Origin of the sequence: Terasakiella brassicae (genome assembly GCF_014641495.1) — a bacterium.
Taxonomy (GTDB): domain Bacteria; phylum Pseudomonadota; class Alphaproteobacteria; order Rhodospirillales; family Terasakiellaceae; genus Terasakiella; species Terasakiella brassicae.
In genome coordinates this window covers 1-51,418 of sequence record NZ_BMHV01000023.1, presented here as the reverse complement: position 1 = coordinate 51,418, position 51,418 = coordinate 1, and the positions used below count along the sequence as shown (strand labels likewise).

Below are 51,418 nucleotides of genomic sequence, written 5' to 3'. Positions count from 1 at the left end.
TCGTTTGATAGAGTTTTTGCCATAAGGGCTGGCCTCCTTATCCAGCCCTTGAATTGAATCACAAATCATCCAGAAAGGGAATCCCTTACGATTCAAAAGCTATGGGAGCTGCTCTAGATTAAATCCCTATTTTTCCAAATCGACGATCGTAAACTCCACCTCCGATGGCTTGCCGCCGCAAAACTTCCAAATGGGTTTACGATCTTTTTGCCACGGTTTTGGCAAGGCCAGCAAGGAAGACGAAACGGTTTGAAAACCGAAATCCGTTTCAATTTGCATGGCGCTGCGCGGATTTTCCAAACTTTTACGGCTGCCTAACAGCGCTTGCCATGCCATCCAGTCATCGTTTTCCGGTTCTGGGGCCGGGGCGCTTCGAAAACGCGGCAGATGCAGTTTCAAACGGTCTGAATGTTTGGTATCGTTTAAATCATGTGCCGACAACATCGACAGACCATCCGGGATTTCATCCGTCTGGATTTGCAAACCATCACTTTTAATCCACCACGCGCTTTCATGGTCGGCAATAATCATATTGAACGGACGGTAGGCTTCAGGGTTTAAATCTTCCAATGATTCTGCCGCTAAATCGGCTTCGGCATGATCCAGAGCTTCTAACGGCAATTCCCCCCGGGATCGAAAATCAGGGTGTGCGCCCAGCGTCCCCACCCGGTTCAAGACACAGGCCACAACACCATCGTCATTGATGCCCATCCAGGTGCCGCCCGCCAGTTCATCACACCCCGCAATGACGTGGGGATATTCCGGCCAATGACGATCCGGTGGCGACCACGGGCGATCTTTCATTTCATCCCGGTTTGCCCCTAATAAAAGGGGCCAGTCATGGTCGGGGCGGCGTAACAGGACAACTGTACACATGTCATTCAATCTTTTCGTTAAATTTGTCTTTCATTATCGCATAGTCCCTTGTGTTGACCAGCAAAATGCATATATTTTTTATAAGACTATAATCACAATATGAAATGGGGACCATCAATGAGTGACATTGCACGCACAATCCGGGAACGCGAACAGGCGTTTGAAGCCCAGTATAAACTGGATGAAGAACAAAATTTTAAAATCCGCGCACGACGCGACCATCTTTTCGGAACATGGGTTGCAGAAAAACTTGGCCTGCAAGGGGAAGAAGCTCAAAACTATGCCATTGAAGCCGCACAACTTGATTTGGAAGAAGCCGGTGATGGTAACTTAATCGAAAAAGTCATCTCTGATCTATCCCTTGCCGGACGGAATGTTTCCAGTGACGAAATTCTGACGGCCCTGACCTCCGCCTTAAGCGATGCACAAAAATCCTTTGCCAGCGAATATCCCAACGCACTGGATCAGGATCACCATCTATAACAAATGGATCGTAAATATCTTTTGCAAATCAAAACCCCGCCTGTCTGCGCGGGGTTTATTCTATCAAAGACAGACCTTGCATCGCACCGCTTTTTTACGTTACCAACACCATAGGCTTTTTCACATTCCTTCGAAAACAGGACGCGCATTAATATGACACAGCCCAAATGGTTCACAGACGGCTTTCCCCACATTTGGCTTCCATACAGTCAAATGAAAACGGCCTTGCCCCCCTTGGCGGCAAAATCCACACAAGGCTGCACCATTACCCTTGCAGACGGGCGTGAACTGGTGGACGGTATCGCCTCGTGGTGGACGGCTTGTCATGGGTATAACCATCCCCATGTATCACAAGCGATCAAGGATCAGGTTGATGTCATGCCCCATGTGATGTTTGGCGGCCTCAACCACGAACCGGCCTTGAAACTGGCAAAACGTCTGTCCGATATGCTACCCGGTGATTTAAACCGTGTCTTTTATGTCGACTCCGGTTCTGTTTCGGTTGAAGTCGCCATGAAAATGTCCATTCAATACTGGATTAATAAAGGGCAAAAGGGACGTTCCAAGTTCGTCTCTTTCAAAGACGGCTATCACGGGGACACATTGGGTTGCATGTCCATTGCCGACCCGGAAGAAGGCATGCATCACGTCTTTAATGATGTTCTGTTTGACCAATTTGTCGTCGATGTACCGCGCAGCCAAAATCAGCTTAAAGAATTTGATACCTTTCTTGCCAAGCACAAAGGCGAGATTGCCGCTGTCATTACCGAACCATTGGTTCAGGGCGCAGGCGGCATGAAAATGTTCAGCCCGGATGTCTTAAAAAGCATGTGCGATACGGCACGAAAACACGATATCCTGTTTATTGTTGATGAAATTTTCACCGGGTTCGGACGCACCGGCACCATGTTTGCCATTGATCAGGCCGATATTGTGCCCGATATCATTTGCCTGTCCAAAGCCTTAAGCGCCGGTATGTTGCCACTGGCCTGTGCCGTTGCCCGCGATCATATTTTCGAGGCTTTCCTCAGTGACAGTTTTGATGATGCCTTGCAACATGGTCCAACTTATATGGCCAACCCGCTGGCCTGTGCCGCCGCCAACGCAAGTCTCGACCTGTTCGACAAGGAACCCCGTCTGGAACAGGTTCAACAGATCAATCGCAAACTACGCAATGCCCTTACCCCCATGCAATCCATCAAAGGGGTGCGCGACATTCGCATTCTCGGCGCAATCGGAGTTGTTCAAGTCTGGGATATCAAGGATAGCAATTGGTTGAAAGAACGCTTCATCGAAGAAGGCGTCTGGTTACGCCCGTTTCGTGACATCATCTATATGACACCCGCCTTTACCATCAGTGATGATGAACTGGATAAACTGACCGGGGCAATGGCACGCGTCCTGACCCAATGGTCCAAACTTTAAACTAATTTGCCTCGTCAATATCGCTGGCGTTGATGGCTGTCCCGGCACCGATATTGGCAACAACAGAATAGCCGCCACTGGCGGTGCCATTGGTGTCAACATACAGATTACCTGTGTCATCAACCACCACATTGGCACCGCTGGCCGCATTTGTCCCGTCATAGGTGCCCGTGATTTGTTCAAACGTCATGGTCCCCGGTGCAATCTGAAATGTTGCGGTGTCCAAGGCGATTTTATCCTCTCCGCTGGTGAAATCAGTAATGACATCATTCCCGTCCCCAAAACGGAAATAGAAAATATCGTTGCCAGCCCCGCCTGTCAGGGTGTCGGCCCCCGCGCCGCCCCAAATGGTATCGTTCCCGGCTCCGCCGTCAATCAAATCCGCCCCGCCGTTGCTATCTGTTAAAAAAGGATTGGAGGCAATAAAGACATCATGTACTGAAGTCGTCTTGGTGTTCAGCAATCCACTGTCACCAGAGATAAACATAATCATTTTTCCATCCCCGGAAATATGCGCATTATGGGTATCAAACCCCGTTGGATCACTCCCCAATGCTTTACTAACTGAACGAACATCCCCTGTCAGCATGTCCTTAATAAAGATATCACCATTTATCCCGTCCGGGTCACTAAAGCCTAGCAGGTCCGTTGCATTGGAATGAAAGACAACATAGCGCCCGTCATCGGATACCGATGGGGAATAACTGCCATTATCGGATTCACCCCCGCCGGCTTTTTCGGTCACTTTCACCGTTGTGTCGCTCAATGTGTCGCGTAAAAATACATCGCTGAACGCGCCGCTATCCGCGCCCCCGTCCAGATTTGTCGCATCGCTTTGAAAAACAATAAAACGCCCGTCAGAAGACACTCCCGGTTCATAGGAATTCCCGCCTGTGGCCTCGCCGCCGCCTGTGTTGAGAGAGGCCCGCGTTGTGGTGCCATCTGAAATTTTATAAATAAAGATATCCTGATTGCCATTCCCGTCACTGGCGACCAGTTCATCCGCCCAGCTGGAATAAATCACATATTGCCCATCCCCGGTAATCGCCGGCTGAAAAGAATCAAGGGTGCCATCTGCACTGTTGCTTGTTTCTTTACTGACAAGGGTCAAGGCTCCTGTTGTCAAATTCTTTAAATAAACATCAATACCGCCTGTTGCATCATTGGGGTCAAGGTTTGTCGCCGCCGTTGAAAAGGCAACCAGATTGCCGTCATCGGACACAGAATATTGATCCACCCAACTGCTTGCTTCCGTTACACCATCCTCATCAACCGACACTTTCACCAATGTTTCGGTCGCGATCTCGTAACGATAAATCTGTGCGTTGGTATCACTGGAGGAAACCGCCAAATCAGTTGCGTTGCTGGTAAAAAACACATAGCGCCCGTCCCCGGACATTTGTGCATTATATGACCCGCCTGTGGTTGAGGTCGTCCCGTCTACTTTTTTGGACACCAATGTGTACGAACCACCGGCATCACCCACTTTATTCAAATCACGTAGATAGACATCGCCATATCCATTGGTGTCGTTTGCATCCAGTGCTTCAATCGTCGTATAGGCAATCTGGTCTTCATTCTGGCTGGTAATCCGGTAATTGCCGATATCCATATCACCACCGCTGGCTGTTTCCTGACCTTGATCATTTGTGGAAACCCGCCCGATGATCGGCCCATCGCCATAAATGATATCGTCGCCGCCTTCCCCCAAAATGGTATCGTTCCCTTGTTCCCCAATGATCCAGTCGTTACCATCCCCGGCCAAGATTGAATCCGCACTATCCGTGCCGACAACCTGTTCTGGCGCACTGGTGCCGGAAACCTCATTCGGGGGCGATGTATTTGTGGGTGTGGTCGTTGTTTTAGGATTGGTTGTGTCTGTCGTTGTTTGCGGCACAACCGGATCAAGGGTCTGCTTCAGTAAATTGAAAGGATCTGTCGGTTCAACACCAATATCACCGGTATGATCCGCAGGTCTAAATATATCCCCCTCTTCACCACCGATCAGGTCAAAGTCACCTTCTTCACCAACAATCGGTTCATCCATATTGGAAAAAATATCGACCTTGTCGTCCTGTGGGGCAAGGTCTTCGCCATTTCTGTCCTCTTGCTCACCGGGGTCTTCGCCGCCATCTTGTGAGGCGTCTCCATCTGCTTTGATCTCTTCGCCATCGACATCCTCGCCAGCGTCTTTGTCGCCTTTTTCTTCACGCCCTCTATGCGGCGGGGGCGGCATAACGGACAAGGCCGTACCGTACATTCGTTCAATCTGTGCCATATTCAACACAATCGGTGGCGGTGGCGGGGCAAACCCACTGGTCATCGCAATGGACTGACCGGGTTGGTTCAAAACCTGAACACCCGCTTCATTGCGCACCACGATTTCGCCGATTTGACCATCGGCCTCGGGCATCAGAGTGATTTGGTTTTCCTGCCCTTCCGGTGCTGCCACACCGGCCCCCTTGGTCCCGCGAATACCAATGGTCGCCACCGGTGTGTTTAAAACCATCGCCTCATCTTGTGTTTTGGCGATTTGACCACTGACAAACGAGAAAACCCCATCGGCAATACTCAGGGCCATTGAACCGCTTTCCCCGGCCGGATCATAGACCATTTCGTCAACAACCAGTTGCGCACCGCCCCCCAACGCGATGGTTGTATCATCGACAAAAATAAGACCAACACTGCCTTCATCGGAAACTTCCAGTGTGTCCCCCATAAAAACATGATCGCCTTCCGACAAGGTCACAGTTTCCCCGTCCATGCGACGCACACTCAGGCTGCCGTTCAGGGTTTCGACTTGCCCGGCGGGCTCACTGGCCCCGGCGAGCTGTGCCAACTGTACGCCTTTTTCCCCAAATGCATTCAGGTCAAATAATATCTCTTCAGGCATGGCCTATCCCATCTCGGTAGCGCAATCGGATTTTTTACAAACAATAGACTGCAAGTATATCCTGTTCTCCTCCGCCCATCAATTATCGGTTACGTGAAGGTTTCCAAACATCACCTTATTGGCATGCCGCCGATCTTGATTAACCGATTTTAAATTCTTTTCTGTCAGTTATTGCAGGTTGCAACAGGTGAACATCAAGGATAAAAGCACATGGAACAAGATGGTGAAAAAGGGCTGTTTCGCAGTATCTTCGCCCCCCTTTTCCCCTTGTTAGGCGAGATTTTCGCCGCAACCCTCGTCATCAATATATTGGCCTTTGCCATTCCCGTTTTTGTCTTACAGGTCTATGACCGTGTGATTGCCCAAGCGGGCCTTTCCACCCTGCAAGGCCTCGTCATCGGGATGGCCGGGGTCATCATTTTTGATTTTGTCTTACGCCAAGCCCGTTCCGGCCTGCTGCAACATGCGGCCATGCGTATTGATGCCACCCTTGCCAAACGCCTGTTTGAAAAATTCACCCGTATTCCTTTGCGTATTCTGGAACATCGCCCCAGTGCCTTCTGGCAATCGCTTTTTCACGATGTCGATAATATACGAACGGCCCTGTCCGGTATTGCCGCCATTTTGCTGGCTGATTTACCTTTCAGCGTGATCGGGATTGTCTTAATTGTTGCCTTGGCAAAACCATTGGCATGGGCGTTGTTAATCATCGTGCCTCTGTTCATTTTGCTGGCGTTTGTTTCCAGCCTATCTGCACGCAGTTCCACGACTGAAGAACGCAGCGCAACCATGCGCCGGGATGCCCTCGTCTCGGAAATGATTGCCAATCGCACCACGGTCAAGGCTCTCGGGCTTGGGTCTTACCTGGGGACCATCTGGGAAGAGCGGCAGGCCCGTACCATTGACAGCTCCATCCAAAAGGCCGCACGGGCTGATCGTTATCATAATCTGGCCAAAACATTACTGCTGTCTTCTACCGTGACCTTAACCGGGTTTGGGGCCATTGCCATTATCAATCAAGAACTGACTGTCGGGGCCTTGATTGCCGCCAATATGCTGGTTTCACGCATCTTGCAACCGCTTAACCAGCTTGTCTTGCAATGGAAAGCCCTAAGCGCGGCGCGGCAATCTTTTCACCGTGTTAAAAAAGTACTGGATTACCCTGAAGATAGTCAAAACGCCACATTAGACCTGCCCCGTCCGCAAGGAAAAATCATACTGGAAGGCGTTTCCTACAGTTTTGGCGATCAGGAAAATGCCCCGGTTCTGAAAGGGGTCACGGCCAGCCTTGGTGCCAGTGGATTACACGCAATTGTCGGCCCGAACGGCAGCGGGAAAAGCACGTTATTAAAACTGATGCGCGGCTTATACACTCCACAGGCCGGGCGCATTTTGCTGGATGAGGGCGATATGATCCAGTTCAGCGAAGCCGAAAAGCTCAACTGGTTTGGCTATCTGCCACAAGATACCCGCCTGCTCAGCGGTACGATCAAAGACAACCTATCAATGGGAATAACCGTCCCCAGTGACGAAACCATCGCGAAAGCCACAAAAACCATCGGCCTGCACGATGAAATCATGGCTATGAAAAACGGTTATTCCACACAGGTTGGCGAACATGGGGAAAACCTGTCCGGCGGTTTGCGTCAACGCCTTGCACTGGCACGGACATTGGTCAATGATCCGGTTGTTCTGTTGCTGGATGAACCGTCAAATAATCTGGATAGCCATGCGGAAATGGCACTCGCACGCCTTTTGAAAAAACTGTCTAAATCACGCACCGTTATTATGGTAACCCATAGCATGACATTGCTGGAAGCCGCCGACAGCATCATGGTTCTGGAACGTGGGCAAATTCGCGCCGGCGGCAAGGCGCGCGATGTTCTCTCCCGCCTGAGAGGAGCACGACCATGAGCCGCCTCAACGATATCGTCACCAAACGTAAAAAATCACCTTGGTTGTATCCGTCCCGCTTCATCCTGATCTTGCTGGTTGGCCTTGGATACTGGATGAACACCACCATGATCGACGAAGTTGCCATTGCACCGGGCAAGGTTGTCCCGCAAAGCAAGGTCAAGACCGTACAACATCTGGAAGGCGGTATTATCAAGGAATTGAACATTCGTGAAGGCAGTGCCGTTAAAAAAGACGACCCCCTCATGGTGCTTACTCTTGGAGTGGGTAAACTGAACCGGCAGGAACTGCTGACAGAACTGGAAGGTTTACGCCTGCTGGAAGCCCGCCTCATGGCGGAAAGTGCGGATAAAAACACCATATCCTTTCCGGCCGAAATCGCGGAGCAACGCCCGCAAATCGTGCGGCGTGAACAAACTACTTTTGAGGCCAAGCGATCTGAACTTTCCGGTCAGATCAGCGTTATTCGCAAACAAATCAAACAAAAAGAACTGGCGATTGAATCCTTTCGCACCAAACGGGCCGCCGCCACCAATAAGCTGGCGATCACACGGGAAAGTCAAAGTCTGACCGAAGATGCCATGAACAAAGGCATGGGCATGCGCGCGGAATATCTGAGCCTGAGTTCCCAAGTTGAAAGCCTGCTGGGCGAGATCCGCACCATTGATGCTGAAATCCCCGCCGCCCGTGCCGACATCGAAGAAGCGCGCGCCCGCCTAAGCGAAACCCGTCTGAAATATAGACGCAAAGCCTCCGAAGAACTCGGCAAAGTTTCGCGCGAAATTTCCCTGATTGAAAAAGTCCTTGGCGAAGCGACAGAACAGGAAAAACGCACCGTCATTCGCGCCCCTATCGATGGGACCGTCAAGAACCTGAAATACACCAACACAGGTGCGGTTGTGCGCCCCGGTGAACCCATCATGGAACTGGTTCCCTTGCGCGACAGCCTTGTGATCGAAGCCCGCCTCAGCCCGACAGACCGGGGATATGTCCAGGTCGGCCTGCCTGCAAATATAAAAGTATCCGCCTATGATTTTGTGCGCTATGGGGCTTTGCCCGGCCAAGTCATCCAGATTGCCCCGGATACGGATAAAACCGAAAACGGCCTTCCTTTTTATCGTGTGATTATTGCAACCGAACGCACGCACTTGGGCGATGGTCAAAAATTATACCTGCCCATTACAACCGGGATGGAAACACAGGTTGATATTGTAACCGGTAAACGCAGTGTGCTGGATTTCTTTTTGCGTCCTTTGTTACGGTTGAAAGATGAGGCATTTCGCGAGCGTTGATGTTAAGGGTATTTTAAACCTTGTCGTTTAATTTGGGTTCAAGTGGGAATCTGAATCATCCATAAGGGCAAAATATGGGACCGGGTCTTAAAAAGTTTTGGCGCAATACCACCAGTGCACTGGTTATGTTAAGCGCAATCGGGTTCAGTACCGAACTACAGGCAAACCCGTTGGCGAGTGAGCTGCAATATCTACTGGAAAACTACCCTGCCATTCAGTCCAAAGCCTCGCTCACCGATGCAGCACGTGAAGATATCAAAGCGGCCTATGCCCTGTCCGCCCCTGTCCTGGCTGTCAGTGGCGATGCCGGATATCAACATACCGACCAGCCGGGCAATAACGATTTACGCACCCGTGCCAATGTCACAGCAACCTATAATTTATTTGACGGGCAATATAGTGCCTTTGAACAGCAATCCGCCGAAATCACCCATAAAAGCAGCGCAGCCGATTTGGACAATACCCGCCAGCGCATCTTATTTCAGGGGATACAGGCGTACCTGAATTTGGTCCTGCAAAACAAACTGGTTGAAATTTCACAAACCAACGTCAAGCTGGTTGAACAGATCAAAACGTTCATTGAGTCTGAGTCCAATGTCGGGCGTATGTCACAAGCCGATTTGTTACAGGCGCGCGCCCGTCTTGCACAGGCACATGAAGCCCTCGCTGCCTATCAGGGTGCGCAACGCCAAGGCCAAAACCGATATTACCATCTGTTTCAACGTGTCCCACCCGCAGAAAAAATGATGGATCCTTTGACCCCATCCGAAGTGGTACCGGAAAACCTTGAAGAAGCCATTCGCCTTGCCCGCAAACACAATCCGGTTCTGCAAAGTGCCGCTTTGTTGGCCGAAGCCTCTTCTGCGCGGGTGGGGTCGGTTGAATCTGCGCTTTATCCCCGCGTAGACCTTGAGGCCGCAGGCGATGCAAAATATAACGTCGACGGCGTGGATGGTTCTGAAAACGAGGCAACCTTGCTTCTGAAACTGAACTGGAACCTCTTTGATGGCGGTCGGGTGAAATCCCAAACTCAAGCGGCCGCCCTGCGCCATAATGCCGCGATGATGGATTTGCGCAGCAAACATATGGAAATTGAGGAACAGGTCCGCAATGCCTTTTCCACCATTGAAACCCAGCGCCAACGCTTTCGCACCCTTCAGGATGCAGAGGCTATCGCACATGAAGCCTTTCAGGCGCGTTATGACATGATGGCAAGCGGTAAAGAAACCATTATTACAGTCTTGGATACAGCACTGGAATTACTGAATGTCCGCATTGCCGTTACCTCGTCAGACTACACATACCGTTTGGCAAATTATCAGTTATTATTGGCGACCGGACAGTTAAACCAAACCTCCATTGCGCAACTGGTTGTGGAAGGTAAATTGCAGCCTGCTGTCGCCGATGACACACACCTCTTGCAAAAATTGCTGGATGGGGAAGCCATTCCCGCCCCACAGGATACCCTGAGCCCCCCATCTACACCGGACCTATTGCAAGCCTCATACGACGATATGGCCCCCATGCAATTGGCAAACGACACCTCAGGCTATAATGATATGGCTGCCTTTGAAGCCGCACACGGTGCCCCTTACAGCCCGGAACTGGCCCCGGAAACGGGGCCGACAGGACCGATTGAACTGGGACCGGCTGCCAATGATGCGATGGGATATTATGTGGTTTTAGGCAGTTTTTCCGAGCCCGCTTATGCACAGGACCGAATTGCACTGGCGGGAATGGATAGCGCCTTTATGAAAGCCATTAACGTCAACGGATCAACATACCAGCGCGTGCTGGCAGGTCCCATGAGTCAACTCGAAGCCGAAGCCGCGCGCGATCAAGCCAAATCACGCGGTATCCCGGATAGCTGGATTTTACGCCAATAAACCAACCGCGTTTATTGGCTATTCAAACCTATCCTAAAAATTCAATTAATTATGCTTTTTATTATTTTTACTTGTTTTCCGCAATTGAAAAATTAACCTTTGCCGCCTACAATCTCAGACTGAAAAAAGAAAAAATAATATACCCCCTAAATTCAATCAGTTGCAGAGGTGCCAAGCTATGAAACTTGGAAATATTCGCTTAGGCCGCAAGCTGGGTGTGATAATGGCAATTTCATTATCCGGCTTGATCTTAATCACAGTCTTTGGCCTTAAGGCCCTCGACGATAATCTACTTGCAGAACGTGAACGACAAGCCAAAAATATGGTCGAAGCAACCTACACCTTGCTTGATGGATTACAAAAACGCGTTGTCACCAACGAAATCTCGCTTGAAACAGCAAAAAATGAAGCAACCCATGCCATCAACGCCATTCGTTATGGGGAAGAAGACTATATCTGGGTCAACGATTTACAGCATATCATGGTCGTGCATCCAACCAATCCCAAATTAAACGGACAGGATGTAAGTGGCTTTAAAGACCCTGATGGAAAAATGCTGTTTCAGGATATTGTGAAGCTTGCGAAATCCTCAAAGGAAGGCAGCGTCGAATATCGTTGGCCCAAACCCGGCTTTAATGACCCTGTGGATAAAATCTCCTATATCAAACTGTTTGAACCTTGGGGGTGGGTAATTGGAACAGGTGTTTATCTAGATGAGGTTCAGGCAACTTTCTGGGCAGAAGCCACCAAAGAGGCCCTTATCTTTCTGGCTGCAACCCTTGTGATTGCATTGGGGGCTTTTGTCGTTGCAAAAGATATCAGCACCAGCGTGGATCAACTGTCCATCGCCATGAAACGTCTGGCAGAAGGCCATACAGAAGAGGTAACGCCACTGCAGGGACGGCGTGATGAAGTCGGGGAAATGGCCCATAGCGTCGAATATTTCCGCGCACAAATGATTGAAAACGCACAACTGGCCACCCGCCAACGTGAGGAAGAAGAAGCCCAACGTCAACGTGCGCGCACCATTCAAAAACTCGCCAGCGAATTTGACATGGGTGTCAATATCGCCCTTCAACAAGTGGCCTCTGCCGCACAGCAACTGGATATGACCGCCAACGGCATGAGCGCAACTGCCACGCAAACCAGTACACAAGCCTCCGCTGTTGCCAGTGCCTCTCAACAAACGGCAACCAATGTGGAAACCGTTGCAGCGGCTTCTGAAGAACTTACTGCCTCCATTCACGAAGTCGGTCAACAGGTCGCGCAATCGTCGCAAATCGCACAACAGGCGGCCCGTAAGGTGACGGAAAGTCAGGGTACCGTTCGCACCTTGTCAGAAACGGCAAGCCGGATTTCAGAAGCCTCCCAATTGATTGGTGATATTGCCGATCAAACCAATATGCTGGCCCTGAACGCAACCATTGAAGCCGCCCGCGCAGGCGAAGCAGGCAAAGGGTTTGCGGTTGTGGCTTCCGAAGTCAAAACTCTTGCAACCCAGACCGGGCGGGCAACCGAAGAAATCGCCGCCCATGTCAGCGCCATCCAGAAGGTCAGCCGCGATACGGTGGAAGCGATTTCAGAAATCAACCATATCATCACCGAAATGAATGAAATTGCCGCCGCTGTTGCCGCCGCCGTCGAAGAACAGGATGCCGCAACATCCGAGATTGCCCGCAATATCGAACAAGCTTCCCTCGGTACGCAGGAGGTCAATCAAAACATTTTACATGTCAATGATGCCGCCAACGATACGGGCGCAGCCTCCAAAGAAGTCCTGCATGCGTCATCACAATTAAACGACCAATCCACATCCCTGCGTTCAATCGTTGAAGATTTCCTGAAAGGGGTGAAATCTGCTTAAGAACGATACAGTCCCCTGCTAAACGGTGGGGGACTATAACCGTCCAATTTCAAATTCTTCGATAGAAACACCCATTTCGGACAGACCTTCTTCCAAATAGTCCGATAGCAAAGGCGTTCCCATTAAATATTCCGGCGTGCTTTTGCCACTCGGGTCGGCTTCAACAGCTTGCGCATAAGCCTCCCCAAATTCGTCCTTGGAATAACTGCCCCGCCCCAGCCACACAAGCGCAACCAGTTCATGTAACTGATCCACATTCAAGTTTGCCAGAGCTTCATGCAATTCAGCTTCGGTGGCATCATCTGCATAATCTTGCAAGATTTCCACACAACCATCGTCAATTGCATCGGATTCCCGATCACGGCCTTCCGGGTCCACCTTCACGTCGAATTCGCGTGCTTTCATAATGATATAAAAGACGCTGTCTGCACTGAGATACCTCATCACGTCCTCCCCGTTTGAAGAGACACATAGACATTTTCTCTATGTCTGAAGTAAGATACCACGTCTATCGGGTAACAAAGTTGATTTAGGTCACCATGTCACACACAAATGCGCTCTGGCTTCAATGCGGTGCTTGCGGGGGGTGTTCCATGTCCTTACTGGGCTATGAAGGAACCAATCTGCTAGATGCATTCGACAGTGCAGGCATTCATTTTTTATGGCATCCGGCCCTGAGCGAAACCTCCGGACGGCCCGTCATTGACCTGATGATTGATATTGTCTCCGGCAAAACCAAACTGGATTTGTTGATTGTCGAAGGCACGCCCTTGCTTGGCCCCAATGGCACCGGGCGCTATCAAATGATGGGCGGGTCGGAAAAACCCATGATCACATGGTTGATCGAATTGGCCCACAAGGCAAAATACTGTGTGGCGGTGGGCAGTTGCGCGGCATACGGCGGCATCCCGATGGCCGGGGACGAACGGCTGGAAGCCACCGGCCTGCAATATCAGTCCCGTCAGATCGGCGGGCTTTTAGGGGAAGATTATCGATCCGGTTCCGGTCTGGCGGTGATTAACATTCCCGGTTGCGCCCCTCACCCCGACTGGATTGTCGAAACCTTATCCTGCCTTGCCGATGAAAGCTTATCCGCACAAGATTTTGACCCGGAAGGACGGCCACTGGCCTATTTTGGTCACCTTGCCCACCACGGCTGTCCGCGCAACGAATATTATGAATTCAAAGCCAGCGCCGCAGAAGATTCCGATCAGGGATGCCTGATGGAAAATTTAGGCTGCAAAGGCACCCAAGCCCTTGGCGATTGTAATATCCGCCCGTGGAACGGGTCCGGGTCCTGTCTGCAAGGGGGATATTCCTGTATCGCCTGCACCATGCCGGGATTTGAAGATCCGGGTTCCCCCTTTTTGGAAACCGCCAAAATTGCCGGTATTCCGGTTGGCTTGCCCAGTGATATGCCAAAGGCATGGTTTGTCGCACTGGCGGCCCTTTCAAAATCCGCAACACCGCAACGGGTACGTGAAAACGCCCATTCCGATAAAATCGTCCATCAACCGACCCGAAAAAAAGCCACGAATTAAAACCAAAGAGCATACTTATGTCACGCAAGATCATCGGCCCTTTTTCCCGCGTCGAAGGCCATTTGGAAATCGACCTGAACCGCAACGGACCCAGCGTTGTGGACGCACAGGTCAATTCACCGATGTATCGTGGCATGGAAACCATCCTGCTGGATCGTGCCCCGATGGATGCCCTGACGATTGTGCCACGTATTTGCGGTATTTGTTCGGTTTCTCAGTCCGTTGCTGCTGCGCAAGCACTGGCGAAATTATCAGACGTTAGCCCCCCTAAAAACGGGCAACTGGTCACCAATCTGGTCTTGGCCTGTGAAATGCTATCCAATCATCTGACGCACTTTTATTTGTTTTTTATGCCCGATTTTGCCCGCGATATTTATGCAAACCGCCGCTGGTATAACAATGCCCTGCGGTTTCAGGCGCAACGCGGAAACGCACAAGCAGAAGTCTTGGACGCACGCAACCGTTTTTTGCACATGATGGGGGAACTGGCCGGCAAATGGCCCCATACCCTTGCCTTGCGCCCCAGTGGCACCACATCGACTGTTCATGCCGCACAAAAACGAAAACTCAAAACCATCCTGACAGGGATGCGCCGTTTTCTGGAAACCACCTTGTTTGGTTGCCCCCTCAACGACATGCTTGCCCTGAAATCCAGATCCGACCTTCACACTTGGGCCAAAGAAGGACGGGGCGACCTCAGCTTTTTCATACATTTATCTGAAGCCTTGTCCTTGGATAAAATGGGCAAAAGCCAATCGGTTTTGCTGGCAGGTGGTGGGTTGCCTCTTGAAAACAAAAAATTGTTCAAACAAGGGATCTTTAAGGAGCAACATTTCGCCCCCTTGCCCGTCGATAAAATCAATGAAGATATTTCCCACAGTTTTATGGCAGGCGCGACCATGCAATTCCCGCAAAATGCCAAAAATGACCCGGACCTTGATCAAAACAACGCCTATAGCTGGTGCAAAGCCCCGCGTTTAGGGTCAGACCGCTGCGAGGTCGGTGCCTTGGCCCGTCACGTCATCAATGGCCATCCTCTGTTTTGTGATCTTTATGCGCAGGAAGGCAGTACGGTAAAAAGCCGCATTTTTGCCCGCGCATGGGAAATGGCCTTTCTGGTTGATGCGATGGAAAACTGGATTGATCAAATCGACCCCAATGCGCCCTTTTATACACCCTTTACCCCGGCACAGAACGGACAGGCCTTCGCCTTTATCGAAGCGGCACGCGGGACTTTGGGCCATTGGATCGGCGTAGAGGACAACAAGATTACCAACTATCAAATCATTGCCCCGACCACGTGGAACTTCTCCCCCCGTGATCAAGCCGGGCAACCCGGTCCACTGGAAAGCGCCTTGGAAGGTGCCCCCATCCTATCCGGGGAAGACGATCCGGTTTCCGTGCAACATATTGTGCGTTCGTTCGACCCTTGCATGGCCTGTACCGTCCATTAAAGTGGAAGAATGGTTTCCATATACCGGACTCCTTCCTTCCACATACATCTTCAACACCCCGATCAAAACCTTGCAAAGCCTAGACTTAAGTATGAAATAAAGATGGCACGCCTTTTGCTGTCTATGACTGAAGGCATGACAAGGGGTAAAGAAGCAAATGAATGTGGGCGCAGACCATATTGTTCTGAAACTGGTCACACAGCAAAACCGGGTTGAGGATGTTCACATTGCCTCCAATCGGACCACAATGGCGGCCCGGATACTGGAAGGGAAATCTCCGCATGAAGCTTGCGCTTTCGTTCCCTTGCTGTTCAGCCTATGTGGCACCGCACAGCATCAAGCTGCCCTCAGCGCGATGGAACAGGCCTTGGGTTATATCCCCAGTCCCGCACATAAAACGGCACGCCACCTCCTGCTATTGGCGGAAGGGATCGCGGAACATACCACCCGCCTGTTAATTGATTGGGCCGAATTGGCCGGACAGGATAAAAATATCGAACAAATCCGCGATATCCGCCAAACCCTCTCCTCTTTCAAAAAACTGATTTTTACAGAAAGTGGGCATGACAAAATCGGCGGCGGTACACTGGCCCCTGACATGACAAAGCTCAGCAGTGAATTTTCTCGACTGCGCACGGTTATTCAATCCGAAATCTTCCAAATCACGCCACGTGAATTTGCAGACCTGCCAAACAAGGAAGCTTTGGAAAACTGGATTACCACAACCGACAGCCTTCCGGCGCGCTGTTTAAAACACTGGCAACAAGAAGGCTTATCCGACATCATCTGGCCCATCACCCAAGGATTAATGGATTTCGCCCCCGAAGAAATCGCCCGGCATATGGACGCAGAAAATGCCGCCCCATTCATCACCTACCCCACTTGGGATGGGCAGCCCTGTCAGACCGGGGCCTTGATGCGCCACCTCAGTCACCCGTTTTTGCGTCAGTTTGACCATAGTGCGCTTTCCTATTTTTGTGCGAAATTAATCGACCTTGCCGTTATGATCGAAGACTTTGAAAAAAATATCAGCGGGTTGAAACAGGGCAATGAGCTTTATCACACCAAGGCCACCTATAAAGGATACGCACAAATCGAAGCCGTACGCGGACAACTTAGCCACCGGGTCTGGATTAATCCGCAAAATGACACAATTGCGCGTTACCGTATCCTTGCCCCGACCGAATGGAATTTCCACCCCAATGGAATTTTGAAACAAGCCCTGATCGGGGTGAAGGCCGCAAATGAAAATAAACTCAAACAAATCGCACAAACCAGTGTCCTTGCATTGGACCCCTGTGTCGCCTGCCGGGTAGAGATTGAGGAACAAAATTAAAATGCATGAAATGTCATTGACACAGGGTGTGCTGAATATTCTGGAAGATTATGCAAAGACAAACGGGTTTGCCAAAGTCAAAACAGTCTGGTTGGAAATCGGACAGCTTTCCCATGTGGAGCCCGAAGCTATGGCCTTTTGCTTTGATGCCGTTATGAAAGGCACAATCGCCGATGGGGCCAAACTTGAAATCGTTGAAACACCGGGCAAAGCCATTTGTGTGGACTGCGCCGAAGAATTGGAAATTGCCTCGCGCATTGCCCAATGTCCCAAATGTGGCAGCTACAAGCTCCATATATCAGGTGGCGATGAAATGCGGGTCAAAGAACTGGAGGTCGAATAAATGTGTACAGTTTGCGGATGCGGCACCGCCAAAATCGAAGGTAGCCATAAACACGATCACAGCCACAGCCATGATGAGGGATGCGGGTGCAGCCATCACCATCACGATCATTCACATGACCATGACCACCACCATCATAACCATGATATGCATTTCGGTGAAAACGAGGCAGGCGTATCTGTCCCCGGTATGGAAACCAAACGCCTGATTTCTATTGAGCAGGATATCCTGAGTAAAAACGACCATATCGCTGCCCACAACCGCGTCCATTTCAAGGAAGATGGTATTTTCGTGCTTAATCTCGTTTCCTCACCGGGATCGGGTAAAACCACCCTGTTGACCCGCACCTTGACGGATTTAAAAGATCAATTGCCCATTGCCGTCATCGAAGGGGACCAGCAAACCGCAAATGATGCAGATCGTATCCGTGAAACCGGCGTACCTGCCTTGCAGGTCAATACCGGCAAAGGTTGCCATCTGGATGCCGACATGGTTGCCCAAGCCAGATCCCGTCTGGATATGCCCAAACAAGGTGTCCTGTTTATTGAAAATGTCGGCAATCTTGTTTGCCCTGCCGGTTTTGATTTGGGGGAAGCCCATAAAATCGCTATCCTGTCAGTGACAGAAGGCGAAGATAAACCGATCAAATATCCCGATATGTTTGCCGCCGCCGATATTATGATCCTGACCAAAACCGACCTGCTGCCTTATCTGGATTTTGATGTAGCGGCCTGCCTTGAGTACGCGCGATGCGTCAACCCCGACCTGAAAATCTTCCAATTGTCCTCCAAAAACGGGGATGGGCTGGATCAATGGTATGACTGGATCAAAGCCGGTGTTGATGCAGCCCAATCTTAAACGAATTCAATATCGCGTGCGCGGTCAGGTACAAGGGGTCGGCTTTCGCCCCTTTGTCTATCAACTCGCCTGGGATTTGGGGCTGACCGGTTGGGTCTTAAATGACCAAGAAGGTGTGTTGATCGAGGTTCAAGGCAGCACCACAAACGCTTTCCTCGATGCGTTACATAAACAGGCGCCTGCCCTGTCACGCATTCAAAGCATCGAAGAAAAAGAAATTGAGAAAAAGGAAAATGAAGCTGTTTTTCTGATCCGCGAAAGTGAATGTGGGGACGTTCAAACAGATATCATTCCTGATGCCGCCATTTGCCCGGATTGTCTGTCGGAAATGCGCGACCCAAACGATCGACGTTATGGCTATCCTTTTTTAAACTGCACCCATTGCGGACCACGCTATACCATCACCCACAGCCTGCCTTATGATCGGGCGCAAACGTCTATGGCTGCATTTGAAATGTGCCCGGCCTGCGAAGCTGAATACCGTGATCCAACCAATCGGCGTTTTCATGCCCAGCCAACCTGCTGTCCCAACTGCGGTCCTCGTCTTTCTATGGATATCAGTGAAATTGCCAACCGTATCCGCCAAGGTCAAATCCTCGCCATTAAGGGATTAGGTGGGTTCCATCTGGTTTGTGATGCCCATAACGAAACAGCCATTGAAAAGTTGCGCAAACGCAAAAACCGCGCCGCCAAACCCTTTGCTGTCATGGTTGCCGATTGCAAGGGAATAAATAGTTTTGCCAAGCTGGATAAAGATGAACAAGCCCTGCTGGAAAGCCCTGAACGCCCCATCGTTTTACTGCGCAAAAAAAAGAGTAATCTACCAGACACGATTGCCCCAAACTTAAACCGCATCGGGGTTATGCTGCCTTACACCCCCTTGCATTACCTGATTATGGATGCCTTGCGGGGACGGCCCCTTGTTATGACCAGCGCAAACCCCGGTGGGGAACCTTTGGTCATTGCAAATGACGAGGCCGAACACCGTTTATCAAACATCGCAGATGCTATTGTCACCCATAACCGGGATATCCTCATCCGTGTGGATGACAGCGTGGTGCGCCATGACCTCAGCGGTCCGACCGTCCTGCGTTCGGCCCGTGGATTTACACCGCGCCCCATCGCCTTAACACAGGATACCTCCAGCATATTGGGATTGGGGGCTTTTCTGAAAAACACAATCTGTCTGACACGGGCAAACCATGCTTATCTGTCCCAACATATCGGGGACTTGGACAACGTGGCAACCTTGTGCTTTCAGGAAGAAACGTTTGATCATTTGCGCAAAATTCTGCACGTCGATCCCGTCCTCGCCGTACATGATCTGCATCCCGATTTTGCCAGCACACGCTTTGCTCATAGTCTGGGAATTGAGACCTTTGCCGTCCAACATCATCATGCCCATATTGCCTCGGTTCTGGCAGAACATCAAATTGACGGGCCAGTGATCGGTCTTGCGCTTGACGGATTCGGCCTTGGAGACAATGGCAAAAGCTGGGGTGGTGAATTATTCAAAGTGGATGGATTAAACTGTACCCGTATCGGGCATCTACGCCCCTTGGCTCAACCGGGTGGCGACAAAGCGGCTGTTGAACCGTGGCGTATGGGGGCCAGCGCCCTGCATGCCTTGGGTCGCCGTGATGAAATCGACAGCCGTTTTGCAGGCCACGACACACAAACCTTAAAATTAATGCTGGATAAAGGCCTAAATTCCCCACAAACATCTTCAATGGGCCGATTGTTTGATGCGGCTTGCGGCCTATTAGGTGTTTGTGAAATCGCACAATATGAAGGTCATGCGCCGATGATGCTGGAAAGCCTTGTCAGCCGGATCGAGGTTGACCCACAAGGCTGGCATCTGGAAGAAAACGGGGTGTTAAACCTGCTTTCCCTGCTGAATACATTGTGTGAGCGCACCGCACAAAGCGGGGCCAACCTGTTTCATGGCACCTTGGTTTTCGCCCTTGCCGACTGGGTGGAACAGGCCTGCACAAAACATAATATTTCCCGTGTTGCCTTATCGGGGGGATGTTTCCTGAATGAAATTCTCAGTCAAGGCTTAAAGCGTAAATTGCAACAAGCCGGTCTTGAGGTTTATCTTAATCAACATGTCCCCTTAAGCGATGCGGGCCTATCACTGGGCCAAGTCTGGCTGGGACAACAAAAACTACTACGGGACGGGAGCTAATCTAATGTGTCTTGCCATGCCATCCAAAGTCGTTGACGTCTTGAACGACGATATGGCCATCATTGAACTGGGTGGGGTAAAGAAAACCATCTCGCTTGGTTTAGTGGAAGATGTCACCCCCGGGGATTACGTCATCGTTCATGTCGGTTATGCCCTGTCCAAAATTGACGAGGACGAAGCCCTGAAGACCATCGCCTTGTTTGAAGAAATGACCAAAAACGAAAGTGTCGCCCCATGAAACATGTGGATGAATATCGCAACGGGGACACCGCGCAAAAACTGGCCGCGACCCTTGCGCGCGAAGTAGATCCGGCACGTGATTACCGCCTGATGGAATTTTGTGGCGGGCATACCCACGCCATTTTTCGTTACGGTGTACAGGACCTTTTGCCCGGTAACGTCAAAATGATCCACGGGCCGGGTTGTCCGGTCTGCGTTTTGCCCATATCACGCATTGATCAGGCGATTGCTTATGCGCGCCGTTCGGATGTTATTTTATGTTCCTATGGTGATATGTTGCGTGTCCCGGGGTCCAAATTCACCAGTCTAATGAAAGCCAAGGCCGAAGGTTGCGATGTGCGTATGGTCTATTCCACATTGGATGCCTTGGAACTGGCGCAGAACAACCCCGATAAAAAGATCGTTTTCTTTGCCATCGGGTTTGAAACCACCACACCACCAACCGCAATGGCGATTAAACAGGCCGAGACGATGGGGCTTAAAAATTTCTTTATTCTGTCCAACCACGTTCTGACCCCATCGGCCATTCAAAACATTCTGGAAAGCCCGGATGTGCGTGCCTTGGGCAGTGTGCCGCTGGATGGGTTTCTTGGTCCGGCCCATGTCAGTGTGGTTATCGGCTCGCAACCTTATGAATATTTTGTAGAAGAATTCCAGCGCCCCGTCGTTATTTCCGGGTTTGAACCACTGGACGTGATGCAGTCCATCCTGATGCTGGTGCGCCAATTAAACGAAGGCCGCGCCGAAGTCGAAAACCAATATCTGCGCGCCGTCACCCACATGGGCAATACCAAAGCCAAGAAACTGGTTGCGGAAATTTTCGAACTGCGCCGTGTCTTTGAATGGCGTGGATTAGGCGAGGTCCCCTATTCCGGCCTGCGCATTAAAGAAGAATATGCCGCCTTTGACGCTGAAGTTCAAATCCCGGTGGAAACGCCGCCTGCGCGCGAAAACAAAGCCTGTGAATGCCCTGCTATCCTGCGCGGTATGAAAAAACCGACCGATTGCAAACTGTTTGGTACCCATTGCACACCGGAAAACCCGATGGGGTCTTGCATGGTTTCCGCCGAAGGGGCGTGCGCGGCTTATTATTCCTACGGTCGTTTCCGCGAAGCCGTTTAACGTCTTACATAAAAAGAGAACAAATCAATGTCCACACGTACAGCCTATACCCGTAGTCTTGATTTAAAAAACGGTGTCGTTGAAATGAGCCACGGCGGCGGCGGTCGGGCCATGTCACAACTGATCGAACAATTGTTCGGGGACGCATTTGCCAATGATATCCTTGCCCAAGGCAATGATCAGGCTGCCTTTGAACTGCCGCGTGGCAAGGTGGTTATGAGCACAGACAGTTTCGTTATTTCCCCGCTGTTTTTCCCCGGTGGCAATATCGGTAATCTGGCGGTCCACGGCACCGTCAACGATGTGGCTTTGTCCGGTGGTCAACCGCTTTACCTCACTGCCGGATTTATTCTGGAAGAAGGCTTTCCCTTAAAAGATTTAAAAACCATTGTCGATAGCATGGCCCACGCCGCCCACGAGGCCGGGGTCTATATCGTCACCGGCGATACCAAGGTTGTGGAACGCGGTCACGGCGACGGGGTCTATATCAACACAACAGGCATTGGCGTTATCACAGATGACATCCATATTTCTGGTGAACGCGCCAGACCGGGCGATAAAATCCTGATAAACGGATATGTCGGTGATCATGGCGTTGCCATCATGTCCTTGCGCGAAGGATTGGGGTTTGAAGCATCCGTGCAATCTGATTGTGCCAGCCTGAACGGTCTGATTGGCGATATGGTCAAGGCGGTTCCCGACATCCATGTCATGCGCGACCCGACACGGGGCGGACTGGCCGCAACTTTAAACGAAATTGCCCGTCAAAGCGGGGTCGGCATGATGTTAAACGAACCCGATATCCCCATTCGTGATCAAGTGCGCGGGGCTTGCGAAATCCTCGGCCTTGATCCCCTGTATGTCGCCAATGAAGGCAAGCTTCTTGCCATCTGCCCTGAAGATCAGGCTGAAACCTTATTGCACGCCATGCAGGCTCATCCACTGGGAAAACAGGCCGCCATCATCGGAAGCGTCATTGAAGATGCCAACAGTTTTGTCCAGCTTAAAACCGGATTTGGTGGCACCCGCGTTGTCGATTGGATTGCCGGTGAACAATTACCGAGGATTTGTTAAATGAAAATCCTGCTGCTTACCCACAGCTTCAACAGCTTGACCCAGCGTTTATATGTGGAAATTGAACGCCTCGGCCATGAGGTCAGCGTTGAATTTGACATCAACGATCATGTTACCGAAGAAGCCGTTGATCTTTTTCAACCCGATATCCTGATCGCGCCTTTTTTAAAACGCGCTATTCCTGAATCGGTTTGGTCCAAGTTAACCTGTTTAATCGTGCATCCCGGCCCGAAAGGGGACCGGGGGCCATCCTCGTTGGACTGGGCCATTTTACGGGGGGAAAAACAATGGGGTGTTACTTTGTTGCAAGCCGTTGCCGACATGGATGCCGGCCCCATTTGGGCAAGCCGCCGTTTTGCCATGCGCACCGCCCCGAAAAGCAGTATTTATCGCAACGAAGTTTCAGACGGGGCGGTGGAATGTGTACTGGAAGCCTTGGCCAAATTTCAAGATCGGAATTTCATCCCCGAACCGTTACAAGGCGATGGAAACTGGAACGGTCTGATGAAACAAACCGATCGACACATTGATTGGGGCACTGATGACAGCGCAACCGTCTTGCGTAAAATTCAATGCGGAGATGGTAATCCCGGCGTTTTAGATATCATTAATGATAGCGAAGTTTATCTGCATAACGCGTGTCTTGAACCAAGCCTAAAGGGAACGCCCGGTGACATTCTGGCAACCCGAAACGGGGCCATTTGCCGGGCCACAACCGATGGGGCTATCTGGATCGGACATTTACGCAAAAAAGGCAAAGACACCTTCAAACTGCCTGCGACCGAAATTCTGGGCCTGCCTTATGGGGAGGGCGAACGCGATATCACCTTCGAAAAAGAAGGCGAAATCGGTTACCTGCATTTTCCTTTTCATAACGGGGCCATGAACACAGACCAGTGCCAACGCCTGTTGCACGCGTATGAAAACGCACGTACGGACAAAGACATTCACACCATCGTCTTGATGGGCGGGGAAGATTTCTTTTCCAACGGGATTCACCTGAATGCGATTGAAGCCGCACCGCGTCCTGCCGAAGAAAGCTGGCATAATATCAACGCGATGGATGATTTATGCGAAGCCATCATCCGCACCACGGATAAAGTCACCGTTGCTGCCCTCAGTGGCAATGCAGGTGCCGGCGGTGTGTTCTTTGCGCTGACTTGCGATAAAATTTATGCCCGCAACGGTGTTGTCTTAAACCCGCATTATAAAAATATGGGCAATCTGTTCGGATCTGAATATTGGACCTATCTGTTACCCAAACGGGTCGGTACTGGCAATGAGTCCCTTGTTATGGAGCACCGTCTTCCAATCTCTGCTATTAACGGCGTGGAGATGGGGCTTCTCACCAGTTGTTTTGGCGAAACGGTTGCCCAGTTCAGAGAGATTTTGCGCAAAAAAGTACACGAACTGGACCATCACGCCATTCTTGCCGACAAGCCTGTTGTGCGGGAAAAAGACGAAGCGAAAAAGCCCCTGAATGAGTATCGCCGCGAAGAACTGGAACATATGAAGCTGAATTTTTTCGGCTTTGATCCCAGTTATCATGTGGCGCGATATAAATTTGTTTTGCGCGAACCCAAATCCCACACCCCACTTTATCTTGCCAAACACCGCCAACGGGTCAAGAATAGGATGTAGCGCAGTGTCATAAACGGAAAAATCATGGGACAAAACCAGCCGCCGCATAATCCACTGGAACTGAACGATGGGCAGGAACATGCCTGGGTCGAAGTCATTCAGAAAATGGACGAAGTCTATTCTGACCTGCTGGAACGCGAAGTCGATTTGGAAAACAAAAATGCAGAACTCGAAGAAGCCCATGACTTCATCGACAGTATTTTGGAGGCCATGTCCGATGTCGTCATTGTCTGTGACCGGGTCGGGCGGATCGTCAAAGTCAATGGCCCCTTGCTGGAACGCACAGGCTTTGAAGAAGCCGAATTGTTCGGACGACCGATTTCCGTTCTTCTGGGCCAACAGTTTGAAGAACGTTTTCGCAAACTGATCCCGCCAACCAAAACTAAAAACCTGCAGGATTATGAAACCAAACTTCAACATAAAACCCCGGATATTTCCGAATATGTATCGGTGAATTGCAGTTTGCATAAAACCGCCAGAGGGCAAGTTGACGGGCTGGTCATTGTCGGGCGCCCCATCGGGGAATTGCGCCAAGCCTATGACGATTTAAATAAAGCCCATGTTGAACTGAAAACCGCACAACATCATCTTTTGCAATCTGAAAAAATGGCCTCTATTGGTCGTCTGGTTGCCGGTGTCGCCCATGAATTGAACAATCCGATCAGTTTTCTGTACGGCAATGTACACAGCATGGAACGTTACAGCCAGAAAATGCGGACCTATATTGAAACATTACGCGAAGAACTACCCGTTCCTGTGCGTCAAAAACTGGATGAAGACTTAAAAATCAAACGCCTTCTGGATGATCTTCCCAATTTGTTGGCGGGGACACGCGAAGGGGCCGAACGGGTCAGTGAAATTGTCAATAATCTGCGCCGCCTGTCGTTTCGCGAGGGCAAAACGAAGGACTGCGTCGATATCTGTGATGTCATTAAAACGGCTGTTCTTTTTGCCAGCAAGGGGCGTGCAAGCAACCATCCGATCGAGCTTGACCTCAGTAATGATTTATATGTCGAAGGATCAGCAAACAGACTGCATCAGGTCATTCTGAACTTAGTTGAAAATGCCCTTGATGCCTCCAGCGCACAACCAGACACCCCGATTATTGTCCGTGCTGAAAAACATAACACAAACGTAAATATTTACGTACGTGATTGCGGCAACGGTGTTTCAGATGACGATCTTCACCGCATCTTTGACCCGTTTTTCACCACCAAACCCGTTGGTCAGGGGACGGGATTGGGTCTCTGGATTTCATATGAAATTGTGCAGGACCATAAGGGGCATATTTCTGTCCACAACCACGCAACCGGCGGGGCGGAATTTAAAGTCAGTTTACCTGTGTATGCTTGCGAATAAGACCGAAGACATCCTTCAAATTAATCGGCTTGGATAGATAATCCGTAAACCCAACGGTCTGCGCACGGGCAATATCGGCGCGCATCGCCTGCGCCGTCACCGCAATAATCGGGAAATCACCAATTTGTTGTTTCTGGCGTAAGATTTCCATCATATCCCAGCCGCTCATCCTCGGCAGGTTCATATCTAAAAACAACAAATCCACATCATGTGTTTCAATATAAGCCAAGCCCTCTTCTGCCGTGCGTTTGATAATCAATTCAATATTCGGGGATTGCGCCAATGCATCCTGCATGAGGGTGCTGTTGCTGGGATTGTCTTCGACATATAAAATACTCAACGTACGTTTTAAAACGGGATTGATGGTTTCAATCCCGTGAAAAGCCGTCAACCCCTTGCGCCCGTCAATTAATTTCTGCTTATAAACAGGCAGACGAAACCAAAAACAGCTGCCTTCACCCGGGGTACTGTCCACGCCCAGCTCGCCCCCCATCAGACCGACAAGTTTATCCGTAATCGCCAAACCGATCCCGGTTCCCTCAATCTCGCTAAATTCTGCATTTAAGCGATTGAAAGGAACAAACAGTTCTTCCTTTTTCTTCAGGTCAATCCCCGGCCCGGTGTCGATAACATTAAATTGCACCATATCCAGACCAGCATCATATGCGCATGTAAAACGAACAATGCCCTGATCTTTATTATACTTGATCGCATTTCCACCCAAATTGACCAACACCTGTTTTAAACGGGTGAAATCCGCATAAATCAACGTGGTATTGTCTTCGGTAATCTCATTTATCAATTGAATACCACGATCATGTGCCAGACCCTCCAACAGGTCGATGACATCTTCCATCACATTATATGGATGAACCGGCTCAAGTGAAATTTCGACTTTGCGGGCTTCGATCTTTGCTAAATCCAGAATTTCATTAATCAGATTAAGCAAGTGATTGCCTGCTTTCAAAATCTGATTGATAAACTCTTTCTGACTGTCCTGTAGCTGGCTGCCTTTGGGCATCAAAAGAAGCTGCGCAAACCCCAGAATACCATTCAACGGTGTTCTGAGTTCATGGCTCATGGAAGAGAGAAATTCCGTTTTTGCCTGACTTGCATTTTCCGCTTCTTCCTTGGCGGTTTGCAATTCCTGTGCACGCAAATATTCTTCCGTCACATCACGCCCGGACCCGCGATACCCCAGAAAATCACCCGTCAACGAATTGAAAACCGGTTTGCCGCTGATCCGGAAAACGCGTTTCTCCCCGTGACGGTTCTTTAACGTATATTCAAATGCCCGGAAGGGTTCACGCCGCGCCAAGGTGCCCAGATGCGCGCGCCATTTTGGTTGCTCGCAGTCTTGCGGCGTCAAACCGATCAATTCTTCACGCGTCTTGCCCATGATTTCGTCTTCCAGAAAGCCCGAAACCATCATCGCTTTATCCGACATATAGCTGAACCGTAAATCCGGACCCATTTCCCAGAACCAATCGGACGAAGCTTCGGCAATATCGCGGAAACGTTCTTCGCTGTTGCGTAACTCTGCTTCGATCTGACGACGTTCGACAATTTCATCTTCCAAGGCCCGTGTGCGATTGGCAACGCGGCGTTCCAGCTCCTCATTTATGCGGTGCAATTCTTTTTCCGCATGTTTGCGTTGGGTAATATCCAGACCTTGCGCCAATACGGTCGCAACAGATCCATCCCGATGAAAGGCAACCGGTGAAATGCTCCAGGTGATATAATTAATTTGGGCAGTTTTGAAATTGCGATGCGCCATTTCCCAACCGTCGATCACTTCGCCATTCAAAGAACGTTCAAGAACGCTTATCTTGCGTTCAGACTCATCAGGTTGCACAATCGCCCCCATAATATCCTGAATATGCGGCGTTTGGCCCGCATCTATGACAAATCCCATCATCCGTTCGGCGGCCCGATTGAATTTGGTCATTCTTCCCTGCTCATCCCACACGATAATCGGAGAGGGGGCTAAATCGATTAAATTGGTCAAATAACGTTCATTTTCATGGATGGTCGCAACCATGTTGCCAACCACATCGCCCAAACGGTTAAATTCCCGTACGGGTCCCGCCTGAAAGCGCACGGTCCGATCCCCTTTGTTGACCTGATCAACATAGGCCGTTAATCGCAAAGTGCTATTGCGCATCAAGCGCCGGATCATATAAGCAATGCATAACGCCGTAATCAACGCCCCGACGACCAGCAAAATACCGCTCATGCGATATTCCTGCATCAGGTCAATTGCCGTATCACGTCGCATGAACGTAATAACGTTCAACTTCACACCGCCATTTACACCGATCTGAATATCCTGAGATGCCCCGACATAATCGCCAACTTTCATAATATCTTTATTGGCTTCCTGCGCGAGGGCCAGAACTTGCGCGTCATCCAGATGTTGACCTAAGGAATCGCTGCCGGCCTTTGTCAGAATGCGTTTCCCAGTTGTCAGATACAGTCGGGCAACATCCGCAGCCGCCATCAAACGTTTTGAGAACTGGATATTCTCCGTCAGGGCCAAGGCCACAAACGCGGACCCGATCACCTGCCCATATTGCCCCTCAATCAAGGGAACACTGTAAACCAGTGCCATTGTCTGTGACGCCGCATCCAATTCCACCAAGGACCATTTTTGAAAAACACGCGGTGTACTTTGATAGATTTTATCTGTGAATTTACTGAGAGGGCTGAGAAAGGAACTGGCATCCCCGACGATCTCGCCTTGTTGATTGGTAACAATCAGAACATCCAGATCGCGCATTTCATCCGATTGCATCACATCAAACAGAAAATTTTCGACATCCGGTTTTCCACCATTGCCAACCGCCTGAATGAGAGGCTGCAAATCTGATAAAAACGAGACACGCGCCGCAATTTGAGAGAGTTTCTCATTCAGGTTCAACTGGACAATCCGATGGCGATAATCAAATGACTGGCGAATCTCATGGTCAATCAGACGCTGTGCCGACATATAACTTGAAATGCCAAAGAGGGCTGAAACACTCAACACTCCGCCAAAGGAGAGTGCAAGAATAAATGTGCTCAGCCGAAAACCTTTATTATTATTCATTCTTTATTTTTGCCCGTCGAAGGTAACGACTTGATCGTTTTTTGTACGCCAATGATCCGAATATCGAAAAGCGCGGTTTCTCAGTTCTTGCAGATAGTGCGCTTCCACCCCTTTCTCAATCAAAACCATATCCCCGGAATAAATTGTCGGCACCAGACCTGATTTTCCATTTTGATCCAAGGAAATCGCGTCTGCCATAGCAACCCCGTTATCATCGTTCATACGCATGACCGTAAAATCAAGTTCTCCTTTCAGGATCGCCTGTAATTCGGCTTCACCACCGCCCCAGCCGTTGACCACAAGTCGATCCAATCGCCCCAATTCCTTGGCTGCGTCAATAATGCCAAGGGCAATATCGGTCGAGCAGGCAAAAATATACGGAAGGTTTTTATGCTTTTGCAAGGTCTTCAGGGCTGCCTGTTTCGATTTTTCCCGATTGAAATCCAGATAAAAGGAATCAACGATTTTCGCCTGAGCATGCCTTTCACTTTCTATCTGAAATGTTCCGCCGCGCATCGCACTCACATAGCCTTGCGTGCCATAAAACATCGCGTATTGCGTCTTGGGCGGAAATATTTTTACAAATTTTTTGCTTAACAAGCTGCTGCCCAAGGCATGATCAAAACCGACATACAGAAACGGTTGTTGATCCCCCCATGCCCGAACAGGGGTTGTGATATTTTGCAAGATCAGCTTGGGACGTCCGCGTACCATAATCCGTTCAATGATGGAACGGTGGCGAAAGGCATCCAGTGTAAAAATCAGATAATCGGGATCTGTTTCCAAGGCTTGCGCAATTTGTTTTTCCTGTAAACGGATATCCACACCCGGTTCGGTAAAATTGGGGTGGATTTCATAAGGTAAATTATGTTCGCGCAAGCGCGCTTCCATCGAAGAAACACTGCGCCACCAATAATCGCTGACCTGTTTACCGGGGTAAACAACCGCGACTTTAACCGGTTTTTTTATTCCCTGTTCAGGCACAGCGTCCGCCCGTACCATTGCAGAAAACGTTGCTGCCTTTTGTCGCTGTTCCGGGTGCAAAGACATATATTCGTTATAGGTCCAGTAACCGGTTCCTTCTGTCTGTGCAGACAGGTCGCCACTGAAAAACAGAATGGCAACCAACCATAAAACACGCCTCATTTCTCCGCTCCCCTCACATTGCGAATACGAGTTGCGTTATTCCTTCCCCTTGGAATTTTATAATCCGGAACGCAGTATAACTGTAAATATCATTGCAGGCAGGCACTTTTTTATTAAAATGTTACAATAACTTGTTGAAGCCGTAACGCCGGATGTTCAAATGACAGAAAATGCAGGCACGATCAAACAGGCTTGGCGATCAAAGCGTGCACGCCAAGGCACATGGGCACTGGCACTCTGTACCTATGCTCTTTTACTCTGTCTGGGCAGCTACCTGCGCCTTCAGGAACAGGACCTGCGACAAAATACCATTGTACAAACGGCGCGGATGCTTGCCTCAACCGTTCTCAGTACTGGCGGGGAAAGTGACGATATTTTGCTCCGCGTGAATGATTTGTTGAATGTGGACAGTGTCTTAGGCGTTAAATTGTTACAAGGTGGTGATAGCCCCTTAAGCGTTGGTGAAACGCAAAATGATTTCCCGCCACAAAGCGCATCCCAAAACGTTTTGGTACAATGGGATGATCTGTTTGAAAAAGCCGATATCGCCTTGCGTTTAGATGAAAACCTGCCTTATGACTGGCTTATCCTTAGACTGGACGGTGCCCGCCTGAGCCCTGCCCCACATTGGGGAACTCTTGTAAACTGGGTTGCGGCCCCCCTTATGGCAGGCCTGCTGGCTGTCCTGAATTTATGGCTGTGGGGTAAAATGCACCTGCGCCCGATGCAGGCTATTCAAAACCATTTGCAAGAACATAGCGGCAAACTGGCCAGCACGCCGCTTCCCCAAGAATTAACAAAAGGCAAAGACCTGACCTCCTTATTGGCCCGCCAGATTGAAGCCATGCGCGTTGAAGTTAGCGAAGCAAAGGCAAAATCAGATTTTCAGGCGCGTTTTTTACACGAAACGCCTTATGCACTCCTGCGGTGTTCGGTAAACCGTAAAGTTCTTTATGCCAACAGTGCCGCACGCGCCCAACAGGCGCTGTTTGGCGATGACAGTAAGGAATTTGTCGCCCCGGCCCTTTCTGAGTTGGTGCGCAAGGCGTTTTACGAGTCCAAAGAGGTATTCGGCGATATCCGCAGCAAAGACCATATCATCACATTTCGCGCCGTTCCCGTACTGGATGCCGGATATGTCAACCTGTACGGCGAAGCCAAACGCCATATGGATGACGATATTTAACCCTTTAACAACTGAACCAGCGCCTCAACCGGGTGTTTCGGTTTGAAGTCCCCATAACGTTTGGTCTGACATCGACAGGAAAAACCGGTGGCAAGCATTTGACCCGGTCCGGCTTTCGCCGCCTTGTCTTTCCAACTCATATCATAAAGCTTTTTCGACATCTCTTCATTATCGGCTTCATGGCCAAACATGCCCGACATTCCGCAACAGCCTGTGCTTTCAATCTGCAAAGACTGATTGAACGTTTTAAAAATCTCGTTCCATTGCTTCGGTGTTTCCGGCAGGGATGTCTTTTCCGTACAATGGGCAAACAAGGCAAATTCCCCTTCTGGCATATGTGCAGGCACCTGCCAATGGCCCGCAATCATTTGTGCATGCAGCCATTCATGGAACTGAAAGACCGTATAATCCGGTCGATTGGCAAGACGTTGATTATATTCTTGGCGGAACATCAGGGTGACGGCGGCTTCAATCCCGACCATATCAATCCCGCACGTGGCAATATGCAGGTAATAATCATCATTATCCGCTGCCAGTTGGTCAAATTCCTTCAGGAACCCTTTGACATGCAGGGGCTTACCATTGGGGCGGTAAGGCGCCACATAGACGCTATATCCAAGCTTGGCCAACAAATCATAATGCGCCAGCACAACATCCACATCATAATGCGTGGTAAACGTATCCTGTAACAAAACAACCGAACGGGCCTTTTCTTTTGTCGACAAGGCGCGCATTGCGTCCAGATCAAAGGCAGGCGCACCGCGTTGTTTCAGACCTGCCTGTACGGTATTGCGACAGACCTTTGGTAAATCAATCAAGCCGAACCCGTGACGCATAAAGGCTTTTACCGGTGGTAAGGATTGCCCCAGATTGGTCAGGGTTGCAAATTTCTGGGTGATCGGCGCAAGTTTTTCAAGTCGGGCCACCAGCCAATCCCGCTTAGGGCGGCTGTAACGTTCATGGTAGGCTTGTAAGAACTGGGCCTTCATTTCCGGGATATCGACTTTGACCGGACACTGGGTCGCGCATGTCTTGCACGACAGGCATGTCTTCATGGCCTCATAGACATCAATATTGAAATCCTTGCCTTCTGCCAACGCATTGGGGGTATCTGATTTGTCCGCTTCTGTGCGTAAACGCAACCATTCACGCAACAATCCGGCCCGCCCTTTCGGCGATTGGACACGATCACGCGTTGCCTTATAGCTTGGGCACATGGGATCAAAGGCATCCCATGTAAAACAGGCCCCATTCCCATTACATAACGTGGCTTTGGGATAAGCTTCTTTCAGTTTTTCATCTAATGTACGGTCGATTTGGCCGCGCAAGACCGCCTCATCAATCGCCGTCAATGCCACATCTGCCATTGTATAGGGTGTTGCGATTTTACCCGGATTAAACAGGTTATAGGGATCGAACGCCGCTTTGATCTTGCGCAGCTCGTCATACAGTTTGGGGCCAAAGAATTTCGGAGAATATTCCCCGCGAAACCCTTTGCCATGTTCCCCCCACAACAGACCGCCATATTTTTTGGTCAGATCCGCCACACCGTCGGAGATTTCGCGCAGTTTGGGTTCGTCCATGAGATCGGTCAGATCCAGCGTTGGTCGCACATGTAAACAACCAACATCGGCATGACCAAACATGCCGTAATCAACCCCGTGGCTGTCCAGCAGACTGCGAAACTCCCGAATATAAGGCGCAAGATTTTCCGGGGGCACGGCGGTATCTTCAACAAACGGGATTGCACGGCGTTTACCCTGTAATGCCCCCAGCAACCCAACAGATTTTTTGCGCATTTCCCAAAGGGCGGAAATCTGTGCGCCATCCGATGTTGCGCGCCAACCGGTTGCTTGCCCTTCCAGCTCCGATGCTTCATCCAGAATTTTTTCAAGCTTGGCGATTTGGGCATCGACTTCGCCTTGGGAATTGCCTACAAATTCGACAAAGTTCATCCCCATGACCGGGGGTTCCCCCGCAACACCGCCCAGCATATCGCCCACTTGTGTCCAGATGATATCATCTTGGGCCAGCATCATAATCTTGTCATCAACGACCTCAACCGCAGCCGGGTCCGCCTTCAGGATCAACTGCACGCCTTCCAACGCCTCGTTAAAGGTTTTATAGCGAACGGTGACCAGCCCTTTGTTTTTGGGCAAAGGAATGACACGGAAAGTCAATTTTTGCGTAAAACACAATGATCCTTCCGAACCGGCCAGCAGATAAGACAAGTTAAACGTCCCGTTATTATCCAACGCATGTTGCAGGTTATACCCGGTCAAACCCCTGTTCATTTTCGGGAAAGTCTGTTCGATCAGTTCTTCGTTTTCGATAATACTTTCATAAGCTTGGCGATGGATATGGCCGACGATATCGTGACGCGCCATCACTTCTGTCATCTCATCGGCATTTAGGGGGCGTGATGTCCAGCTTTGCCCGCCACTGAGAACAACGTCCATTTCCTCGATATAATCAGATGTTTTGCCATAAATGCGTGACCCTTTTCCCGACGCATCCGTCCCGGTCATCCCGGCCAAGGTGGCGCGTGACGAGGTCGAAACGGCTGGCGGAAAGAAATAGCCTTTTTCTTTAAGAAACGCGTTTAACTGATCCAGCACCACACCCGGCTGCACTGTCACCAGTTTCTTTTCCTCATCAAACGCGATGATATTGTTCATATGTTTGGAGATATCGACAACCACACCTTTATTCAGCGATTGCCCGTTGGTTCCGGTGCCGCCACCGCGCGGAGCAAATGAAATGCCGCGAAAATCATCATGGGCACCCAGTTCGGCAATAACGTTCAAATCGCCTTCACATGCCGGATAGACAACGGCCTGCGGCATCACCTGATAAACGGAATTATCGGTCGCACTGAGCAGACGGGTCGGATAATCAGCATGGATTTCGCCCTTAAATGACGTTTTTTCCAGCGCCTTCAAAAAACGCAATGTTACATCATCAAGACCACGGGCGGGTGTCAGAACCGGAAGCATCATAAATACCATTTCAATCAGATGTTATTTGGCACAAATCGCACATAACATCGCGTTACAACCTTGTCGTCTGCCTATGGATATACGCCGATTGGGTATTTTTTTAAACAGTAAAAAAAGCATCGGCCCTCTCGATTTTTATGGAAAAACCTGTGAGAGGGCCGACTAAGATGGCGACATTAACGCTGAGGGGGTAAGAATAACGTCAAAGGACGCCATCTATTCGCCTTCAGCCAACGCCTTTAGTGTGCTTGGTTCAGCTCTTCTTCTGCGCTAAAAGCATTCGCCGGGAGTTCGTGTGCGATCCCTTTGTGGCAATCGATACAGGTTTGCCCTGCCTCTTGTGCCTCAAGGTGACGGTTTCGCGCACGGGAGTTTTGAGCCATGACATCCATAGCCATGAAGTTGTGACAGTTGCGACATTCGCGGCTATCGGTTTCTTTCATGGTTTGCCAGACACGCTTGGCCATCGTCAAACGATGTGCTTCAAATTTCTCGCGTGTATCCACGGTTCCGAGAATTTTATGCAGGACTTCATTTGACGCCTGGATTTTGCGTTTCATTTTATGGATCCACGGACGCGGAACGTGACAATCCGGGCAGGTTGCACGGACACCGGACGCATTGGTGTCGTGAACCGTGCCGCTATATTCACGATAGACGTTTTGTTCCATCTCGTGACAAGACAGACAGAACGTTTCCGTGTTCGTGACCTCAAGGGCCCAGTTGAAACTCCCCCAAAAGGCAACACCGAGGATCAAGCCGACAAAGAGCAGCATGCCCGCCGATGTCGTCTTGCTTGGCCTTCTCAACAAAGCCCATATGCGGTTGAAAAAGCCGCCTTTTTCTTCAAGTTCACTCATAATAAGTTCCCTTCAGGCTTTATTCTGAGAAAGTGTTTTCCACCAGCGGCTTCGCATCCACTTGCGGTACGTGACATTGTGTGCAGAACCAGCGACCCGGAACAACATCATCCAACGGCTGACCGGTACGGTGATCCTGATAATGGGTTTCACTGATTTTCGGTGCGCCTTCTTTGGCGGCATACTGCCAGTTATGGCAACGCATGCACTGATTGACCTTCAGATTGATTTGATATTTTTCAATCTTGTGCGGGATCAGCGGCGGTTGCTGACGGTAATTTTGCGGAACCCGCCCGTCTTCAACCACATGATTAATTGTTGCAGCAGAGTTGGTTTCTTTCAAATCCACCTGTCCGCGTAAGCTCGTTACGTTCCCCGCAATTGCATTTGCCATAAGTAGAATGGCAACGGCAAAAACGGCGACTACTGGAATTAGGACTCGTTTCACAGTCATATCTCCTTCAAGTCTCATGCCGCCCGTTGGGTGCCGTCCTCGGCACTCCCCTCATTCGGGCGGACATCATCCAATTTATTTCTAGTTCGAAGCGAAAATTCAAAAACGTCTTCAGAGCAGACATCCAGACAGCGACCACAATTTGTGCAATCACCGGACAGGATAATCGGACCCCGATTGTCCTTTTCCCCTTTAAGCGCGGGCGAAATGACATGAGACTCCGGACAGACGGCATAACAATCCATACAGTCGTTACAAGCCTTGCGTTTGGAAGCACTGACTTTCAGGACGCTGACTTTCCCCAGCAATCCATAAAAAGCCCCGACCGGACATAAGCGAGAACACCAAATACGGTCCCCCCCGACAAGTTCGATCAAGAACAAGGCCCCGGAAACCAGTCCAACGGATGCGAAAGCCCCAAACACGATGGCACGATGTAACATCGTCACCGGATTGACGAACTCCCACGCAATGGTACCTGTCAGGGCGGATGTGACAAACACAGCCCCCATCGTCCATAGCGCCGTTGAACGGTCCAAGCGGACACCTGTTTTCTTCCATCCCAATTTCCGACGCAACCAACTGGCCGTATCGGAAATGATATTGACAGGACATACCCAGGAACAAAAGACACGACCACCCAGCAAAAAATAGGCAGCCGCAACAATCACAGCACCAATAATGGCGTTGGTTTCCATGACATGCCCCGTCACAAGGGACTGCAAGAAGATGAACGGATCCGTCAGCGGCAAGACATCCAAAGTCATGCTTGACGCCAAAGTTCCCTTCACCAGCCAGAAGCCCGTCAACGGACCGACAAGGAAAGCGGCAATGAACAGAATTTGAGACAACCGTCTCAGGATCAGCCACTTATGGGCGGCTAACCAGCCTTTTTGTTCAACGGCGGCTGCACCGGGATTTTGCATTTTACTCATGGCTTAAACCCCTTATAGCCGCCGGTTGCCGATTTCTCCGGGAAACCGGACGGTTCGGGATTGTAGCCTCGATCCGGTAGATCGATAATCCCTTGTCCCTCAATGAGAGACTCGCCCTTATTGCCTTTTTCAACCCAGCCCCAGCGATAATGGGCACCCAGTTCGCCCAATGCGATGCGTTCGGGTAAAACACGGATAGCCGTCTTTTCCAATACGCACGCATGTTCGCATTTGCCGCAACCGGTACATTTATCACTATGTACGGTCGGGATGAAAATTGCGTGTTTCCCGGTTCGTTCGTTGGCGGAACGTTCCAGTGTAATTGCCTCTTCGATCAAGGGGCAGACGCGGTAACATACGTCACAGCGCAACCCCTGAAAGTTGAGACAAGTCTCATGGCCGACCAATACGGCGATGCCCATTTTTGCATCGTCGATATTGGTCAGCGATTTGTCCAGAGCCCCTGTGGGACAAGCAACAACGCACGGTATGTCGTCACACATTTCACACGGAATTGTGCGCGCAACAAACAGCGGCGTGCCACTGACCACAGAACTGCCCATATCGGCCAAACTCAACGTGTCGTAAGGGCAGTCCCTCACACACAAACCACAGCGAACACAAGCCGACAGGAAGTCCGCTTCTGCCGTCGCACCCGGTGGCCGGATGGCGTCGGCAGGAAGCTTACCTTCGGCTTCTGCAACCACTGAGCCGAGGGCCAGACCAAACAGTCCGGCGCCACATACCCCTTTGGCGGCATCCCCTAAGAAGTCTCTTCTCGAGACCTTATTTTTCTTATTAGGTGTTTTCTCTGCCATGGCTCTCACCCCCTTCAAAGGAGGACAGTTAACGTTTAAGCTTTCTCGATTTTACAAGCGCATTTTTTGAAGTCCGTTTCTTTGGATAGCGGATCAGTTGCATCCAAAGTCAACTTGTTCACAAGTGCACTTTCATCAAACCACGGAATGAAGACGAGGCCTTCCGGCACGCGGTTGCGGCCACGTGTTTCCACACGAAGCTGAATTTCACCACGACGCGAGGAGACTTTGACTTCCTGACCACGGCGCAAACCGCGTTTTTTGGCATCTGCCGGGTGCATAAATACAACGGCGGACGGGAACGCACGGTGCAATTCAGGCACACGACGCGTCATAGAACCGGAATGCCAGTGTTCCAAAACACGCCCGGTACAGAGCCAAAGATCAAATTCTTGATCCGGGCTTTCTGCCGGTGCCTCGTACGGTGCAAAGATGATATTGGCTTTGCCGTCCGGCTTACCATAGAACGTCACACCTTCGCCAGCCTTCACATGCGGGTCGTACCCTTCACGGAAACGCCACAAGGTTTCTTTACCGTCGATCACAGGCCAGCGGATTCCGCGTGCACGGTGATACATCTCAAACGGTGCCATTTCATGGCCTTTTTTAAGAATGCCCGCCGCAGAGTTAAACAGGCGGTATTCCTCAAACAGGCCTTTTTGCACGTAGTACCCAAAATGTTCAGACTCATCATTGTCATAAACATTCCCGGCATGATCGGTGACTTTTTCAACCGGGAACTGGTTGACTTGACCATTTTCGTACAGAACTTCGTACATGGTTTTGCCACGGTGTTCCGGCATTTTTGCCAACAGATCTTCCGGCCAGACTTCTTCAATTTGGAAACGTTTGGCGAATTCCATCACCTGCCACAAATCGGACTTGGCTTCACCCGGTGCAGCAACCTGTTGGCGCCAGAACTGGGTGCGGCGTTCCGCATTCCCGTAAGCCCCTTCTTTTTCCATCCACATGGCTGTCGGCAGGATCAAATCAGCCGCCAACGCTGTTACGGTCGGATAAGGATCGGACACGGCGATAAAGTTTTCAGGGTTACGATAGCCCGGATAACTTTCTTCGTTCATGTTCGGGGAGGCTTGCATGTTGTTGGTACATTGTACCCAGTAAGCATTCAGCTTACCATCTTTCAACATACGGTGCTGCAACACAGCGTGATACCCCGGTTTACCCGGAATGGTACCTTCCGGCAGTTTCCAGATTTTTTCGGAAAAAGCGCGGTGCTTTTCGTTCATAACCACCAAGTCGGCGGGCAAACGGTGGGCGAAAGTCCCGACTTCACGGGCTGTCCCACAGGCTGACGGCTGACCTGTCAGTGAGAACGGGCTGTTGCCGGGTTCTGAAATTTTACCCATCAACAAGTGAACGTTATAAAGCAGACCGTTAACCCAGACACCACGCGTGTGCTGGTTAAAGCCCATTGTCCAATAGGACGCCACTTTACGGTTCGGGTCCGCATAGGCTTGCGCCAGTTGCACCAATTGGTTTTTGGGAACACCGGACAATTCAGATGCGTAATCCAAAGTATATTTGGAAACGGATGCGGCATACTCTTCAAAAGAAATTTTGTTGAATTTACCTTTACCCGGATTGGCCGCCGCTTTTTCCAGCGGATGTTCAGGGCGCAGACCATAACCGATATCTTCGGTTGTCGCATTGAAGTTGACATGCTTATTGATGAAATCTTCATTATAAGCTTTGTTTTCAATGATATAGTTTGCGATATAGTTCAAAATCGCCAAATCGGTTTGCGGTGTAAACACCATACCGTTATCGGCCAGTTCGAAACAACGGTGTTCGTAAGTGGACAAGACATGCACTTCACATCCCGGTTTGGTCAGACGGGTATTCGTCAAACGTGACCACAGGATCGGGTGCATTTCCGCCATATTCGCCCCCCAAAGGACGAAGGTGTCGGCATGTTCCAGATCATCATAACAGCCCATCGGCTCATCAATACCGAAGTGACGCATAAACGCCCCTACGGCAGATGCCATACAGTGACGCGCGTTCGGGTCAAGGTTGTTTGAACGGAAACCCGCTTTCATCAATTTAGAAGCGGCATACCCTTCAAAGATCGTCCATTGACCGGAACCGAACATCCCGACAGCCGTCGGGCCTTTCTTTTTCAAGGCTTCTTTCCATTTTTCAGCCATGATGTCGAAAGCTTCGTCCCAGCTTACAGGTTCGAAGTCGCCGTTTTTGTCAAATTTGCCATTTGTCTTACGCAGCAAAGGCTGGGTCAGACGGTCTTTACCGTACATAATTTTGGACAGGAAATAGCCCTTAATACAGTTCAAACCTTTGTTCACCGGTGCATCCGGGTCACCCTGTGTCGCAACGATACGGCCTTCGCGTGTTCCGATCAGAACACCACAGCCTGTACCACAAAAACGACATGCCCCTTTGTCCCAACGAATTGTGTTCGGCATAGCGGCTTCGGCAGTTTTGGCGGGTAGAGAAATGCCGGCCACGGCAGCAGTCGCTGCAGCAGCATTGGCTTTCATAAATTCGCGCCTGGTCAGTTTCATGAGGAAACCTCCTCCGTTTCAAGCGAGTCTTGTGATTCAAATTGGTGATAAACGAGCGAACTGTTCATAACGCCGGGAGTACGATCCACTTTCGTGATCATTTCCGCCGCCAAACAATCGTCGGTATCTTCGATGGTGATGACCAAACGGCCATCTTCTGTTTCGGCATGAACTTCCACGCCGTCCAGTTCGTCCAATGCAGCACGAACTGCCGCCATTTGACCTTCGGCCACATGAGCGAGCAATCCGCAGACATTAAACGGTTTTTCCGGTGAAGGCAGAGCGCCCGGCACCGTGGCAAGTTCTTGGTCTTCAGATAAAAAACGACTGTTTACCTTCAAATCAATTTGCCCCCTCTTTATAAGACGCAGGCATCAGTGTGATCGCATCGGCCGGACAAGACGCAATACAGGCACCACAGCCCGTACAGAGATCTTTATCCAAATGCAAAGACGCCACACTGCCCGGCGTCGGTCTGAAAAAAATGGCACGGGGTTCGCATTGATCGTCGCAAGCCCGACATTCAATCCCCTTCATCGCTAAACATTTCCCCTCAATTGAAATATGCAGCGACCAGGGGGTTTGCGGGTCCAAAACAACCAGTGCCCCATCCGCACAAACAACAACACAATCACGACAAAAAGTGCATTCCCCTTTCGAGAAATCCACTTCAGCGAGATTTGTCTTGTCGATTGTCAATATACCTTCCGGACAAGCACGCACACACTCGCCGCAGCCAGTGCATTTTTTTGCGAACGCGTCACCCGACACAGACCAAGGCGGGCGGATAACATCCTCCCGACCGGTCAAGCCGGACCGTCCGAACAAAAGTGTTCGTCTCGAAACTACATCTTTCATGGGACCCCCTCCCATTACCCAAAATTCATACTTTGGATGTAAAAAGTAGTACCACAATTCAGACTCAAAGGCAAGAGAATCAGGCACTTAAGTTGTGGCTCATTAGAGTTATTACATTAAGTTTTATAACACCCTAAAGGTAATAACCCTTCAAAAAACCTAGGAATTATTCCAATCGTAACGTATAAGAATTCCATGAACAGATTGACAAAACCCGACGAAGAAAACCCCGGTTTATGGATGACAAAGCGTTATCTTTTTGCGCTTGTTGCCATCGCGATTCTCGCCACATCCGCCTTTGGCACCGTTGGCTTATTGATTGCAGAACACAAAAGCACACTCTCTGTCGTCAACATTTCAGGGCGCCAGCGTATGCTGTCACAACGCACCGCCCTTTTTGTGGCGCAGTTGGCCTCGGCACGCGACAGCGAACAGCAAGAAAAGTTTCGTAAAAAATTACGTCGGTCCACCATGCAACTGGAACAGGCTCATCTTGCCCTGACCGGGCGCGCCAATGCCATTAATATGTCGATCGATATGACACCGGAAGCGCGTCGGCGCTATTTTAAAGGGGCCTATCCCCTGAACGCCCAAATGCGCGGTTACATCAAAGTCCTGCATGATATTCTTGAAATGGACGGGAAAACGCTGACGCCTGATCATCCATCCGTCCAGTTTGTGTTGGAAGTCGCCCCGGGTCAATTGGTACATGCCCTTGATTCAATGGTGAAGTTTTATCAGGAAGAAGGGGAGAAAGCTTTTGATTTCCTCAAACTTCTGGAAGCCATTTTCCTGACGCTGACCCTTTTAATCCTGAGTGTCGAAGCCTTTTTCATCTTCCGCCCGATGGTGCGCCATGTTTCCACACAGATGAGACGGATTAAGGCCTTTTCCCTTCATCTGGAAGAAACCGTTGCCCAGCGCACGCGACAACTGGAAGAAGCCCGTAAATCTGCCGAACAGGCAAACGAAGCAAAATCCAAGTTTCTGGCAGCCGCCGGCCATGACCTTAAACAGCCATTGGAAGCCATCGGCATGTTTTCCGGCATGTTGGAACGCCGGATGCCGGACGAACGCAGTGCTGCCATTATGAAAGACATGCATGATGCACAACGCTCCATGCGCAGCCTGCTCGACTCGATCCTGTCCTTATCGAAACTGGAAGCCGGGGTCATTCAACCCAACCCCTGTACGTTCGAAGTGCAACCCCTTCTGGATCAACTCACCCGTCAATATCGCGCCCTTGCCCAAAACAAAGGGCTGGAGTTCCGCGTGGTCCCTTCGCAAAAGGTCCTTTATACGGACCCCTTATTGCTGGAACGAATTTTACGCAATTTCCTTTCCAACGCTGTGCGCTACACCAAGGAAGGGCGTATTCTTCTGGGTTGTCGCACAACGGCAAAAGGATTAAGTATTGAAGTCTGGGATACCGGGTCCGGGATACCCAGCGAAGGCATGGAAAATATTTTCACCGAATTTTCACAACTCGACGACCCGGAACGAGATCGCAGCGAAGGCATTGGGCTAGGCCTCGCCATTGTTAAACGTCTGGCCAGTTTATTGAAACTTGAAATCTCATGCAGTTCAATAGTTGGCAAGGGGTCTAAATTTGCAGTTGTTTTTCCAACCAAACCGTTTTAATGCCAGATCCTGGCTTTGGTATTATTTACCGACAACGCTTTGGAATTTCAAAACCGCCTGCGTACGGTTTTCCACATCAAGGGCGCGTAAAATCGCCGTGACATGACTTTTAACGGTACTTAAGTTCAAATCAAGCCGTTCGCCAATTTCCTGATTGGACAGACCTTCTGCCAACAGGGCGAGAACTTCGCGCTGACGTCGGGTTAAACCGGGGAAGATTTCCTTTGTCAGTAAACGTCCCTTTATGCCCTGCTCCTCAGCCTCATGGCTGTGGCGTTCCATTGTCAATCCCCCTAAAACCGGCGGCACGTACGACCCACCGGATAAAACAAGTTTCAAGATTGTGGCGATCAAACCATCATCTGTTGTTTTGGGGATATAGGCGCGCACACCCGCAGCCAATACGGCACGCATTTCGTCCGGGTCTTCCGAAACCGTAAAGACACAAACCGGTGTCGGGGCAACCCGTTCAACCACACGACCAATCGCCTGTCCGCTGCCGTCCATACCCGGCATGCGCAAGTCCAGCATTACCAGATCAAACCCATCCGAATTGCTGTCCAAAGCAGCGAAAATATCACTATTGTTGCGGGCTTCCACAACAACCAGATCGGGCGTAAGTTCGGATAGAACATATTTCAACGCCGTACGAACGATGGAATGATCGTCAGCCAATAGTACTTTCACAACAGGTACCTTTTTGTGCGTAAAGTGGTTTCCTATCGCTACATTTAGCACTACTCATATAGTATAGGAAAGCATTTCTCATACCCAAAGGACATGTTTTTTAATTTATTGAAACTCAAAACTAATCCAAAGTAGGAATTAAGAAGGGTTTGAGGCCACCGCATCCTGCACATTTTTCGACCAACAGGGAAAGTCTCTCGGTTCAAACGGCACCAGATTTTGTAAAAACATCGCCGTACAGGTTTCCCACGAGAAATCCAGCGCATATTCACGACAACCTTCCCCGTCAATTTCCAAGGCCCCCAGACAGGCTTTTTGCAAATCATAATCCAGACACCCCACCGGTGCACGCCCGATAACGTCAAGCGGACCGGTTACCGGGTACGCCGCCACCGGCACACCGCAGGCCAAGGCTTCCAATATCACAAGGCCGAACGTATCGGTTAGACTGGGAAAGACAAAAACATCACCGGAAGCATAATGTTGCGCCAGCTCTTCGCCCTCTTTCATACCGGTGAAATGGACATCGCGATAACGGGCTTTCAATTGATCCAGTTGCGGCCCATCCCCAACCACAACTTTGCTGCCCGGTAGATCAAGGTCGAGAAAGGCCTCGATATTCTTTTCAATCGCCACCCGTCCGACATACATAAAAATCGGACCAGCCAAATGGGCAAACATTTTGTCTGTACGTGGTATAAACAGGTCGGTATCAATCCCGCGCGTCCATGTCACCACATTTGCAAACCCCTGTTCGCGCAATTCATCACGCAAGGACTTGGTTGCCGTCATAATTGCCCGACTGGGTCGATGAAACCATTTCATAATCTGATTGGTATAACGCGCCGGAATATTTGTTCGCGCCTCGACATATTCAGGAAAGCGAGTATGAAACGCGGTTGTGAAAGGAATTTTGTATCGCACACAAAATTTACGGGCCGCTATACCCAAGGGACCTTCCGTCGAAATATGAATCGCAGTGGGTCGAAATTCCCGGATCAAACGGGACATTTTTCGGGCAGGAAATAACGCAAGACGAATTTCCGGATAAGACGGACACGCCATTGTGCGAAATTCCTGCGGGGAAATCAGCCGGACGTCGATGCCTTGGATTTGAAGATGTTTAATAAGGGACTGATGCGTTCTAACAACGCCATTGATTTGCGGGAGCCACGCATCTGTGACGATGAGGAGACGCATATTTTATCCTCTATTTCTTTTTTGATATAAGATGGCGGACCCATCCAGTAGATAATTTCCAAACGCCCGTCAGCATGCTCAACCAGGGCAGAACAACTCTCCACCCAGTCGCCATCATTACAGTATAAAACACCGTCAATATCGCGGATTTCCGGATGGTGAATATGCCCGCACACAATTCCGTCGATATCACGTTTGCGGGCGACCTCGGCCAAGGCCGTTTCAAAATCGGCAATAAATTGCACAGCATTTTTGACTTTGAATTTCAAATAGGCGGACAACGACCAATAGCCATATCCAAATTTCGCCCGCACCCAATTGAAATAATCATTGACCTTCAAGGCAACGCCGTAAGCACCATCCCCCAGAACAGCCAGCCATTTGGCATATTTCACCACAACATCGAATTCATCGCCGTGAATAACCAATAACTTTTTACCATCGGCGGTTTCATGGACCATTTCGTCATGGACCTGAATATCGCCGAAATCATGTTCCACATAAGGGCGGACAAAGGCGTCATGGTTGCCGGGAATAAAAACAACATTTGTCCCTTTGCGCGCTTTTCGCAGGATTTTTTGCACGACATCATTATGACTTTGCGGCCAATACCAGGATCGACGCAAACGCCAGCCATCGACGATATCGCCGACCAGATACAAATTTTCAGATTCTGTCTGCTTCAGGAAATCCAGCAAATAATCTGCCTTGCATCCGGCTGTCCCCAAATGTATATCGGAGATGAAAATCGATCTGTATTTCTTCGGATTTACGCCAACATCCATCTGTCCCGCCATATTTTCCATTTCGGCAACAAAACCGCATTAAAAGCGAAATACTTTATTGGCACTTTTTTACGCGCGAAGGCTTGCAGCTTTGTGACTACATTTTGAATCTTTTATTGCAAGGGGAGGCTCCATTATGGCCATTCACGACCAACGCATTAAAGTCATCCATAATCCGGTTGCCGGTGGGCGCAACCGCAAAAGATTGCGGATTGCCTTGCAAGCCCTGCGAAAACATGCCTCTAAAGTCAAGGTCAGCCCGACCAAATATGCCGGACATGGCATTAAACGCGCCGATAAAGCCATCAATCGAAAACCGGATAAAATCCCTTATGACATTATTTGTGCCGCAGGCGGTGACGGCACCATTGCCGAAGTCGCCAATGGGATGCGGGGAAGTGATTGCCCCTTGCTTGTCCTACCATTGGGCACGGCCAATGTCTTTGCCCGGGAACTGGGCCTTGGTACATCCATGCGCAAAATTGCCGCGATGGTCGAAACATTGCACCCCAAACAGGTCTATCCCGGATTAATGGGGAATAAGCGCTTTATTATGATGGTCGGGGTCGGGATCGACTCATTGTCCGTTGCCTCACTGGAAACCAGTTTAAAAAGACGGATCGGCGGGGCGGCTTATGTCGTCGCCGCCCTCAAGGCCATCAAACGCATGAAAGAACTGGAGCTGACTGTCAACGTCGATGGGGCAAGTTATGAAACAGCCAACGTTATCGTGACAAACGGGCGCTTTTATGGGGGGCCCTTCACTATATCCCCGAATGCAGCGTTGGAAGAACCGGTTTTTCATGTGGTCATGCTTCATCAAAAAGGGCTTTGGGCGGCTTTGCGTTATGGGTTGGCCTTGGCGATGGGACGCCTGCCCTATTTAAAAGACGTCACCATCACCAAAGGGACACATGTGCGCATTGAAAGCAAAAACGCCCTGCCGGTTCAGGCTGATGGGGATTATGTCGGTATGCTCCCCGTCGAGGTACGTATCGACAGCTTTCCCTTAACTGTTCTGGCCCCTAGAACCCATACATCTGAGGCAGCAGAAAGCTGAAAACCGCCCATAAAAGAACGGCCAAAGGCAAGCCGACACGCACAAAATCGCTAAACTCGTATCCCCCGGCACTCATCACCAGCAAATTCGTTTTATAGGCCATCGGGGTTACAAAACTTAAATTTGCCCCGAACAAAACCGCAAGGATAAAGGGTTCTGCGGGCAACCCCAACTGATGGGCGATATTAATCGCAATCGGCGTTCCAATAACCGCTGCCGCATTGTTGGACACAATATTGGTCAAGATCGCCATAACCAGCATCAACCCTGCCAAAATAAAGGGCGGTGAACTCCCTGCACTAACCGCCAAAAATAATCTCGCCATGAAATCCGCACCGCCTGTTTGCAACAAGGCACTGCCCAAAGCCAAACTGGCCACCACAATCAAAATCACTCGTGTATTCAGGGCTTGTGCGGCATCCCGCCATGTCATGCAGCGGCTTATCAACATCAATAAAATACCGCAAACCGCACTGATCGCAATTGGCATAAGACCAAAAGCAGCAGCAGCCACAACCCCCAACATAATCACCGTTGCAATCGGTGCACGACTTGTGCGCGGTAAATCACTGGTGGCATCCAGCACCAAAACATGCCCGCTTTTCTTAAGTTCGGCTAATTTTTCCTGTGTCCCCTGAACCAGCAGAACATCCCCGGTGCGCAGGATCATATTGCCAATATCCTTTTGCAAAACCTGTGTTTTATGACCGGGTCTATGCAGGGCCAAAATCACCAACTGATAGCGATCTGCAAACCGGATATCGGACAAGACCGCGCCTTGTAACGAGGATCCTTGCGTGACAACAACTTCCGCAATTTGCTGGCCTTCCGCACGTAAAGGGTTATCCTCATCAATGGGGGAATCATCATCGCGATAAAGGCTCATCCCCAATGCTTCCTCAAAATCTTTCAGATTTTCCGGCGTATCGCGCACTGCCAAACGATCCCCTGCGCGCAACGTTGCATCCGGTAAGGGGCGGACAATTTTATCGTCATCACGCAAAATCTCCAACACCTGTAACTTATTGCCTGATTTCTCCCGCACATCAGAAAACGTTTTTCCCTCGGCAAAGCCACCTTCTTCGACATGTAAATGCGCTTCAAAAATACGTGGGGAGAAATCACCCAAGGGCGTTTCGCGTTTCGGTAAAATGTGCGGGGCAACCAACCACAAAAACAAAATCGCAACACCGCCCGCAATAACAGCCGGAACAACAAAATCGAACATACCAAAATGAATATTGCCCACATCATTGGCAACAGAAACCACCAACAGGTTGGTTGACGTACCGATTGTCGTACTCATCCCGCCGATTAACGTGGCAAACCCCATCGGCATCAACATACCGGACGGTGACTTGCCTGTACGGTGCCCAATACTGATTAAAATCGGCAATAACAAAACTACGATCGGCACATTGTTCACAAATGCACTGAAAACCGCACTGATCAACAAAGTCAGCAAAAGCGACAGTGACGGACTGACATTCCACGCCTTTGCCAAGAAACGGCCCATCGGTTCCAAGGCACCGGTGCGCACAAGCCCCTGACCGACAATCATCAGGGCACATACGGCGATCAACGCCTCATGCCCAAACCCCTTAAAAAACTCAATCGCGTGTAAACGCTCACCTTCCACATAATAGGGATAGACTTCAAAACCAACCAGAAGGATTGTCAAAATCGCCAGACTTGATGTTTCAAGTGCAATCCTCTCACGGGTAAATAAAATGAGCGCGCAGACCATCAGAATGAGAACAAATATCCCATGCATATCCGGTAAACTGACCGATGCCATTAAAAAGCTCCTCGTTCTTTGTCTTGCCATTTTTCAAGGTCGTTCAAGGTATCAATATCATCTAAAACATCAATAAAACCGACCTTGGCTGTTTTCAGATTTGCCAAACAATCCTGCAATGTTTCCGGATGGGACCAGCGCACCTTTTTGCGATAGGGATTAACCTTTGCCCCATGTCGTTTCAAACCGACCAGCCAAAACCCACCATCTGTACATGGGCCGAACACCGCATCCTTATGTCCTAACAGGCGAAATGCCTTGTGAATATGGATCGGGCGAATATCGGGAATATCGGTCCCCACAACAATAAATGGCCCCGGTGGTAATATTTGGGTGGGGCGCCCCAGACGTGCGCCCAAATCACCTGTCCCCTGTTTCATCCATTTTACACGTTGAACCGGAAAGCATCGTTTGGGCGCATCATCCGGGCTGATTGCCAACCAGGTTGTCCAGCCTTTGCACGCCGACAACCTTTTAGTCATAAGTGATAACATACGGCGATAAAAAACCCATGCGGGCACCCTGCCGATATCGCGCGCTAACCGGGTTTTCACCCGCCCGATACGTGGGTTCTTGGCAAAGATAATCAAATGTTTCTGCACGAGGCGCGCTTACTCATATAATTTCACAATTGTATGAGGCGATAATCCCAAGAAATAAAGGCTTAAACAAGCAGCATTTCGCAAGACACGCCGCCCATAGCCATTTTGCTGATATTTCGCAGCCGATGTTATGGCTACACTCGACAAGGGATATAAATTCTTTTTCCCGATCCGGCGCGCAAGATCAACATCTTCCATCAATGGTATATCACGAAACCCGCCAATTCGGTCATAATGATCACGCGAAATCAACAGGCCCTGATCCCCATAGGGCAGGCCCAACACACGACTGCGCCATGCCACAATTTTTTCCAAACGCCGGGCCCATATGGTGTCATCATCCAAAGCGAATGAAAAATATCCGGCCCGATGGTTGGCGTTACATTGCGCAATAAACGCACAGACATCAGCCCCCCACCCCGCTTGTAACACTGTATCGCTATGTAAAAACAACATCCAGTCCCCGGACGCTTGTGCCGCCCCGAAACGCAGCTGCGTTCCGCGCCCTTTGGGGCAGGAGGCCACCTGATCGGCATAACGTCTGGCAATCTCAAACGTTTCGTCACACGACCCGCCATCCACCACAATAATTTCACGGGCATAAGGCGGCGGTACCAGTCTTTGAAGTGTTTTTTCCAGACCGGCTGCACTGTTATAGGTTGGGATGACAATACTAAGCATGTTACATCATAAGACAGTTTGACATGAATGTAGTTTACAAAATTACATTTTAATGACTGTGAGCTTAAACACACCTGAGAAAAAAATGCCTGATTTCAGCCTCGAAAACCAACATCCCGGCCTTGTCTGCGGTGTTGATGAAGCCGGACGTGGCCCTTGGGCCGGGCCGGTCACCGCCGCCTGTGTTCTTTTTAATCAAGAGACGTTATCCCCCGATCTCGCACAGGCCTTAAACGATTCCAAAAAGCTCTCCCCAAAAAAACGCGAAAGCCTGATTGATCGGATCAAGGCGGAAAGCATCTGGGCCGTTGGCGAGGCCAGTGTCGAAGAAATTGATACGATCAACATCCTTCAGGCCACATACCTCGCCATGACGAGGGCAGTGGAAAACCTGCCCCAAAAACCCGATTTCATCCTCATTGACGGGAATAAAATCCCACCAGCCCTTGATATTCCCGCCCAAGCTATTGTCAAAGGCGATGGTCTGTCCTGTTCAATCGCGGCGGCCTCCATCATCGCCAAAGTGACACGAGACCGTCAAATGGCAGAACTCGCAAAAGAACACCCCCATTATGGTTGGGGAAAAAACGCAGGTTACGGCGTAAAGCTGCATCAGGCAGGCCTTGCCCGTCACGGAGTCAGCCCCCATCACCGCAAAAGTTTCAAACCCATAAAAAAGATTATGGGGATCGAATAAAGCGTTACAAAAAAGCCCCCGTCAAAATGACGGAGGCTCCTTCTTTATTTAATGCCCGATAATCTGGCTTAGGAACTCTTGTGTTCTTAGCTCCTGTGGATTGTTGAAGAACGCGTGGGGTTCGTTTTCTTCGACGATCTGTCCGTCCGCCATGAAGATGACGCGGTCGGCGACCGTTTTGGCGAAGCCCATTTCGTGTGTGACACACAGCATGGTCATGCCTTCTTCGGCCAGTTGTACCATTGTATCCAGTACTTCCTTGATCATTTCCGGATCAAGCGCCGAGGTCGGTTCATCAAACAGCATGATTTTCGGCTGCATGCACAAAGACCGGGCAATCGCCACACGTTGCTGTTGACCACCGGAAAGCTGGCCCGGATATTTATTGGCCTGTTCCGGGATCTTAACCCGTTCCAGATAATGCATGGCACGGGCTTCGGCTTCGGCGCGGGGTTCTTTGCGCACCCACATCGGCGCCAGCACACAGTTTTCCAGAATGGTCAAATGCGGAAACAGGTTGAAGTGCTGGAAGCACATCCCCACCTCGCGGCGGATCTTGTCGATATTTTTAAGATCGTTGGTCAGTTCCACACCATCCACGATGATCTGGCCCTGTTGATGTTCTTCCAAACGGTTGATACAGCGGATCATCGTGGATTTACCGGAACCGGAAGGTCCACAAATTACGATCCGTTCGCCCTTATGGACGTTCAGGTTAATATCGCGCAAAACATGGAAATCGCCATACCATTTGTTCATATTGATCAATTGGATAACGTCTTCCTGTGCGACTTCATGCTCTAGATTGCGACCGGCGCGCAATTGCGCTTCGGGCACGGTATCTGTAATTGCATCGGGATCTCTTGTCATGTCTTCCTCTTAGCGTTTGTGTCCGGTGTGAAGTTTGCGCTCCAAAGCTTGGCTGTAACGGGACATCCCGAAACAGAAAACCCAGAAACAGAACGCTGCAAAAATGTACCCCTCAGTCGATACGCCCCGCCATGTCGGGTCGGTAATCATGGCTTGCACCGTTGCCAGAATATCCAGCAAACCGATAATCAAAACCAAGGTCGTATCTTTAAACAGGGCAATGAACGTGTTGACGATACCGGGGATGACCAGCTTCAACGCTTGGGGCAGAATAATCAGCCCCATCGAACGCCAATAGCCCAACCCCAGCGAGGCCGCCGCCTCGAACTGGCCTTTCGGAATGGCTTGCAGGCCACCACGAATAACTTCCGCCATATAGGCCGACTGGAACAGGATAATCCCGATCAAGGCACGCATCAGTTTTTCAAAGTCCCAGCCTTCCGGCAGGAACAAAGGCAACATCACAGACGCCATAAACAGAACCGAGATCAACGGCACACCGCGCCACAGTTCGATAAAGGTCACACAAACCATCTTGACCATCGGCATTTCCGAACGCCGGCCCAAGGCCAGAATGACCCCGAACGGCAAGGCCGCCACGATCCCGACATAGGACAGGACCAAGGTCAGCATCAAGCCGCCCCATTTGTGGGTTTCCACAGGGTTCAGGCCAAAAGCCCCACCCAGCAACAACACACCGACGATAATCGGCAGAACC

At 50.2% G+C, this 51,418-nt stretch carries 42 protein-coding genes; 21 read left to right on the top strand and 21 right to left on the bottom strand.

All coding sequences use genetic code 11. The features are described 5' to 3' along the window. Nucleotides 1–126: 126 nt before the first annotated feature. Nucleotides 127–876, bottom strand: a complete 750-nt coding sequence (locus tag IEW74_RS14015) for an NRDE family protein (RefSeq protein WP_188666298.1) — start codon at nt 874–876, stop codon at nt 127–129. 117 nt (nt 877–993) lie between these two features. Here IEW74_RS14015 and IEW74_RS14010 point away from each other — a divergent pair, with 117 nt between their 5' ends. After that, the gene (locus IEW74_RS14010) at nt 994–1,359 is read left to right on the top strand and encodes a DUF1476 domain-containing protein (RefSeq protein WP_188666297.1); all 366 of its coding nucleotides are present in this window, start codon (nt 994–996) and stop codon (nt 1,357–1,359) included. A gap of 153 nt (nt 1,360–1,512) precedes the next feature. Continuing rightward, entirely contained in the window at nt 1,513–2,784 is a 1,272-nt protein-coding gene (locus IEW74_RS14005; protein WP_188666296.1) for an adenosylmethionine--8-amino-7-oxononanoate transaminase, read from the top strand. Nucleotide 2,785: 1 nt separating this feature from the next. Here IEW74_RS14005 and IEW74_RS17515 read toward each other — a convergent pair whose 3' ends face one another. Further along, nucleotides 2,786–5,677 (bottom strand): PD40 domain-containing protein, encoded by a 2,892-nt coding sequence (locus tag IEW74_RS17515; RefSeq protein ID WP_188666295.1) that lies wholly within the window; start codon nt 5,675–5,677, stop codon nt 2,786–2,788. Nucleotides 5,678–5,887: 210 nt separating this feature from the next. On the opposite strand from IEW74_RS17515, the gene IEW74_RS13995 reads away from it, so the two are divergent. The 4 genes from IEW74_RS13995 to IEW74_RS13980 all read left to right on the top strand — a co-directional run bounded on the left by IEW74_RS13995 (nt 5,888) and on the right by IEW74_RS13980 (nt 12,633). Continuing rightward, nucleotides 5,888–7,591, top strand: a complete 1,704-nt coding sequence (locus IEW74_RS13995; RefSeq protein ID WP_188666294.1) for a peptidase domain-containing ABC transporter — start codon at nt 5,888–5,890, stop codon at nt 7,589–7,591. Further along, nucleotides 7,588–8,883: an HlyD family type I secretion periplasmic adaptor subunit gene (locus IEW74_RS13990; RefSeq protein WP_188666293.1), complete on the top strand. Its 1,296-nt coding sequence runs from the start codon at nt 7,588–7,590 to the stop codon at nt 8,881–8,883. Before IEW74_RS13995 ends, IEW74_RS13990 begins: the two co-directional genes overlap by 4 nt. 74 nt (nt 8,884–8,957) lie before the next feature. After that, complete coding sequence (locus IEW74_RS13985) at nt 8,958–10,769, top strand: TolC family outer membrane protein (RefSeq protein ID WP_188666291.1); 1,812 nt, start codon at nt 8,958–8,960, stop codon at nt 10,767–10,769. Nucleotides 10,770–10,947: 178 nt separating this feature from the next. Next, nucleotides 10,948–12,633 carry a methyl-accepting chemotaxis protein gene (locus IEW74_RS13980; RefSeq protein ID WP_188666289.1) on the top strand — a complete coding sequence of 562 codons (1,686 nt, stop codon included), beginning with the start codon at nt 10,948–10,950 and terminating at the stop codon, nt 12,631–12,633. 33 nt (nt 12,634–12,666) lie between these two features. Here IEW74_RS13980 and IEW74_RS13975 read toward each other — a convergent pair whose 3' ends face one another. After that, nucleotides 12,667–13,077, bottom strand: coding sequence for a DUF3775 domain-containing protein (locus IEW74_RS13975; protein ID WP_188666287.1), 411 nt, complete (start codon nt 13,075–13,077; stop codon nt 12,667–12,669). A gap of 95 nt (nt 13,078–13,172) precedes the next feature. On the opposite strand from IEW74_RS13975, the gene IEW74_RS13970 reads away from it, so the two are divergent. The 11 genes from IEW74_RS13970 (at nt 13,173) to IEW74_RS13920 (ending at nt 25,789) form a co-directional block, all read left to right on the top strand. Next, nucleotides 13,173–14,174, top strand: coding sequence for an NADH-quinone oxidoreductase subunit B family protein (locus IEW74_RS13970; protein ID WP_188666285.1), 1,002 nt, complete (start codon nt 13,173–13,175; stop codon nt 14,172–14,174). A gap of 17 nt (nt 14,175–14,191) precedes the next feature. Continuing rightward, nucleotides 14,192–15,628: a nickel-dependent hydrogenase large subunit gene (locus tag IEW74_RS13965; RefSeq protein WP_188666283.1), complete on the top strand. Its 1,437-nt coding sequence runs from the start codon at nt 14,192–14,194 to the stop codon at nt 15,626–15,628. Nucleotides 15,629–15,785: 157 nt separating this feature from the next. Next, a complete protein-coding gene (locus tag IEW74_RS13960) occupies nt 15,786–16,964 on the top strand; it encodes a nickel-dependent hydrogenase large subunit (RefSeq protein ID WP_188666282.1) in 1,179 nt (392 codons plus the stop codon). A gap of 1 nt (nt 16,965) precedes the next feature. Beyond that, entirely contained in the window at nt 16,966–17,307 is a 342-nt protein-coding gene (hypA, locus tag IEW74_RS13955) for a hydrogenase maturation nickel metallochaperone HypA (RefSeq protein ID WP_188666281.1), read from the top strand. After that, nucleotides 17,308–18,165 (top strand): hydrogenase nickel incorporation protein HypB, encoded by an 858-nt coding sequence (gene hypB / locus IEW74_RS13950; protein WP_188666280.1) that lies wholly within the window; start codon nt 17,308–17,310, stop codon nt 18,163–18,165. Continuing rightward, a complete protein-coding gene (hypF, locus tag IEW74_RS13945; RefSeq protein WP_229734371.1) occupies nt 18,125–20,353 on the top strand; it encodes a carbamoyltransferase HypF in 2,229 nt (742 codons plus the stop codon). The genes hypB and hypF overlap by 41 nt, the downstream gene beginning before the upstream one ends. A gap of 4 nt (nt 20,354–20,357) precedes the next feature. Then, complete coding sequence (locus IEW74_RS13940) at nt 20,358–20,591, top strand: HypC/HybG/HupF family hydrogenase formation chaperone (protein WP_188666279.1); 234 nt, start codon at nt 20,358–20,360, stop codon at nt 20,589–20,591. Continuing rightward, nucleotides 20,588–21,715, top strand: a complete 1,128-nt coding sequence (gene hypD / locus IEW74_RS13935) for a hydrogenase formation protein HypD (protein WP_188666278.1) — start codon at nt 20,588–20,590, stop codon at nt 21,713–21,715. The genes IEW74_RS13940 and hypD overlap by 4 nt, the downstream gene beginning before the upstream one ends. Nucleotides 21,716–21,742: 27 nt before the next feature. Continuing rightward, on the top strand, nt 21,743–22,789 hold the full coding sequence (gene hypE, locus IEW74_RS13930; protein ID WP_188666277.1) for a hydrogenase expression/formation protein HypE: 1,047 nt from the start codon (nt 21,743–21,745) through the stop codon (nt 22,787–22,789). Then, entirely contained in the window at nt 22,790–24,430 is a 1,641-nt protein-coding gene (locus tag IEW74_RS13925; protein ID WP_188666276.1) for a hydrogenase maturation protein, read from the top strand. Between the two features lie 24 nt (nt 24,431–24,454). Next, nucleotides 24,455–25,789, top strand: a complete 1,335-nt coding sequence (locus tag IEW74_RS13920) for a PAS domain-containing sensor histidine kinase (RefSeq protein ID WP_188666275.1) — start codon at nt 24,455–24,457, stop codon at nt 25,787–25,789. Here the strand turns inward: IEW74_RS13920 and IEW74_RS13915 are convergent. Beyond that, nucleotides 25,761–28,877 (bottom strand): LuxQ periplasmic sensor domain-containing protein, encoded by a 3,117-nt coding sequence (locus tag IEW74_RS13915; RefSeq protein WP_188666273.1) that lies wholly within the window; start codon nt 28,875–28,877, stop codon nt 25,761–25,763. The genes IEW74_RS13920 and IEW74_RS13915 overlap by 29 nt on opposite strands. A 3-nt stretch (nt 28,878–28,880) precedes the next feature. Further along, nucleotides 28,881–30,023 carry a substrate-binding domain-containing protein gene (locus IEW74_RS13910; protein ID WP_188666271.1) on the bottom strand — a complete coding sequence of 381 codons (1,143 nt, stop codon included), beginning with the start codon at nt 30,021–30,023 and terminating at the stop codon, nt 28,881–28,883. A 160-nt stretch (nt 30,024–30,183) separates the two neighbouring features. On the opposite strand from IEW74_RS13910, the gene IEW74_RS13905 reads away from it, so the two are divergent. Beyond that, the gene (locus tag IEW74_RS13905; RefSeq protein ID WP_188666269.1) at nt 30,184–31,209 is read left to right on the top strand and encodes a hypothetical protein; all 1,026 of its coding nucleotides are present in this window, start codon (nt 30,184–30,186) and stop codon (nt 31,207–31,209) included. Here IEW74_RS13905 and IEW74_RS13900 read toward each other — a convergent pair. From IEW74_RS13900 to napF, 8 genes are all read right to left on the bottom strand, one after another. Continuing rightward, nucleotides 31,206–34,208, bottom strand: a complete 3,003-nt coding sequence (locus tag IEW74_RS13900; RefSeq protein ID WP_188666267.1) for an FAD-binding and (Fe-S)-binding domain-containing protein — start codon at nt 34,206–34,208, stop codon at nt 31,206–31,208. The two genes, IEW74_RS13905 and IEW74_RS13900, sit on opposite strands and share 4 nt — an antisense overlap. Nucleotides 34,209–34,447: 239 nt before the next feature. After that, on the bottom strand, nt 34,448–35,068 hold the full coding sequence (locus IEW74_RS13895; RefSeq protein WP_188666265.1) for a NapC/NirT family cytochrome c: 621 nt from the start codon (nt 35,066–35,068) through the stop codon (nt 34,448–34,450). Nucleotides 35,069–35,087: 19 nt separating this feature from the next. After that, nucleotides 35,088–35,516 (bottom strand): nitrate reductase cytochrome c-type subunit, encoded by a 429-nt coding sequence (locus IEW74_RS13890; RefSeq protein WP_229734370.1) that lies wholly within the window; start codon nt 35,514–35,516, stop codon nt 35,088–35,090. A 20-nt stretch (nt 35,517–35,536) separates the two neighbouring features. Further along, complete coding sequence (napH, locus tag IEW74_RS13885; RefSeq protein WP_188666261.1) at nt 35,537–36,457, bottom strand: quinol dehydrogenase ferredoxin subunit NapH; 921 nt, start codon at nt 36,455–36,457, stop codon at nt 35,537–35,539. Further along, nucleotides 36,454–37,275: a ferredoxin-type protein NapG gene (gene napG / locus IEW74_RS13880; RefSeq protein WP_188666259.1), complete on the bottom strand. Its 822-nt coding sequence runs from the start codon at nt 37,273–37,275 to the stop codon at nt 36,454–36,456. Before napG ends, napH begins: the two co-directional genes overlap by 4 nt. A 35-nt stretch (nt 37,276–37,310) precedes the next feature. Continuing rightward, nucleotides 37,311–39,821: a nitrate reductase catalytic subunit NapA gene (gene napA, locus IEW74_RS13875; RefSeq protein WP_188666257.1), complete on the bottom strand. Its 2,511-nt coding sequence runs from the start codon at nt 39,819–39,821 to the stop codon at nt 37,311–37,313. After that, a complete protein-coding gene (locus tag IEW74_RS13870) occupies nt 39,818–40,162 on the bottom strand; it encodes a chaperone NapD (RefSeq protein ID WP_188666254.1) in 345 nt (114 codons plus the stop codon). Before IEW74_RS13870 ends, napA begins: the two co-directional genes overlap by 4 nt. A gap of 1 nt (nt 40,163) precedes the next feature. Beyond that, a complete protein-coding gene (gene napF / locus IEW74_RS13865; RefSeq protein WP_188666253.1) occupies nt 40,164–40,679 on the bottom strand; it encodes a ferredoxin-type protein NapF in 516 nt (171 codons plus the stop codon). A gap of 195 nt (nt 40,680–40,874) precedes the next feature. On the opposite strand from napF, the gene IEW74_RS13860 reads away from it, so the two are divergent. Further along, complete coding sequence (locus IEW74_RS13860) at nt 40,875–42,320, top strand: ATP-binding protein (RefSeq protein ID WP_188666252.1); 1,446 nt, start codon at nt 40,875–40,877, stop codon at nt 42,318–42,320. A 21-nt stretch (nt 42,321–42,341) separates the two neighbouring features. Here the strand turns inward: IEW74_RS13860 and IEW74_RS13855 are convergent, their stop codons facing one another. From IEW74_RS13855 to IEW74_RS13845, 3 genes are all read right to left on the bottom strand, one after another. Further along, nucleotides 42,342–43,007: a response regulator transcription factor gene (locus IEW74_RS13855; RefSeq protein WP_188666251.1), complete on the bottom strand. Its 666-nt coding sequence runs from the start codon at nt 43,005–43,007 to the stop codon at nt 42,342–42,344. 138 nt (nt 43,008–43,145) lie between these two features. Beyond that, nucleotides 43,146–44,207 carry a glycosyltransferase family 4 protein gene (locus IEW74_RS13850; protein ID WP_188666250.1) on the bottom strand — a complete coding sequence of 354 codons (1,062 nt, stop codon included), beginning with the start codon at nt 44,205–44,207 and terminating at the stop codon, nt 43,146–43,148. After that, complete coding sequence (locus tag IEW74_RS13845) at nt 44,096–44,992, bottom strand: UDP-2,3-diacylglucosamine diphosphatase (protein WP_188666249.1); 897 nt, start codon at nt 44,990–44,992, stop codon at nt 44,096–44,098. The genes IEW74_RS13850 and IEW74_RS13845 overlap by 112 nt, the downstream gene beginning before the upstream one ends. Nucleotides 44,993–45,128: 136 nt before the next feature. Between IEW74_RS13845 and IEW74_RS13840 the strand changes: the two genes are divergently transcribed. After that, the gene (locus IEW74_RS13840; RefSeq protein ID WP_188666248.1) at nt 45,129–46,052 is read left to right on the top strand and encodes a diacylglycerol/lipid kinase family protein; all 924 of its coding nucleotides are present in this window, start codon (nt 45,129–45,131) and stop codon (nt 46,050–46,052) included. Here IEW74_RS13840 and IEW74_RS13835 read toward each other — a convergent pair. From IEW74_RS13835 to IEW74_RS13825, 3 genes are read right to left on the bottom strand one after another with little or no spacing between them, the layout of a single operon-like run. Then, nucleotides 46,018–47,850 (bottom strand): SLC13 family permease, encoded by a 1,833-nt coding sequence (locus tag IEW74_RS13835; protein ID WP_188666246.1) that lies wholly within the window; start codon nt 47,848–47,850, stop codon nt 46,018–46,020. The genes IEW74_RS13840 and IEW74_RS13835 overlap by 35 nt on opposite strands. Continuing rightward, nucleotides 47,850–48,452: a TIGR04282 family arsenosugar biosynthesis glycosyltransferase gene (locus tag IEW74_RS13830; protein ID WP_188666244.1), complete on the bottom strand. Its 603-nt coding sequence runs from the start codon at nt 48,450–48,452 to the stop codon at nt 47,850–47,852. Before IEW74_RS13830 ends, IEW74_RS13835 begins: the two co-directional genes overlap by 1 nt. Before the next feature lie 9 nt (nt 48,453–48,461). Continuing rightward, nucleotides 48,462–49,133, bottom strand: a complete 672-nt coding sequence (locus tag IEW74_RS13825; protein WP_188666242.1) for a TIGR04283 family arsenosugar biosynthesis glycosyltransferase — start codon at nt 49,131–49,133, stop codon at nt 48,462–48,464. 85 nt (nt 49,134–49,218) lie between these two features. Between IEW74_RS13825 and rnhB the strand changes: the two genes are divergently transcribed. Next, nucleotides 49,219–49,830: a ribonuclease HII gene (rnhB, locus tag IEW74_RS13820; protein WP_188666239.1), complete on the top strand. Its 612-nt coding sequence runs from the start codon at nt 49,219–49,221 to the stop codon at nt 49,828–49,830. A 48-nt stretch (nt 49,831–49,878) separates the two neighbouring features. On the opposite strand, the gene IEW74_RS13815 is transcribed toward rnhB, so the two are convergent. Together IEW74_RS13815 and IEW74_RS13810 are read right to left on the bottom strand one after the other, a co-directional pair. Next, nucleotides 49,879–50,700 carry an amino acid ABC transporter ATP-binding protein gene (locus IEW74_RS13815; protein ID WP_444545764.1) on the bottom strand — a complete coding sequence of 274 codons (822 nt, stop codon included), beginning with the start codon at nt 50,698–50,700 and terminating at the stop codon, nt 49,879–49,881. 9 nt (nt 50,701–50,709) lie between these two features. After that, nucleotides 50,710–51,418: amino acid ABC transporter permease (locus IEW74_RS13810; protein WP_188666237.1), on the bottom strand; the 709-nt coding region annotated here is incomplete at its 5' end.

What these genes read in the sequence shown, in the direction of transcription:
- IEW74_RS14015 (WP_188666298.1), bottom strand. Translation starts at nt 876, where the DNA reads ATGTGTACAGTTGTCCTGTTACGCCGCCCCGACCATGACTGGCCCCTT.
- IEW74_RS14010 (WP_188666297.1), top strand. Translation starts at nt 994, where the DNA reads ATGAGTGACATTGCACGCACAATCCGGGAACGCGAACAGGCGTTTGAA.
- IEW74_RS14005 (WP_188666296.1), top strand. Translation starts at nt 1,513, where the DNA reads ATGACACAGCCCAAATGGTTCACAGACGGCTTTCCCCACATTTGGCTT.
- IEW74_RS17515 (WP_188666295.1), bottom strand. Translation starts at nt 5,677, where the DNA reads ATGCCTGAAGAGATATTATTTGACCTGAATGCATTTGGGGAAAAAGGC.
- IEW74_RS13995 (WP_188666294.1), top strand. Translation starts at nt 5,888, where the DNA reads ATGGAACAAGATGGTGAAAAAGGGCTGTTTCGCAGTATCTTCGCCCCC.
- IEW74_RS13990 (WP_188666293.1), top strand. Translation starts at nt 7,588, where the DNA reads ATGAGCCGCCTCAACGATATCGTCACCAAACGTAAAAAATCACCTTGG.
- IEW74_RS13985 (WP_188666291.1), top strand. Translation starts at nt 8,958, where the DNA reads ATGGGACCGGGTCTTAAAAAGTTTTGGCGCAATACCACCAGTGCACTG.
- IEW74_RS13980 (WP_188666289.1), top strand. Translation starts at nt 10,948, where the DNA reads ATGAAACTTGGAAATATTCGCTTAGGCCGCAAGCTGGGTGTGATAATG.
- IEW74_RS13975 (WP_188666287.1), bottom strand. Translation starts at nt 13,077, where the DNA reads ATGAGGTATCTCAGTGCAGACAGCGTCTTTTATATCATTATGAAAGCA.
- IEW74_RS13970 (WP_188666285.1), top strand. Translation starts at nt 13,173, where the DNA reads ATGTCACACACAAATGCGCTCTGGCTTCAATGCGGTGCTTGCGGGGGG.
- IEW74_RS13965 (WP_188666283.1), top strand. Translation starts at nt 14,192, where the DNA reads ATGTCACGCAAGATCATCGGCCCTTTTTCCCGCGTCGAAGGCCATTTG.
- IEW74_RS13960 (WP_188666282.1), top strand. Translation starts at nt 15,786, where the DNA reads ATGAATGTGGGCGCAGACCATATTGTTCTGAAACTGGTCACACAGCAA.
- hypA (WP_188666281.1), top strand. Translation starts at nt 16,966, where the DNA reads ATGCATGAAATGTCATTGACACAGGGTGTGCTGAATATTCTGGAAGAT.
- hypB (WP_188666280.1), top strand. Translation starts at nt 17,308, where the DNA reads ATGTGTACAGTTTGCGGATGCGGCACCGCCAAAATCGAAGGTAGCCAT.
- hypF (WP_229734371.1), top strand. Translation starts at nt 18,125, where the DNA reads ATGACTGGATCAAAGCCGGTGTTGATGCAGCCCAATCTTAAACGAATT.
- IEW74_RS13940 (WP_188666279.1), top strand. Translation starts at nt 20,358, where the DNA reads ATGTGTCTTGCCATGCCATCCAAAGTCGTTGACGTCTTGAACGACGAT.
- hypD (WP_188666278.1), top strand. Translation starts at nt 20,588, where the DNA reads ATGAAACATGTGGATGAATATCGCAACGGGGACACCGCGCAAAAACTG.
- hypE (WP_188666277.1), top strand. Translation starts at nt 21,743, where the DNA reads ATGTCCACACGTACAGCCTATACCCGTAGTCTTGATTTAAAAAACGGT.
- IEW74_RS13925 (WP_188666276.1), top strand. Translation starts at nt 22,790, where the DNA reads ATGAAAATCCTGCTGCTTACCCACAGCTTCAACAGCTTGACCCAGCGT.
- IEW74_RS13920 (WP_188666275.1), top strand. Translation starts at nt 24,455, where the DNA reads ATGGGACAAAACCAGCCGCCGCATAATCCACTGGAACTGAACGATGGG.
- IEW74_RS13915 (WP_188666273.1), bottom strand. Translation starts at nt 28,877, where the DNA reads ATGAATAATAATAAAGGTTTTCGGCTGAGCACATTTATTCTTGCACTC.
- IEW74_RS13910 (WP_188666271.1), bottom strand. Translation starts at nt 30,023, where the DNA reads ATGAGGCGTGTTTTATGGTTGGTTGCCATTCTGTTTTTCAGTGGCGAC.
- IEW74_RS13905 (WP_188666269.1), top strand. Translation starts at nt 30,184, where the DNA reads ATGACAGAAAATGCAGGCACGATCAAACAGGCTTGGCGATCAAAGCGT.
- IEW74_RS13900 (WP_188666267.1), bottom strand. Translation starts at nt 34,208, where the DNA reads ATGATGCTTCCGGTTCTGACACCCGCCCGTGGTCTTGATGATGTAACA.
- IEW74_RS13895 (WP_188666265.1), bottom strand. Translation starts at nt 35,068, where the DNA reads ATGAGTGAACTTGAAGAAAAAGGCGGCTTTTTCAACCGCATATGGGCT.
- napH (WP_188666261.1), bottom strand. Translation starts at nt 36,457, where the DNA reads ATGAGTAAAATGCAAAATCCCGGTGCAGCCGCCGTTGAACAAAAAGGC.
- napG (WP_188666259.1), bottom strand. Translation starts at nt 37,275, where the DNA reads ATGGCAGAGAAAACACCTAATAAGAAAAATAAGGTCTCGAGAAGAGAC.
- napA (WP_188666257.1), bottom strand. Translation starts at nt 39,821, where the DNA reads ATGAAACTGACCAGGCGCGAATTTATGAAAGCCAATGCTGCTGCAGCG.
- napF (WP_188666253.1), bottom strand. Translation starts at nt 40,679, where the DNA reads ATGAAAGATGTAGTTTCGAGACGAACACTTTTGTTCGGACGGTCCGGC.
- IEW74_RS13860 (WP_188666252.1), top strand. Translation starts at nt 40,875, where the DNA reads ATGAACAGATTGACAAAACCCGACGAAGAAAACCCCGGTTTATGGATG.
- IEW74_RS13850 (WP_188666250.1), bottom strand. Translation starts at nt 44,207, where the DNA reads ATGCGTCTCCTCATCGTCACAGATGCGTGGCTCCCGCAAATCAATGGC.
- IEW74_RS13845 (WP_188666249.1), bottom strand. Translation starts at nt 44,992, where the DNA reads ATGGATGTTGGCGTAAATCCGAAGAAATACAGATCGATTTTCATCTCC.
- IEW74_RS13840 (WP_188666248.1), top strand. Translation starts at nt 45,129, where the DNA reads ATGGCCATTCACGACCAACGCATTAAAGTCATCCATAATCCGGTTGCC.
- IEW74_RS13835 (WP_188666246.1), bottom strand. Translation starts at nt 47,850, where the DNA reads ATGGCATCGGTCAGTTTACCGGATATGCATGGGATATTTGTTCTCATT.
- IEW74_RS13825 (WP_188666242.1), bottom strand. Translation starts at nt 49,133, where the DNA reads ATGCTTAGTATTGTCATCCCAACCTATAACAGTGCAGCCGGTCTGGAA.
- rnhB (WP_188666239.1), top strand. Translation starts at nt 49,219, where the DNA reads ATGCCTGATTTCAGCCTCGAAAACCAACATCCCGGCCTTGTCTGCGGT.
- IEW74_RS13815 (WP_444545764.1), bottom strand. Translation starts at nt 50,700, where the DNA reads ATGACAAGAGATCCCGATGCAATTACAGATACCGTGCCCGAAGCGCAA.